The sequence below is a fragment of the Cupriavidus sp. Met-2 genome (assembly GCF_049843575.1).
GTDB lineage: Bacteria > Pseudomonadota > Gammaproteobacteria > Burkholderiales > Burkholderiaceae > Cupriavidus > Cupriavidus metallidurans.
The window spans coordinates 114,504-171,213 of record NZ_JBBHZL010000009.1; the positions used below are offsets into that span (position 1 = coordinate 114,504).

General features: G+C 63.8%; 54 protein-coding genes and 1 riboswitch (2 of these 55 only partly in view). Of the genes, 23 read left to right on the plus strand and 31 right to left on the minus strand.

All coding sequences use genetic code 11. The features are described from left to right. The 4 genes from WD006_RS19375 to WD006_RS19390 form a co-directional block, all read left to right on the plus strand. Positions 1-586 carry the 3' portion of a TetR/AcrR family transcriptional regulator gene (locus WD006_RS19375; protein WP_011518332.1) on the plus strand. The gene continues 110 nt to the left of window position 1, outside the view, so 586 of the gene's 696 nt are visible here — the last part of the coding sequence; its start codon lies off the left edge, out of view; the stop codon is at positions 584-586. 186 nt (positions 587-772) lie between these two features. Continuing rightward, positions 773-2,323: a L,D-transpeptidase family protein gene (locus WD006_RS19380; RefSeq protein ID WP_035833287.1), complete on the plus strand. Its 1,551-nt coding sequence runs from the start codon at positions 773-775 to the stop codon at positions 2,321-2,323. Beyond that, complete coding sequence (locus tag WD006_RS19385; protein ID WP_011518330.1) at positions 2,320-2,931, plus strand: YcbK family protein; 612 nt, start codon at positions 2,320-2,322, stop codon at positions 2,929-2,931. Before WD006_RS19380 ends, WD006_RS19385 begins: the two co-directional genes overlap by 4 nt. Before the next feature lie 216 nt (positions 2,932-3,147). Further along, complete coding sequence (locus WD006_RS19390) at positions 3,148-3,327, plus strand: hypothetical protein (protein ID WP_017511959.1); 180 nt, start codon at positions 3,148-3,150, stop codon at positions 3,325-3,327. A gap of 14 nt (positions 3,328-3,341) precedes the next feature. On the opposite strand, the gene WD006_RS19395 is transcribed toward WD006_RS19390, so the two are convergent. From WD006_RS19395 to WD006_RS19405, 3 genes are read right to left on the minus strand one after another with little or no spacing between them, the layout of a single operon-like run. Then, positions 3,342-4,319, minus strand: coding sequence for a tripartite tricarboxylate transporter substrate binding protein (locus WD006_RS19395; RefSeq protein WP_029308824.1), 978 nt, complete (start codon positions 4,317-4,319; stop codon positions 3,342-3,344). After that, positions 4,309-4,779, minus strand: a complete 471-nt coding sequence (locus WD006_RS19400; RefSeq protein WP_008651486.1) for a MaoC family dehydratase — start codon at positions 4,777-4,779, stop codon at positions 4,309-4,311. Before WD006_RS19400 ends, WD006_RS19395 begins: the two co-directional genes overlap by 11 nt. A gap of 31 nt (positions 4,780-4,810) precedes the next feature. Further along, complete coding sequence (locus WD006_RS19405; protein WP_011518328.1) at positions 4,811-5,794, minus strand: tripartite tricarboxylate transporter substrate binding protein; 984 nt, start codon at positions 5,792-5,794, stop codon at positions 4,811-4,813. Between the two features lie 205 nt (positions 5,795-5,999). Here WD006_RS19405 and WD006_RS19410 point away from each other — a divergent pair, with 205 nt between their 5' ends. Both WD006_RS19410 and WD006_RS19415 read left to right on the plus strand, forming a co-directional pair. Next, a complete protein-coding gene (locus WD006_RS19410) occupies positions 6,000-6,926 on the plus strand; it encodes a LysR family transcriptional regulator (RefSeq protein WP_029308823.1) in 927 nt (308 codons plus the stop codon). Between the two features lie 90 nt (positions 6,927-7,016). After that, the gene (locus WD006_RS19415) at positions 7,017-8,219 is read left to right on the plus strand and encodes a CaiB/BaiF CoA transferase family protein (protein ID WP_029308822.1); all 1,203 of its coding nucleotides are present in this window, start codon (positions 7,017-7,019) and stop codon (positions 8,217-8,219) included. Positions 8,220-8,274: 55 nt separating this feature from the next. Here the strand turns inward: WD006_RS19415 and WD006_RS19420 are convergent, their stop codons facing one another. Genes WD006_RS19420 through WD006_RS19445 form a run of 6 tightly spaced genes read right to left on the minus strand, consistent with a single transcriptional unit; the run spans position 8,275 to position 14,418 of the window. Continuing rightward, positions 8,275-9,567 (minus strand): CaiB/BaiF CoA transferase family protein, encoded by a 1,293-nt coding sequence (locus tag WD006_RS19420; protein ID WP_011518325.1) that lies wholly within the window; start codon positions 9,565-9,567, stop codon positions 8,275-8,277. A 17-nt stretch (positions 9,568-9,584) separates the two neighbouring features. After that, positions 9,585-10,478: a MaoC/PaaZ C-terminal domain-containing protein gene (locus WD006_RS19425; protein WP_011518324.1), complete on the minus strand. Its 894-nt coding sequence runs from the start codon at positions 10,476-10,478 to the stop codon at positions 9,585-9,587. 13 nt (positions 10,479-10,491) lie between these two features. Next, on the minus strand, positions 10,492-10,890 hold the full coding sequence (locus tag WD006_RS19430; RefSeq protein WP_008651474.1) for a Zn-ribbon domain-containing OB-fold protein: 399 nt from the start codon (positions 10,888-10,890) through the stop codon (positions 10,492-10,494). Positions 10,891-10,904: 14 nt separating this feature from the next. Next, positions 10,905-12,071, minus strand: a complete 1,167-nt coding sequence (locus WD006_RS19435) for a thiolase domain-containing protein (RefSeq protein WP_008651473.1) — start codon at positions 12,069-12,071, stop codon at positions 10,905-10,907. A gap of 26 nt (positions 12,072-12,097) precedes the next feature. Beyond that, a complete protein-coding gene (locus tag WD006_RS19440; protein WP_029308821.1) occupies positions 12,098-13,207 on the minus strand; it encodes an acyl-CoA dehydrogenase family protein in 1,110 nt (369 codons plus the stop codon). A 17-nt stretch (positions 13,208-13,224) separates the two neighbouring features. Next, positions 13,225-14,418 carry an acyl-CoA dehydrogenase family protein gene (locus tag WD006_RS19445; protein ID WP_011518322.1) on the minus strand — a complete coding sequence of 398 codons (1,194 nt, stop codon included), beginning with the start codon at positions 14,416-14,418 and terminating at the stop codon, positions 13,225-13,227. A gap of 212 nt (positions 14,419-14,630) precedes the next feature. Between WD006_RS19445 and WD006_RS19450 the strand changes: the two genes are divergently transcribed. Both WD006_RS19450 and WD006_RS19455 read left to right on the plus strand, forming a co-directional pair. After that, positions 14,631-16,145: a class I adenylate-forming enzyme family protein gene (locus tag WD006_RS19450; RefSeq protein ID WP_029308820.1), complete on the plus strand. Its 1,515-nt coding sequence runs from the start codon at positions 14,631-14,633 to the stop codon at positions 16,143-16,145. A 10-nt stretch (positions 16,146-16,155) separates the two neighbouring features. Then, entirely contained in the window at positions 16,156-17,148 is a 993-nt protein-coding gene (locus tag WD006_RS19455) for a tripartite tricarboxylate transporter substrate binding protein (protein WP_029308819.1), read from the plus strand. Positions 17,149-17,211: 63 nt separating this feature from the next. Here WD006_RS19455 and WD006_RS19460 read toward each other — a convergent pair whose 3' ends face one another. After that, complete coding sequence (locus tag WD006_RS19460) at positions 17,212-18,009, minus strand: enoyl-CoA hydratase/isomerase family protein (protein WP_029308818.1); 798 nt, start codon at positions 18,007-18,009, stop codon at positions 17,212-17,214. A 173-nt stretch (positions 18,010-18,182) separates the two neighbouring features. On the opposite strand from WD006_RS19460, the gene WD006_RS19465 reads away from it, so the two are divergent. Next, positions 18,183-19,085 carry a LysR substrate-binding domain-containing protein gene (locus tag WD006_RS19465; protein WP_011518318.1) on the plus strand — a complete coding sequence of 301 codons (903 nt, stop codon included), beginning with the start codon at positions 18,183-18,185 and terminating at the stop codon, positions 19,083-19,085. Between the two features lie 34 nt (positions 19,086-19,119). Here WD006_RS19465 and WD006_RS19470 read toward each other — a convergent pair whose 3' ends face one another. After that, positions 19,120-20,652, minus strand: a complete 1,533-nt coding sequence (locus WD006_RS19470; protein ID WP_029308817.1) for a class I adenylate-forming enzyme family protein — start codon at positions 20,650-20,652, stop codon at positions 19,120-19,122. Between the two features lie 204 nt (positions 20,653-20,856). Continuing rightward, entirely contained in the window at positions 20,857-21,819 is a 963-nt protein-coding gene (locus WD006_RS19475) for a Bug family tripartite tricarboxylate transporter substrate binding protein (protein WP_029308816.1), read from the minus strand. Between the two features lie 314 nt (positions 21,820-22,133). On the opposite strand from WD006_RS19475, the gene WD006_RS19480 reads away from it, so the two are divergent. From WD006_RS19480 to WD006_RS19490, 3 genes are read left to right on the plus strand one after another with little or no spacing between them, the layout of a single operon-like run. Next, on the plus strand, positions 22,134-23,267 hold the full coding sequence (locus WD006_RS19480) for an esterase/lipase family protein (RefSeq protein WP_035833285.1): 1,134 nt from the start codon (positions 22,134-22,136) through the stop codon (positions 23,265-23,267). Continuing rightward, a complete protein-coding gene (locus tag WD006_RS19485; RefSeq protein WP_104669934.1) occupies positions 23,254-24,456 on the plus strand; it encodes a lipase secretion chaperone in 1,203 nt (400 codons plus the stop codon). The genes WD006_RS19480 and WD006_RS19485 overlap by 14 nt, the downstream gene beginning before the upstream one ends. A gap of 44 nt (positions 24,457-24,500) precedes the next feature. Then, positions 24,501-25,103, plus strand: a complete 603-nt coding sequence (locus tag WD006_RS19490; RefSeq protein ID WP_011518312.1) for a TetR/AcrR family transcriptional regulator — start codon at positions 24,501-24,503, stop codon at positions 25,101-25,103. An 11-nt stretch (positions 25,104-25,114) separates the two neighbouring features. Here WD006_RS19490 and WD006_RS19495 read toward each other — a convergent pair whose 3' ends face one another. Beyond that, positions 25,115-26,029: a LysR substrate-binding domain-containing protein gene (locus WD006_RS19495; protein WP_029308813.1), complete on the minus strand. Its 915-nt coding sequence runs from the start codon at positions 26,027-26,029 to the stop codon at positions 25,115-25,117. Between the two features lie 147 nt (positions 26,030-26,176). On the opposite strand from WD006_RS19495, the gene WD006_RS19500 reads away from it, so the two are divergent. The 3 genes from WD006_RS19500 to WD006_RS19510 are packed head-to-tail and all read left to right on the plus strand — an operon-like array spanning position 26,177 to position 30,247. After that, entirely contained in the window at positions 26,177-27,157 is a 981-nt protein-coding gene (locus WD006_RS19500) for a Bug family tripartite tricarboxylate transporter substrate binding protein (RefSeq protein WP_011518310.1), read from the plus strand. A gap of 15 nt (positions 27,158-27,172) precedes the next feature. Further along, positions 27,173-28,396: a CaiB/BaiF CoA transferase family protein gene (locus tag WD006_RS19505; protein WP_029308812.1), complete on the plus strand. Its 1,224-nt coding sequence runs from the start codon at positions 27,173-27,175 to the stop codon at positions 28,394-28,396. Positions 28,397-28,456: 60 nt separating this feature from the next. Beyond that, entirely contained in the window at positions 28,457-30,247 is a 1,791-nt protein-coding gene (locus WD006_RS19510; protein WP_029308811.1) for an acyl-CoA dehydrogenase family protein, read from the plus strand. A gap of 163 nt (positions 30,248-30,410) precedes the next feature. Here the strand turns inward: WD006_RS19510 and WD006_RS19515 are convergent, their stop codons facing one another. The 14 genes from WD006_RS19515 to WD006_RS19580 form a co-directional block, all read right to left on the minus strand. After that, positions 30,411-31,391, minus strand: coding sequence for a Bug family tripartite tricarboxylate transporter substrate binding protein (locus WD006_RS19515; protein WP_029308810.1), 981 nt, complete (start codon positions 31,389-31,391; stop codon positions 30,411-30,413). A gap of 65 nt (positions 31,392-31,456) precedes the next feature. Then, positions 31,457-33,028, minus strand: a complete 1,572-nt coding sequence (locus WD006_RS19520; RefSeq protein WP_029308809.1) for an AMP-binding protein — start codon at positions 33,026-33,028, stop codon at positions 31,457-31,459. A 340-nt stretch (positions 33,029-33,368) separates the two neighbouring features. Further along, a complete protein-coding gene (locus WD006_RS19525) occupies positions 33,369-33,800 on the minus strand; it encodes a hypothetical protein (protein WP_029308808.1) in 432 nt (143 codons plus the stop codon). Positions 33,801-34,172: 372 nt separating this feature from the next. Then, a complete protein-coding gene (locus WD006_RS19530; RefSeq protein WP_425648255.1) occupies positions 34,173-35,348 on the minus strand; it encodes a porin in 1,176 nt (391 codons plus the stop codon). Between the two features lie 140 nt (positions 35,349-35,488). Next, positions 35,489-36,436, minus strand: a complete 948-nt coding sequence (locus WD006_RS19535) for an MBL fold metallo-hydrolase (RefSeq protein ID WP_375199011.1) — start codon at positions 36,434-36,436, stop codon at positions 35,489-35,491. Positions 36,437-36,705: 269 nt separating this feature from the next. Continuing rightward, complete coding sequence (locus WD006_RS19540) at positions 36,706-37,662, minus strand: Bug family tripartite tricarboxylate transporter substrate binding protein (protein WP_029308805.1); 957 nt, start codon at positions 37,660-37,662, stop codon at positions 36,706-36,708. Positions 37,663-37,817: 155 nt separating this feature from the next. Then, on the minus strand, positions 37,818-38,507 hold the full coding sequence (locus tag WD006_RS19545) for a TetR/AcrR family transcriptional regulator (protein WP_227874010.1): 690 nt from the start codon (positions 38,505-38,507) through the stop codon (positions 37,818-37,820). Positions 38,508-38,709: 202 nt separating this feature from the next. Then, positions 38,710-39,957, minus strand: coding sequence for an MFS transporter (locus WD006_RS19550; protein ID WP_011518298.1), 1,248 nt, complete (start codon positions 39,955-39,957; stop codon positions 38,710-38,712). 65 nt (positions 39,958-40,022) lie between these two features. Further along, positions 40,023-40,781 (minus strand): maleate cis-trans isomerase family protein, encoded by a 759-nt coding sequence (locus tag WD006_RS19555; RefSeq protein WP_011518297.1) that lies wholly within the window; start codon positions 40,779-40,781, stop codon positions 40,023-40,025. A 20-nt stretch (positions 40,782-40,801) separates the two neighbouring features. Further along, positions 40,802-41,251: an acyl-CoA thioesterase gene (locus tag WD006_RS19560; protein WP_011518296.1), complete on the minus strand. Its 450-nt coding sequence runs from the start codon at positions 41,249-41,251 to the stop codon at positions 40,802-40,804. After that, positions 41,248-42,408 carry an FAD-dependent monooxygenase gene (locus WD006_RS19565; RefSeq protein ID WP_011518295.1) on the minus strand — a complete coding sequence of 387 codons (1,161 nt, stop codon included), beginning with the start codon at positions 42,406-42,408 and terminating at the stop codon, positions 41,248-41,250. The genes WD006_RS19560 and WD006_RS19565 overlap by 4 nt, the downstream gene beginning before the upstream one ends. Then, positions 42,405-43,283 carry a VOC family protein gene (locus tag WD006_RS19570; protein ID WP_011518294.1) on the minus strand — a complete coding sequence of 293 codons (879 nt, stop codon included), beginning with the start codon at positions 43,281-43,283 and terminating at the stop codon, positions 42,405-42,407. Before WD006_RS19570 ends, WD006_RS19565 begins: the two co-directional genes overlap by 4 nt. Before the next feature lie 13 nt (positions 43,284-43,296). Beyond that, the gene (locus WD006_RS19575; protein WP_011518293.1) at positions 43,297-45,000 is read right to left on the minus strand and encodes an AMP-binding protein; all 1,704 of its coding nucleotides are present in this window, start codon (positions 44,998-45,000) and stop codon (positions 43,297-43,299) included. Between the two features lie 43 nt (positions 45,001-45,043). After that, positions 45,044-46,231: a hypothetical protein gene (locus WD006_RS19580; RefSeq protein ID WP_035833297.1), complete on the minus strand. Its 1,188-nt coding sequence runs from the start codon at positions 46,229-46,231 to the stop codon at positions 45,044-45,046. Between the two features lie 397 nt (positions 46,232-46,628). On the opposite strand from WD006_RS19580, the gene WD006_RS19585 reads away from it, so the two are divergent. Continuing rightward, positions 46,629-47,336, plus strand: coding sequence for an ArsR/SmtB family transcription factor (locus WD006_RS19585; RefSeq protein WP_011519978.1), 708 nt, complete (start codon positions 46,629-46,631; stop codon positions 47,334-47,336). Then, positions 47,327-47,833 carry a DUF6630 family protein gene (locus WD006_RS19590; protein ID WP_011519979.1) on the plus strand — a complete coding sequence of 169 codons (507 nt, stop codon included), beginning with the start codon at positions 47,327-47,329 and terminating at the stop codon, positions 47,831-47,833. Before WD006_RS19585 ends, WD006_RS19590 begins: the two co-directional genes overlap by 10 nt. Positions 47,834-47,836: 3 nt before the next feature. Here WD006_RS19590 and WD006_RS19595 read toward each other — a convergent pair whose 3' ends face one another. The 3 genes from WD006_RS19595 to WD006_RS19605 all read right to left on the minus strand — a co-directional run bounded on the left by WD006_RS19595 (position 47,837) and on the right by WD006_RS19605 (position 51,251). After that, a complete protein-coding gene (locus WD006_RS19595) occupies positions 47,837-48,835 on the minus strand; it encodes a LysR family transcriptional regulator (RefSeq protein ID WP_011519980.1) in 999 nt (332 codons plus the stop codon). Positions 48,836-49,187: 352 nt separating this feature from the next. Then, positions 49,188-50,135 (minus strand): Dyp-type peroxidase, encoded by a 948-nt coding sequence (locus tag WD006_RS19600; RefSeq protein WP_029308802.1) that lies wholly within the window; start codon positions 50,133-50,135, stop codon positions 49,188-49,190. 210 nt (positions 50,136-50,345) lie between these two features. Beyond that, positions 50,346-51,251 carry a LysR substrate-binding domain-containing protein gene (locus tag WD006_RS19605; protein ID WP_011519982.1) on the minus strand — a complete coding sequence of 302 codons (906 nt, stop codon included), beginning with the start codon at positions 51,249-51,251 and terminating at the stop codon, positions 50,346-50,348. A 160-nt stretch (positions 51,252-51,411) separates the two neighbouring features. Between WD006_RS19605 and WD006_RS19610 the strand changes: the two genes are divergently transcribed. Genes WD006_RS19610 through WD006_RS19620 form a run of 3 tightly spaced genes read left to right on the plus strand, consistent with a single transcriptional unit; the run spans position 51,412 to position 54,734 of the window. Then, a complete protein-coding gene (locus WD006_RS19610; protein ID WP_011519983.1) occupies positions 51,412-52,404 on the plus strand; it encodes a Bug family tripartite tricarboxylate transporter substrate binding protein in 993 nt (330 codons plus the stop codon). A gap of 57 nt (positions 52,405-52,461) precedes the next feature. Beyond that, positions 52,462-53,481, plus strand: a complete 1,020-nt coding sequence (locus WD006_RS19615; RefSeq protein WP_011519984.1) for a DUF1338 domain-containing protein — start codon at positions 52,462-52,464, stop codon at positions 53,479-53,481. 29 nt (positions 53,482-53,510) lie between these two features. Beyond that, positions 53,511-54,734 (plus strand): PLP-dependent aminotransferase family protein, encoded by a 1,224-nt coding sequence (locus WD006_RS19620; protein WP_425648257.1) that lies wholly within the window; start codon positions 53,511-53,513, stop codon positions 54,732-54,734. A gap of 9 nt (positions 54,735-54,743) precedes the next feature. Here WD006_RS19620 and WD006_RS19625 read toward each other — a convergent pair whose 3' ends face one another. Continuing rightward, positions 54,744-55,067, minus strand: coding sequence for a DUF190 domain-containing protein (locus WD006_RS19625; RefSeq protein ID WP_011519986.1), 324 nt, complete (start codon positions 55,065-55,067; stop codon positions 54,744-54,746). A 209-nt stretch (positions 55,068-55,276) separates the two neighbouring features. Between WD006_RS19625 and WD006_RS19630 the strand changes: the two genes are divergently transcribed. The 3 genes from WD006_RS19630 to WD006_RS19640 all read left to right on the plus strand — a co-directional run. Then, positions 55,277-55,543 carry a PepSY domain-containing protein gene (locus tag WD006_RS19630; protein WP_008651386.1) on the plus strand — a complete coding sequence of 89 codons (267 nt, stop codon included), beginning with the start codon at positions 55,277-55,279 and terminating at the stop codon, positions 55,541-55,543. A gap of 2 nt (positions 55,544-55,545) precedes the next feature. Further along, positions 55,546-56,100, plus strand: coding sequence for a cytochrome b/b6 domain-containing protein (locus WD006_RS19635; RefSeq protein WP_029308800.1), 555 nt, complete (start codon positions 55,546-55,548; stop codon positions 56,098-56,100). 34 nt (positions 56,101-56,134) lie between these two features. Beyond that, a riboswitch (glycine riboswitch) is annotated at positions 56,135-56,234 on the plus strand. Between the two features lie 173 nt (positions 56,235-56,407). After that, a protein-coding gene (locus tag WD006_RS19640) for a D-amino acid dehydrogenase (protein WP_425648258.1) crosses the window boundary here: on the plus strand, positions 56,408-56,710 show its 5' end (the start). 966 nt of this gene lie beyond the right edge of the window; the window shows 303 of its 1,269 coding nt (coding positions 1-303); the start codon lies at positions 56,408-56,410; its stop codon lies beyond the right edge, outside the window.

Genomic DNA, 56,710 nt, shown 5'->3' on the forward strand with positions numbered 1-56,710 from the left:
CCGCGACGCGTTCTTCCAGCTTCTGGCCGAAAAGCCTTATGACCGCATCTCGATCCGTCAGGTGATCGGATTGGCCGGGGTCGGCATTGGCAGCTTTTACGAGTATTTTTCCTGCAAGGACGCGCTGGCGGCGGTCTGCATCCATCTTCGCGTCAAGGCCATCGCGGCCACGATGCGCGCGAGCATCGACGCCCACCGCACCGAGCCCCTGCCCGCCCGGGTGGATGCCCTGATCGACGCCCAGTCGGCCGCGCCGCTGGCCGAACCCGAACACTGGGCGGCGCTGTTCGTGGTCGAGCGCAAGGTGTCCGGCATCGAGGCGTTCCGGAACATGTACGCGGAGTTCGTGCAGCTCTGGATGGAAACGCTGTCCGGCGGACCGGAATGGCCCACCGACGCGCCGCTAGGCCCCACTGCCTTTGCCGTTCATGCGATGACGTACAGCCTGGTATCGCAAACCCTGATGACCGCGACGCGTCCCGTCGATGCCGTGGCGCTGCGACGCGCGGTGGGCAATGCGGTCCATGGTTACCTGTCGATTCAAGCGCCGCTGGCTTACCGGATGCACCGCTTCGAGCCCGGCTGAACATCTGGCAGGCCGAATAGATTGCGCTAGATCGCGCCAGATCAAGCGCGCCCGCGAGCCGACCTTCGTCTTCGGATACGATGCCATCGTGAGCCTCTCTCTCAAACTTCCGGAATGCCGATGACCGCCACCGCTGTTATCTCGACCCGTCCCTCGACACCCCACCCACGCCGGAAACGGACATGGATGCGAGCCGCGTTATGCGCCTGGTTCATCGGCGCCGCGACGTCCGCCTGGGCGCAGCCACTGTGGTTTGCCAATGGACGCCCGACGCAAGCCGCGCAGCAGGCCGTGGCCGCGCTGGCGGATGCGGGCGCGGATGGGCTGGAACCCCGAGATTACGACGCGGACGGCCTCAAGCGGGCCATCGCGCAGGCCGACTCCGGCACGGCCCTGGCTCCGGAGTCGTTGGATCGGGTGGACAATGCGCTGACTGTGGCGATGCGCCAGTACCTGTCGGACCTGCACAAGGGGCGGATCGACCCGCGCCAGATCCACGTGAACTTCTCGGTAGCGGACGAAACACCGTTCGACCCCGACAGCTATCTGCACGCCGCCGTCGCCGCGAACCGGCTGCCCGCGGCGATTCACGAGGCGGCGCCATCGTTCCCGCTGTATCCGACGCTGCGCGACGCGCTGAGCCGCTATCGGGCCCTGGCCACCCAGCCGCTCTGGAACACCCCGCTGCCGACGCCACCGGGCAACAAGCTGGCCATCGGGCAGCCCTATGACGGGCTTGCGCAAATGGCGCAGCGCCTGGAGGCATTGGGCGATCTGCCCCAAGGCACGCCGGTTCCGAAAAAGTACGAAGGCGCGCTGGTGACCGCGGTCGAGTCATTCCAGAAGCGGCATGGTCTAGATGCCGACGGCGTCATCGGACAAGGCACGCTGGCGCAACTCAACACAACACCGTCCGAACGCGTGAAGCAGATCGCGCTGACGATGGAGCGCCTGCGCTGGACACCGTTGACGGCAGGCCCCCGCGTCATCGTCGTCAACATTCCCGAGTTCATGCTGCGCGCCTATGATTACGTCGACGGAAAGCTGGACATCAAGCTGGAGATGAAGGTCATCGTCGGCAAGGCGCTCAACACCCGCACGCCGATGTTCCGCGAGGACATGCGCTATATCGAGTTCAGCCCGTACTGGAACGTGCCGCCATCCATCGCGCGCAGCGAAGTGGTGCCGAAATCGCGGCGCGACCCGGGGTATTTCACGCGACAGGGCTTCGAATTCGTCTCGGGTGGCCAGGCGATTACCACGCTGTCGTCGGCGAATCTCGATGCGGTGCTGCATGGCCAGATGCGCATCCGGCAACGGCCCGGCCCGCTGAACGCGCTGGGGGACATCAAGTTCGTCTTCCCGAACAATCAGAACATCTATCTGCACCACACACCGACCCCGCAATTGTTCCAGCGCGGCCGCCGCGATTTCAGCCACGGCTGCATCCGCGTGGAGGAGCCGGTGCAGTTGGCGAAGTTCGTGCTGCAGGACATGCCCGAGTGGACCGAGGAGCGGATCCGGCAGGCGATGAGCAAGGGAAAGTCCAACACAATTGCGTTGAAGCAGCCTTTGCCTGTTGTATTGGCGTACGGCACCGCCATTGCCAGGGCCGATGGACGGGTATATTTTCTGCCTGATATCTACGGACAGGACAAGCTGCTGGAGCAGGCGCTGCGGCAGCGCAACCCGCCGGCCACCGCACGCGCCGGCAAGCTCGCGCAGACCACACCATGACGCAATCGAAGACTCCCCCGCGCCGCCGCTTTCTGCACCGCGCCAGCGGCCTGATCCTCGGCACCGGCATTGCAGCGCTCTCCACCGGCGTGGCACGGGCCAATACGCCGGACAACACACCTGAGAACACACCTGACAGCGGCCCCGGCAACCCGCCGAATGCCCGCTCGCTATCGTTCCATCACACGCACACGGGCGAGAACATCTCGCTGGTCTATGCGATGGGTAGCGAAGTGCTGCCACAGGCACAGCTGGCGTTGAACCGCTTCCTGCGGGATCACTATTCGGGCTCGGTCGGCGCAATCGACCCCCAGCTTTTCGGCCTGCTTTTCTCGTTGCGACGGGAGCTTGAGACAGACACCCCGTTCCAGGTCATTTCCGGCTATCGCAGCCCGGCCACCAACACCCGCCTGCGCAACACGCGTGGCGGCGGCGTGGCCAAGCACAGCCTGCATATGGACGGCATGGCTATCGATATCCGGCTGCCCGGCGTATCGCTGGCCGATCTGCGCGATGCAGCCACCTCGCTGAAGATTGGCGGCGTCGGGTTCTACCAGCAAGAGGATTTCGTGCACGTCGATACCGGCCGTGTGCGGCACTGGGGATAAGGCGCCCGGATGAAACGCCAGGGCCAGGGCTGGCGGCAGCCAGCCCTCAATATGCCCTAAGCGTCTCATCATACGGCCTTGATGGGCGGTATGCCCATCGGTCCCATGGCGTGAATGGTAGTGGTCTTGCTACACTTCGGGAAAACCCTATAAGGGAATCCACCAAGGATAACCAAGGGACCGACCAACCTGACCACGCCATCTGGCGCCCAGACCATGTCCACGCAAGTCGAAACCGTCTTCCTGCCCTACGGCGCAGCCCTCAACAAGACCCCTTCCAACAACCAGGACAAGTCGTCGTGGTGGGGCAGCTACTGGGCCGGCGGCTGGGATCTGTACCTCGACAACGCCCGCGTCGTAGGCGAGGCGTTCAAGCCCGCGCAGCAGGACCGCTGAACCGCCGCCGGGGGCTAGTCCGCCTTTAGCCCCAGACGCTGGACCATCGCCCGCTCAACCGAGATCTGCTCCGCCACGAAACGCTTGTAGGCGGCGCCATCCATGTACATGAGCGCCTGGTCCTGCCGCTTCAGCGCCGCGAGGTGAACCGGATCGATCGCCGCTTTGTGCAGCGCGTCTTCCAGTACCCGCACAACCGGCTCCTTCATGCCCTTCGGCCCCGCAATGCCGTAGGGGGACGCCGATACGATATCCAGCCCGAGTTCGCGCAACGTTGGCACATCGGGCCAGCGCGTGGAACGACGCTCGGTCCAGAGGTTCAGCCATCTCAGCTTGCCGCTGTCGACCAGCGTCCCGGCAGAACTGCCCGCCGCGCACATCGACACGTGACCGCCAAGCAGCGCGGGTATGCACTCGGCATCGCTCTTGTATGGAATCGCATTCAGCGAGATGCCCGTCTTCGCGCCGATCTCGAGCATCGTGACATGCGGCGTGCTGAACTGCCCCGGCGAGCCATATGAATACTTGCCGGGCTCCGCACGCGCCGATTTCAGGAAGTCAGCCCAGGATTGCCAGGGCGAGTCCGCACGCACCACGATGCCAAACGTATAGCCCGATATCCGCGCGAGGTATGTGAAGTCGCTCGCCGGATCGTAAGCCGTCTTCTGGATGAACGGCTGGCGGAATACCGTGGCCGGAATCATGGCGAGCGTGTATCCATCGGGCTTCGCCCGCAGCAATGCCTGGGCGCCCAGCGTTCCCGACACGCCGGGCCGGTTCTCCACTACCACCGATTGCCCTAGCGCCGTCTGCAACGCCACGGCGTACTGACGTGCAACGACGTCGGTCGTGCCGCCCGGTGCGTAAGGGACGATCAGCGTGACCGGGCCCGACGGGAACTTGTCTTCCGCCGACACGGCGCTCACGCACAAGGCGAGCGCGAGCAGGGCGATGGGCCGAATGAATCGGGTGGATCGGGTGCTAGCGCGCATCCGGCACCCGCTTGCGCAACAGGTACTTCTGCGTGCCTTCCATGACGCGCACGTCGTTCTGGTTACGGATCTCGGATTGCATCACCAGCACGCCGGTGGTGCGGCCCGGAATCAGCTCGCTGACCGTCAGGCTGCAATACAGCGTGTCTCCGACATAGACCGGCGCCAGAAAGCGGCTGCTCTGCTCGATAAACCCCTTCAGCGATTCCTCGACCATATGCGGAAACAAGCCGGCGCCCGCCGCGGTCTGGATCAGCACCTGGAAACCATGCGCCAGCATATGGGGCATGCCATGCGCGCGGCAGTACTCCACGTCATAGTGCACGGGATGGTTGTCGCCGCTGGCCAGCTGAAACGCGGCGAACAGCGCATCGGTCATCGTCCGTGAGGGCAGGTTCATCCGCTCCCCGACTTCGAAATCCTCGAAATAGCGCTGGGCGCAGAGTTCGTGTCTGATCATCGTTCGGTCTTCCTTTTCCTGCGGCGCGACGTCAGTCGGCCTTCATGTTGGCGGCGACTGCCACGGGCTTCCACTTGGCGATCTCCGCGCGCACGAACTGCGCGAGCGCCTGCGGTGTTGGATTCGGTTCCAGCTGCAGCCCGAGATCGACGGCCTTGGCCTGCAGCGCGGGCTCCTTGAGCGTTGCGCCCAGCGTGTCCGTCAGCTTGCGGATAACCTCCGGCGGCGTGTTGGCCGGCGCAAACACGGCATTCCAGGTGTAGGCCTCGTAGCCGGGCACAACCTCGGCCACCGCCGGCGCGTCGGGCGTCTGCGGCAAGCGCGCAGCCATCGTGGTGGCGAGAAGCTTCACGGTACCGGCACGGACCTGGGCCAGCCCGGTCGGCGCGCTATCGAACATGAAAGCCACGTGGCCGCCGATCAGGTCAGCCATGGCCGGCGCGCTGCCGCGATACGGCACGTGAACGGTCTTCGTGTCGCTCATGTAGTTGAGCAATTCCGCACCGAGATGCGGCGCGCTGCCCACCCCGGCAGAGCTGTAGTTGACCTGGCCAGGATGCGCCTTCAGATAAGCGATGAACTCCTTCAGGTTCCCCACCGGCAGCTTCTTGTTGACCACCAGCACCAGTGGCGCGCGCGCGGCCAGCCCCACCGGGGCGAAGTCCTCGATGGTGCGATACGGCAGTGCGTCATGGATGCTGGGGTTGACCGCGTGCGCCACCGTGGTCAGCAGCAGCGTATAACCGTCCGGGGTCGCCTTCGACACGTACTCGGTACCGACCAGCGTGCCCGCACCGGTCCGGTTCTCGATCACGATCTGGGCTTTCAATTGCCGGCTCCAGCCCGCTACCAGCGCCCGCGCGAACGTATCGGTGGGGCCACCCGCGGCGTAGGGCACCACCAGGCGGATTGGCTTCGCGGGATAGCCAGCGTCAGCCGCTGCCGGCGTTGCGGTGGCCAGGAGCGCCCCGGCGCAGATCAGCGCTGCGCCGAGCCGGTAAAGCGATGGAATCATGAGGTTGTCTCCGTCCGGTTCTGTGGTGACCGGTAACGTCTTTGCAATGTCGCCATGCCACGGCGCGAGCGATCACTATAGAATCGACAGCGCGGCTCGGGCCAGTCGAAAAGTACTGAGTCCCCTTAGAAGAATTCGAACCGCGATGCCTGAAGCGCCCCTGGCCCCTCGGCACCGACCGGCGCCGTGGCAACAGGAGACGACCTTGCGATTTGAGTTAACCGACCTTCGGGTCTTCGTGGCCATTGCCGAGGCGGGAAGCCTGACGATGGGTGCTTCCGACATGCATCTGACTGCGCCCTCCGCCAGCTATCGGCTGAAGAATCTGGAGCAGACCGTCGGCGTGCCGCTGTTCAATCGCACGCAGAAGGGCATGGTCCTGACGGCGGCCGGCGAAACCATGCTGCAGCACGCCAGGACGATTCTGGACAATGTGGAGCAGTTGCAGATCGGCATGCGGCGCCACACCGATGGCATCGAAGGGCACATTCGCGTTTACGCGAACAGCAGCACCATGTGCAACCTGCCCGTGGCCCTCAGCCGCTTCCTGGCGGCCTATCCCAACGTCAATGTCGACCTCGAGGAGCACCTGAGCGCGGACAGCGTTCGCGCGGTGCAGGAGCAACGCGCCGATATCGGGCTGGTGGCAGGCGCCATCGACCTGCATGGCCTCGACTCCATCCTCTATGGCGCAGACGAGCTACTGTTCGTGGTGCCGCCACGTCATCCGCTGGGCATGCGCGATAGCGTCTCGCTGGTCCAGGCGTTGCGCCACGAACTCGTATCGATCGGCAGCAAGAGCAGCAATTTCCTCTATCTGCAGGATATGGCAACGCGCGCAGGCATCGTCCCGCATGTGCGCGTGCATGCGCCGAATTTTCCGGCCGTGATCCGCTGCGTGCAGGAGGGCGCCGGCATCGCACTGGTACCGCGTTCCGTGGCGGCACCGGCCATCGCGCAAGGGCTCGTCGAGGGCGTGGTGCTGGACGAACCCTGGGCCATGCGCGAGCAGCGCGTGGTCGCGCGCAGCCTTCAGAGCTTGCCGGACTACACGCGTGCGTTCATTCGCTTTCTGACGGAATCCAGCGAGTCATTCCCTGCCGCCGCCCTGCCACCACCCTGCGTTAGATGAGCTTGAAGCCGTGTAAGGAAATATCGACTGGCTTCGTCACACACGTCACTCCATACTCGGCCATCCCGGACGCCGTGCGTCCCACGCCTAATGGAGCCAGCCGTGCCCCCTGCAGTTCTTCCCCTGGAAGGCGTCACCGTCGTCGCGCTGGAACATGCCGTCGCCGCCCCGTTCGCCAGTCGTCAGCTTGCCGATCTTGGCGCGCGCGTCATCAAGATCGAACGCCCTGGTGTCGGTGACTTCGCGCGCGGCTACGATCAGACTGTCCACGGCATGTCGTCGTTCTTCGTCTGGGCCAACCGGGGCAAGGAAAGCCTGTCGCTCGATCTGAAGCATCCCGACGCGGCAGACATCCTTCAGCAATTGCTTGGCGAGGCTGACGTGTTGATCCAGAACCTCGCGCCCGGCGCCGCCGACCGGCTCGGGCTAGGCTTCGACGCGCTGCACACCCGCTTTCCAAAGCTGATCGTGTGCGACATTTCGGGCTATGGCGACCACGGCCCATATCGCGACAAGAAGGCCTACGACCTGCTGATCCAGGCGGCGGCTGGCCTGATATCGGTCACCGGCGGCGAGGACGCGCCGTCGCGCGCCGGGATCTCGATCGCCGACATCGCGGCCGGCATGTACGCCTACTCGGGCATTCTCTCGGCGCTGCTGCTGCGTGCCCGCACCGGCGTGGGCGAGCGCGTGGAAGTCACCATGCTGGAAGCGCTTGGCGAGTGGATGTCGTATCCGCTGAACTTCGCGCACTATGGCGGCACGCCGCCCGCCCGGCATGGCCTGGCGCATCCCTCGATTGCGCCGTACGGCCACTATCGCACCGGCGACGGCGGCAGCGTGATCTTCGGACTGCAGAACGATCGGGAGTGGCAGCGCTTCTGTCTGAACGTTCTCGACGATGCGGCCCTGGCGAACGACCCGCGCTTCACGACGAATCTGGAACGCGTGAACCATCGCGAGGCGCTGGACGTGGAAATCGGCAAGCACCTGAACCGGATGACGCGCGACGAACTGATCGAACGTCTCGATCAGGGCGGCATTGCGAACGCACCGCTGAACGACATGCACGACGTCTGGAACCATCCGCAACTGGCAGCGCGGCAACGCTGGCGTGACGTTGCGACGCCAGCCGGATCGATCCAGGCCCTGTTGCCGCCCGCCACGCTGACGAACGCGCCAGCGCGCATGGGTGACGTGCCGGATCTTGGAGAACACACTGCCGCCATTCTGGGCAAGCTCGGATACACCGCGGCGCAACTGGAAGCGCTACGCCAGCAAGGGGCGATCTAGCACCACGCAAGAAAACCGGCAGTGCCTTGCACTGCCGGTTTTTTTAAGGCTTGTTTTACAAAATGCCCTTGGCGCGCAAGTCCGCGACTTCGTCGGAACCAAGCTTGAGATTGTCGCGCAGCACCTCGTCCGTATGTTGGCCGAGCCCCGGTGGCGCGTAACGCACCGTCGTGGGCGTCTCCGACAGCCTCAGCGGACTGGCCGTGCTGCAGATCCGGTTCACGCTATCCGACGGGGGACATCCTGCCTCCCCGTAACGCTCCTGCTCAACGCGCAGTCCGCGATGCTGGACATGCTCGTCGGCAAATGCCTGGGCGATATCGTTGATCGGACCGCAAGGCACTGACGCAGCCTCCAGCAGACGAATCCATTCGCTGGTCGGCCGGGTCCGCGTGACCTCGCTCATCATCGGAATCAGCGTCCGGCGATGTGTGACCCGGGCGCTGTTGGTAGCGAACCGCTCGTCGCGCGCCCAGTCGACATCGGCGGCTTCGCAGAAGCGCACGAACTGGCCGTCATTGCCGATGGCAAGCAACATGTCGCCGTCCTGCGTCGGGAAATCCTGATACGGCACGACGCTCGGGTGCGTGTTGCCCTGGCGGGTCGGCACGACACCCGCGTTCAGGTATCCCGCGCCCTGATTCGCCAGGACCGCCATGGCAACGTCGAGCAGCGCGACATCGATATGCTGGCCTCGGCCGGTGAAGTGCCGTGCCTCCAGCGCGCCAAGAATGGCCGTGGTCGCGTACATGCCCGTGAACACGTCGATCACGGCGACGCCCACGCGTACCGGGCCCGCGCCAGGCTCTCCGTCGGCCTGGCCAGTGATGCTCATCAGGCCGCTCATGGCCTGGATCAGCAGGTCATAGCCGGGACGTGCCGCGTAAGGGCCGGTCTGACCGAAACCCGTGACCGAGCAGTAGATCAGGCGCGGATTCAGCGCGCTGAGCGAGTCGTAGTCGAGCCCGTAGCGCTTGAGGCCACCGGTCTTGTAGTTCTCGATGACCACGTCGCTCTGCATCGCCAGTTCACGGATCAGCTTCTGCCCTTCCGGCTTGGCGATGTCGATCGTCACCGAGCGCTTGTTGCGATTGCACGCGGCAAAGTAGCTCGCCTGGCTCGTGGGCCCATCTTCGTCTTGCAGATACGGAGGCCCCCAGTGCCGGGTGTCATCCCCCGCGCCGGGCTTCTCGACCTTGATCACGTCCGCGCCCATGTCGGCGAGGTTCTGCGTGCACCACGGCCCAGCCAGCACACGCGATAGATCCAGCACGCGGATATGGCTCAGGGCGCCGGTCTGCCGGGACGGCAGCGGCAGGCCGGTGGTCGAATCGGAGGGTGTCGTCATGGTAATTCGTTGGATATTCAGGCGATCTCCGCCCAGCCATGGCTGAGCACGACCTTGTCGCGCTCCAGCACCTTGGCGCGCAACTGGAACTGATTAGGCTGAGCGGGATCGCGCCAGATCTCGGTGACGAGCGTTTCGCCCGGAAACACCGGTGATGCGAAGCGGATATCGAACGCGCGCAGCCGTGCCGGGTCGTGACCCGCGCATTGCCGCAGCAGCGCATGCGCAACAAGGCCGTAACTGGCCAGGCCATGCAGGATCGGCCGCTCGAATCCCGCTGCCGCCGCCACGGCAGGGTCCGCGTGCAGCGGATTGAAATCGCCCATCAGGCGATACAACAGCGCCGCTTCAGGGCGCGTCGGCTGCGTATCGACAAAGTCGGGCGCCCTGTCTTCAGGTGTCGGCCGCAGCGCGGGCAGTGGATCATCGCTCGGTTGCCCACCGTCCGCCTGACTGTAGCCGCCATCGCCACGCAGGAACGACACCTGCTGGACGGTCGCCAGCAGTTCACCCTGTGCGGTTTCCAGCTTCCGCTCGGTCACCATGATGGCTCCCTTCCCGGCGCCCTTGTCGGTCAGGTGCGTGATGCGGTTATGACCGACAACCTCAGCCTCTGCGGGCAGCGGACGGTGCAGCCGCAGCCGCTGTTCGCCGTGCAGCAGCTTGACCCAGTCGATACCGGTATCTGGCTCGCGTGCCCAGAAGCCGGGATAACCGAGCACCACCGCCTGCGACGGCAGCGCGCGCAGCCCGCTGGCAGCGCCTTCGTAGACAAAGGGCAATGCCGATGCATTCATCGGATCATTGCCCAGGCCCAGGCTCAGCGCGTACAGCATGGTGTCGCGCGCGGTGTAGTGCTGACGGACCGGCGCGAACGGCCGGTTCCGCAGATGCTGGTAGCTGATCGGCATCCTTCCCTCTGGTTCAGACCGGTGCGAAGACAGGGACCGGCGCGCCGCCGTCGGTCTCGGCGAACCGCACCTTCACGCGCTGGCCGATGTGTACGGTATCGAGATCGGTGTCGACGATATTCGTCATCATCGTCACACCGTCATCGAGCTTCACATAGGCGATGCAGAACGGATTGGGGCCGGCGCGGCGCGTGATGCTGAACGAGTAGATCTCGCCCTGCCCGCTGGCGGTCTTCCACTCGGTGTCACCCATGCAGAACGGGCACAGCGTGCGCGGATACCAGTGCGGCTTGCCGCAGGACTTGCATTGGCGCACCAGCAGTCGCCCTTCGCGGGCGGCCTGCCAGAAGGCGGTGTTATCGGGCTGCTCGTCGGGAGCCTTGTACGGAGTGGGGACGTAAGGAGTCGTCATCTGTGGCATCCCTGTTATTCGCGTTCGAGGATCAGCGTGGCGGAACCATGGCGTGAACCCATGTAGCCGCCGGTACCCTGGGCCAGCGCCAGGTCGCAGTTCTTCACCTGCACCGCGGGGTGGGCTTCGCCGCGCAACTGGCGCACGGCTTCGATCACCTTGGTGATGCCGCCACGGTTGGCCGGGTGGTTATTGCAGAGACCGCCGCCATCGGTATTGAACGGCAGCTTGCCCACGCCGGAGATCAGGTTGCCGTCCATCACGAACTTGCCGCCTTCGCCCTTCTTGCAGAAGCCCAGGTCTTCCAGCTGCATCAGCACGGTGATCGTGAAGCTGTCGTAGATCGACGCGTACTTGATGTCTGCCGGGGTGACACGGGCTTCCTCGAAGGCTGCAGCGCCGGAGAAACGCGCGGCGGACCACGACAGGTCCACCTGGCCGCCCAGCAAACCCTTCACGTGCTCGCCAGCGCCCAGGATCTTGATCTTCGGGCGATTAAGCTTGGCCGCGATTTCCGGGCGGGCCACGATGAGGGCACCGCCACCATCGGACACCACGCAGCAGTCCAGCCGGTGCAGCGGGTCGGAGATCATCGGGGAATTCACCACGTCCTCGACGGTGACAACTTCGCGCAACATGGCGTTCGGGTTGTACTGGGCGTGATGCGACGCAGCCACCTTGACCCACGCGAGCTGCTCGGGCGTGGTGCCGAACTCGTACATGTGCCGCTGGGCAACCATCGCGTACAGGTTGACCGTCACCGGGTTGAACGGTGCCTCGAACGGCTGGTCCGGCAGGTTCGCGCCCCAGTTGCGTGCCTGCGTGCCGCTCGAACCTTCCGAACGCGGACGGCCGGCCAGCGTGATCAGTGCCACGTTGCACTTGCCGGCAGCGATGGCCTGCGCGGCGTGCGAGACGTGGGCGATGTAGGAGGACCCGCCCATTTCGGTCGAATCCACATGACGCACATTCAGGCCGAGATAGTCGACCATGTTCACCATGCCGAGGCCCGGGGCGTCACCGGCGCAGAAGTAGCCGTCGACGTCGGCCAGCGACAGACCTGCATCCTCGAGCGCGCCCTTGGCGCTTTCCGCGTGAAGCTGGGCAACGGTCTTGTCCGGTGCCTTGCGGGTCGGGTGCTCGTACGCCCCGACGATATATGCCTTGCTATTGATGGTCATGAACAGTCATCCGTTATCGGGTCTTGTCAGGCCGCCATGGCTTCGCCGTAGCGTTCCAGGTGGAGGTCGGTATCGCCCAGCAGGACGTCTACCATGGTCAGCGCCTTGAAATAGTCGCCAACCTCCAGTTCATCAGTCATACCCATGCCGCCGTGCAACTGCACCGCCTGCTGGCCGGCGAAGCGCGCGGCCTTTGCCGTGACGACCTTCGCGGCGGACACCTTGCGGCGGCGCTCGGCCGCGTCGGTGGCATCGAGGCCCTGCGCGGCCACGTAGGCCATCGACAGCGCCAGTTCCTTCTGCAGCAGCATGTCGGCCACGCGGTGCTGAAGGGCCTGGAAAGATGCCAGCGGCTTGCCGAACTGCTTGCGGGTGCCAAGGTACTCGGCGGTGATCTCGATCAGCCGTTCGATAGCGCCGGCCGCCGCCGCGCATTGCGCGGCAACGCCGTGATCGAGTCCAAGCTCCTGGGCCTCGAGACCGTTCGTCGTGACCAGCGTGGCGGGCACGTCGGCGAGTTGCAGGTCCGCGCCCGACAGTCGGTCCATGGTCGGATAGCCGGTTACCGCCAGCCCCTTCGCGTCGCGGCTCACCAGGAACAGCGCCAGCGCGCCGTCGAGCATCGCCGAAACAATGTACGTATCAGCCGCCGCGCCATGCCAGACCACCGACTTCCGGCCATTGAGCACATAGCCGTCGGCACCGGCCTTGCGGGCCGTCGTCCTGGCGACTTCGGGGCGATAACGCGAGTCCGGCTCCAGATAGGCCAGCGTGAAGATCTTGTCGCCACTCGCGATGGCGGGCAGCCACTCGGCCTGCAGGGCAGCAGGCGCGTGATGCGCGAGGATCGCCGTGGCGATGACACCGCTCGGGATCACAGGCTCCTGCACGAGCGCGCGGCCCAGTTCGCGCTGCACGACAACCTGGCTGGCCGGGCCGTGGCCAAAGCCACCGTGGTCAGCCGGGACGGCCAGACCGAGCACGCCCATCTCCGCCAGCGACGACCAGATGCCCCGGTCGAAGCTGCCGTGTTCGCGGGCGTTGCGGCGGCGCTTCTCGAAGGAGTACTCGGATTCGACAAAGCGGCGCAGGCTGTCGGCGAGCATCCGCTGTTCTTCGCTATACGTGAAATCCATGCTTGTCGTCCTTTCGCCTAGAAACCGATGATCATCTTGGAGATGATGTTCTTCTGAACCTCGGTCGAACCACCGTAGATCGTGGTCTTGCGCATGTCGTAGTAGGTCGAGGCAGCCGGTGCCGCCCATTCCGCGCCACTAACGGGCTGAGGCGCGCCCAGCTCCATCCAGTCCGTCGAGTAAGGCCAGCCGTTCGGGCCCGCCACTTCCATCTGGAGCATGGCGATGTCCTGCTGCAGCTCCGAGCCACGAATCTTGACGATCGACGCTTCCGGGCCGGGGGTGCCCGCGGCCTGCGTGGCCACGCGCAGCAGCAGCATTTCCAGCGCCATCAGATCCATTTCGAGACGAGCGATCTTGTCGCGCATACGCACGTCGTCGATCAGGCGGCCGCCACGGCCATCGGTAGTCTCGGCGGCGTACTTCCGGAGCAGGCGCAGTTCGCGGTAGCAGTGCCCGATGCCGGCGATACCGGTGCGCTCGTGGCCGAGCAGGTACTTGGCGTAGGTCCAGCCCTTGTTCTCTTCGCCGAGCAGGTTCTCGACCGGTACCTCGACCTCCTCGAACCAGGTCTCGTTCACGTCGTGGCCACCGTCGAGCGTCTTGATCGGTCGCACTGTCACGCCGGGCGATTTCATGTCGATCAGCAGCATCGAGATGCCTTCCTGGGCCTTGGCTTCCGGGTCGGTACGCACCAGGCAGAAGATCCAGTCGGCGAAATGCGCCATCGTCGTCCAGGTCTTCTGGCCATTGACGATGTACTTGTCGCCACGGCGCACGGCGCTGGTCCGGAGCGAGGCGAGATCCGAACCGGAACCGGGTTCGGAGTAACCCTGGCACCAGAACTCATCCACGGTTGGGATGCGCGGCAGGAAACGTTCCTTGTGCGCGGCGCTGGCGTACTTCATCAGCACCGGGCCAATCATCGTGAGACCGAACGGCAACATGCGCGGGGCGCCAGCCCGCAGCGTCTCGATCTCGAAAATCAGGCGCTGCAGCGCGTTCCAGCCCGTGCCGCCCCATTCCTTCGGCCAGGTGGGGGCGCCCCAACCATGCGCGTGAAGGATGCGGTGCCACCGCACGTAGTCGTCCTTTTCCACACGCCTGTGGCCCAGTACCTTGTCGCGAATATCGGTCGGCAAGTTGGCCTGGACAAAGGCGCGGACTTCCTCTCGGAAGGCTTCTTCTTCCTTGGTGAAACGCAGGTCCATGAATCTGTCTCCGGTCTGATGAACAGATTCTATGGGCGCCCGGGCCGGGCTGGTTCAAGTTTGCCGAATCCTGCCTTTGACAACGCGAAATGCACACAGCCGACCGTTTCAGCGCCTCGAAGCCGCCCCTTGCCATTTACGAATGGCGTCGGCCAGGCTTTGCGGCGATGCTGGCCGGACTTTCCCCCGCAACACAAAGGACGGCAATTCCCGTGACCACCCGGATTCATCACTTGCTAGACCGCTGGCTGACCGAGTCGCCCGATCAACCGTTCATCCATCTGCCGGACGGCCGTAGCCTGACCTTCGCCGATCTGGGCGCGCTGACCACCGCGGCCGAAGCGGAATTGCTGGCGCTCGGCGTCCTGCCGGGAGACCGCGTCCTGGTCGTGGCGGAAAACTGCCCCGAACACGCCGCGCTGATTCTCGCCTGCAGCCGTGTGGGGGCGTGGTCCTGCGGCGTCAACGCGCGGATGGCGCCGGCCGAAATCGACGCCTTCGCCGCCAAGGCAGATGCCCGGGTGATCTACTTCACCGCGGCGGCGTCACGTGCCGCATCCGCCCATGCACGCCGGTTCGACGCCGTGCCTTCCGCGCTGAACGGCATGGAGCACAGCCACTTCCGCGCCAACGCCATGCCGGAAGGGCAGCCGCTGCAGGACCAGGTGGCCGCTCTGATCTTCACCTCCGGCACAACCGGCGAACCCAAGGGCGTGATGCTCACGCACGATGCCCTGATTCACTTTGCCCGCGTGACGTGCGAGGCCCGCGCGCTGAGCCCGGTGGACCGCAGCTATGCGTTTGTGCCGATGACCCACATTTTCGGGCTCGGCACCGTCCTGCTCAGTTCGCTGCTGGCCGGCGCGCAACTGGTCATGCGCCCGCACTTCGATCCGACCGACCTGCTGGATGCGCTGGCGCACTGCGGCGTATCGCAACTGCAGGGGCCGCCGACGCTGTATTCGCGTCTGCTGGCGCACCTGCAACATGAGGGCATCACGACACCCACGGCGCCCGCGCTGCGCTACCTCTACACCGGCGCCGGTCCGCTGGATCTGTCGCTCAAGCAGCGTGTGGAGGCCACATTTGGCCTGACGTTGCACCACGGCTACGGGCTGTCCGAGTACGCAGGCTCGGTGCACGTGACGCGGCTCGGCGACCGGCGTGCCGATACTAGCGCGGGTTATGCGGTGGCCGAGGCCGAAGTGCAGGTCACCGACCCCGTCACCGGCACACCGTTACCCCTGGGTGAACGCGGCGAGCTGTGGCTGCGCGGCAGGGGCCTGATGCCCGGCTATTTCCGCGATCCGGATGCCACCGCGAAAGCCATGCGCGAAGGCGGCTGGTACGCGAGCGGCGACCTCGGCGAAATGCACGCGGACGGCGCGCTGTTCGTGGTGGGCCGCCTGAAGGAAATGATCATCCGCTCCGGCTTCAACGTCTATCCGGCTGAGGTGGAGACCGCGCTCAACACGCACCCCAGCATCCAGCGCTCGGCAGTGGTCGGCTGCCGCGAAAGCGATGGCAACGAGGAGATCATTGCCTTCGTGGAACTGCGCCCCGGCGCCACGCTCGACGTTGCCGCGCTGCAGAACCACCTGCGTGAACGTCTGGCCCCGTACAAGCGCCCCGCGCGCATCGTGGCGCTGCCAGAGCTGCCAACGAATAACAACGGCAAGATCCTCAAGCGCGAGCTGCAGGAACAGGCCGCATCACTGCTGTCATAGGAGACTCCACATGCAATCCCCCCGTTCCTTCGCCATGCGCAGGCGGCTTCTGGCCGCCGGCCTGCTCGGCGCCGTCGCGCATCCGCTTTCCGCGCTCGCGGCCGATACCTGGCCGTCCAAGCCTGTGCGAATGATCGTGCCGTTTCCGCCTGGCGGTCCGGTGGACACCACGGCGCGAATCTTCGGCCAGAAGCTCGGCGAGATGTGGAAGGTCCCGATCGTCATCGACAACCGTCCCGGTGCTGGCGGCGTGATCGGGGCGACCGTCGCGGCGAAGGAACCTGCCGACGGCTACAGCCTGTTCGTGGGCGCCATCCATCACTCGGTCAATCCGTCGCTGATGGGCAAGCTGCCCTATGACATCGAGAAGGATTTCGCGCCGGTCAGCTTCGCGACGATGTATCCGATCTTTGTGGTGGTGCATCCGTCCGTGCCCGCCAATAACATCAAGGAATTCATCGCGTACGCAAAGAAGAGCGACAAGCCGCTCGCGTTCGGCTCTTCGGGCAATGGCGGCGGTACCCATCTGGCGGGCGAACTGTTCAACATGGAAGCCGGCACAAAGCTGCAGCACATCCCTTACAAGGGCAGCGCCCCGGCCATGAGCGACCTGCTCGGCGGACAGGTGCAGGTAATGTTCAGCGACGCCCCGACTGCCCTGCCGCACATCAAGACGGGCCGCATCAAGGTGCTCGGCGTGGCCAGCCGCCAGCGCTCAGCGATCTTGCCCGACGTGCCGACCGTTGCGGAATCCGGCCTGCCCGGCTACGAGGCCTACTCATGGTCTGCGCTGTTCGCACCGGCCCACACGCCGCAGCCGATCCTCAACAAGCTCAACGCCGATTTCAACGTCGCCATGAACGACCCGGCCGTGCGTCAGCGCATGGTGCAGGCCGGCGCGGATGCCGACCCGGGCACGCAGGAACAGATGCGCCAGCGACTGCACAGCGAAATCGAGAAATGGAAGAAGGTCATCCAGACAGCCGGCATTACGGCTGGGTGACGGATGACCTGGAGGGCGACGTGAAACCGGGGGCGATGCCCCCGGCAGCCATCAGCCCCGAGATCAGTCCCGAGGCGCCGCAGGCCAGCGGAACAGCGGCGGCTCCTTCTCCTTGAAGCGGCGCACAGCTTCGCGGTGGTAGCTGGTAGTGAAGGCGATGCCCTGCCCCAGCGACTCCATTTCCAGCATGGCACGCACATCGCTGCCAAGCGACTGATTCAACGCGCGTTTGGCCATGGCGAATGCAGCCGGCGAAGCGCCGGCCAGACCACGAGCCAGTTCGTCGGCGCGGGCATGGAGCTTGTCTTCCGGCACGATCTCGAACACGGCGCCAATCTGGCGCGCTTCCTCCGCGCCAATTTCGCGCGCGCTAAACACCAGTTCCCGCGCTTTCGCCATGCCTACCACTCTCGGCAGCGTGTATAGCGCGCCGCAATCGGGCACCAGGCCAACTTTCATGAACGGCATGCAGAAGCGCGCGCGCGGCGACGCCACGATGAAATCGGCAAGCAGCGCAATACTGAAGCCGGCCCCATAGGCCACCCCATCGACCGCCGCGACCACGGGACGATCCAGATCCAGCAGCATGGCGATCCAGCCATGCATGTCGTCCATGCGCGCGCGGCCCGCGTCCGCCTCCGTCACGTTCATCGCGCGGATGTCGCCACCGGAGCAGAAGTCCTCGCCTGCGCCGCGCAACACTACGGCGCGCACCGAGCGGTCGGCGCGAATCCGCTGTACTGCGTCGCATAGCCCGTCGCGCATGGAACCGTTCAGGGCGTTCTTCTGCTTCGGACGGTTGAGCGTCAGCGTTGCCACGCCATCCGAGATTGCCACCAGCAAGCCGTCTTCTTCTGTCATGCCTGTCTCCTTTTTTCGTCTACCACGGTCAGCTTGGCCGATCCTTGGCCATCCCGCCATTTGCATGTTTTGAATCCTGCGTTCGCCTGCGCGGAAGTACCCCCCGTAGTTGCGCGAATAGATCGAATGGGCCCGTTGGGGGGATAATCGCTGACTATTCTGGAGACAACGTCATGCGCTTCGACCTGGTCGATCTGAATCTCTTCACGCATATCGCTGAGGCCAGCAGCCTGACCCGCGGTGCAGAACGTTGCCACCTATCCCTGCCGGCTGCCAGCACCCGCATCAAGAACCTGGAAGAGCAGGTTGGCGTCAAACTGCTGAGCCGCAGCAGCCTCGGCGTCAAGGTGACGCCGGCAGGCGCGACGCTGCTTGCGCATGCCCGGCGCGTGCTGCGCCAGATCGAGCAGTTGAGCGGTGATCTGCAGGAGTATTCGTCCGGTATCAAGGGGCATGTGCGTGTATTCGCCAATACCACGGCGATGAGCGAGTTCCTGCCCGGGGTGCTGCGTACGTACCTCGTCAATCACCCCGACGTAACGGTCGACATCCGGGAGCGCCTCAGTCCGGACATCGTCAGGGCCGTGCAGGAAGGCATGGTCGATATCGGCATCGCCGCCAGCGGCGTGAACATGGAAGGCCTGGAAGTGATGCCCTATCGGCTCGACAGGCTCGTGCTGGCGACTGCACTCAGCCATCCGTTTGCCCAGAAGAAGCGGGTGCGCTTCGTCGAAACGCTCGACCAGGATTTCATCGGCCTGCCCGAGGAAAGCGCCATCCACAACTTCCTGAAGCGTGCTGCATCGGACCTGCAGCGCAACCTTCGCTGGCGCATCCAGGTCAGCAACTTCGAAACCGCCGCGCGCATGATCGAGGCAAACGTGGGGATCGGCGTGCTGCCGGAGAGCACCGCCCGCCGACTTTCCCAGACCATGGCGCTGAAGATCGTGCCGATCGAGGATGAGTGGGCCGAGCGCAAGTTGCAGATCTGCGTGGCGGACCTGGACGCGCTACCCGTCTTCGCGCGCAAGCTGGTGGAACTGCTGGTCGAGGACGGCATCGGCAATCCGGTCTGACGATTGCCGATGCCCCGAGCCGCTCATACCGCGGCTAGACCAGTTCCGCGATCATTCCCCGCAGGCGGTGCTTGTGCAGCTTGCCGCTGGCCGTCGTCGGCACCGCCGACACGCGCACGATGCGCGCCGGGCGCTTGTACGGCGAGAGCCTTTCGGCAAGGTAGGCGTGAAGATCCCTCTCGTCGAACGTCTCGCCTTCGCGAATCTCAACGAACGCGATGATCTCCTCGTCGCCGTCTTCCGCCGGATTCCCGACCACGGCAGACAAGCGGACCGACGGATGCGAGTTGATGACCGACTCCACTTCGATCGGATAAACGCTGAAGCCCGAACGGATGATCAGATCTCTCGTTCTGCCCACGATGAACAACGCGCCATCCTGATCGATGCGTCCGATGTCGCCCGTATTGAGCCAGCCGTCGGGACGCAATGCCTCCGCCGTCTGCTCGGGTGCGCGATAGTAGCCGCGCATGACACCCGGGCCTCTCACCCACAACTCTCCGGGGCTGCCCTCGGGCACTGGTTCGCCACCCGGCCCCACCACGCGCAACTCCGCGCCTTCCACGATTTCCCCGGCAGAGCTGTCGCTGCGCGGCCGGTCCGTGCGCGTGATGAACAGCGAACCCGCATACTCGGTCATGCCATAACCGTGATGCAGCGGCTGGCCGAACATCGCCTCGACGTTGCGCTTGAGCGCGAGATCGAGCGGACCACCGCCGGTATAGAGATAACGCAGACGCTTCGGATGCAGCGTGGTGACGCCGGTCTTGCCCAGGTAAGCCAGGATGCGACTGAACATCGCCGGCACACCCTGCAGGATCGAGATCTCGTCGCGTTGCAGCGCCGCGCAGGCATCGGCCACGTTGAAGCGCGCAACCAGATACAGGCTGCCACCGGCCTGGAATGTGGCGAGCAGCAACGTCGCCAGCCCGAAGATGTGCGACATCGGCATGATCGCGAACGCGCAGTCTTCCGGCCCCATCCGTCGGATCTCCGCCGTAACGCGGGCGTAGTGCAGCAACCCGCGATGCGTGACCATCACGCCCTTGGGTTGGCCGGTAGTGCCTGACGTGTAGATCAGCGCGGCCACGTCGCGCGCCAGTTCAGCAGGCTCGCGCTCGCTGCCGGCATCTGCGTCGGCGGCCATCAGCGGGCCGAGACCCGGTGGCGAGATTTCGCGGGCGCGATAGCGCAAGCCATGCCGCAATGCATCGGGGGATGCGGCATGAGTGAAGAGCATCAGCCGCGGTGTGCAATGAGCGCGGATCTCCTCGATCTCACGCGCAGTCAGCCTGGCATTCGTCACAACCGGCCACGCACCGAGTTCCGACAAGGCGAAGATCAGCGTGATCATGGCCAGGCTGTTCTCCGCGACGATCAGCACACGATCGCCCGTGCCGACACCCTGCGCTTCGAGATAGCGCTGGGCCAGTTCGACGCCTTCCCAGAGTTGCGCATAGCTGACGACACGGTCGCCCTCGCGCACCGCCACATTGTGCGGGGTACGGGTCGCCCAATGGCGGGGGATATCGCTGATCCGATGCGCGATCGGTCGCTCCTGCGGCATCTGGCTCAAATCCTCATGGAGAGTGGAACACGGCCCGACCGGGCCCGATCAGGGCGCGGTCGGGTCACATGTCGAAGTCTAGGGTCAGCAATGTGCCAGCGCAATTCGCCGTTCGAAAAGCAGTACTTCGCCCGCGCGAAACCGCCGGGTGATCCGGCTTGCCCGACCTCCATTCTTCGACCGCTTATACCTCGCTTATACCTTTTACTCGACCTCGATATTCGCAGTCTTGACCACGTTGCCCCAGAGCGCGAGTTCCTTCTTGATACGCCCTTGCAGCGCGGCCGGGCCGGACACGTTCAGGTCATAGCCGCCATCGACCATCCGCTCCCGGTAGGCCGCATCCTGCACCACGGCCTGCTGCGCCTTCACGAGTCGATCCGTCACATCGGCAGGTAGCCCCGGAGGACCAACCAGCGCGTACCAGCCCGTCAGGTCGTACTGCTTGAGGCCGGATTCGACCAGTGTCGGCACATTGGGCAGCGCGGGGTTGCGCGTCTTCGACGTCACGGCCAGCGCACGTACCTTGCCGCCCCGGATATGGCCGATAGCCGTTCCGGTGATATCGAACATGAAGGTCACCTTGCCGCTGATGACGTCGGCCATAGCCGGCGCATTGCCCTTGTATGGCACGTGCAGCATCTTCACTCCTGTCATCTGCGCAAGCAGTTCCGCCGACAGATGGTTCGACGCACCCACGCCCGCCGAACCGAAGCTCACTTCACCGGGATGCTTGCGCGCGTACGAGACCAGTTCGTCCACGTTCCTGGCCGGGAAATCCTTGTTGATCAGCAGCACGTTGGTGTAGTCGGTGATCAGGCCGACATAGCTGAAATCCTGTGCCGGCTTGAAGCTGACGGACCTCTGGATCAGCGGCGTCATCGTCATCGTCGGGCTGGCCACGAAATAGAGCGTGTAGCCGTCAGGCTTGGCGCTGACCGTCATGCCGGCCGCGATGGCGCCGCTGGCACCCGCCCGGTTATCGACGATTACCGGCTGCTTGAGCACACGCCCGAGGTAGTCCGCATAGATGCGCGCGGCGGTATCGACCGGCCCACCCGGCGCATACCCAACCAGCAATCTGACGGGACGGGATGGGTAGGCATCGGCAAGTGCCGAGCCGTTCGCAAGCACAAGCATTACCGCGGCAAGAAAAATTCGTAGCATTGTCTCCACCTGTTTTCTGCATCAGGACTTCCATTGCTCACCGGCTTTATCGCGAGTTTGTCGTGCGGTGAGTTGGGGGAGACTTTGCGGCAGACCCGCTGGGCCGGCAATTTGCATTTGTTGAAGGTGGGCTTTGAGGATGCGATAGCGGGCCGGCGCCCGTGGCCGCTACCGATAGTGCGGAGCCCTTCCAAGGGATAACCCCGACATGCGCGTGTGTTTGGAGGAAACCGCCTAAGGTTTTGATTGTGCTCGCAAAGTCAGGTGTCTTTACTGTTTCAAACAAAAAATGATTCCACCACCGAGGAGACTAGATGGAACACGGCAATCGTCGTGGGCCCGGCCGGGCTTGCGCGCATCAGGACACCGTCACGCTGAAGGCAGGGACACGCAGGTCCACAAGCGCCATCGCGAGGACTGCGGCGGGAACTGCGGCGGCCATCGCCGCAGCCATCGCCATGGCCTGGCCAGCCAGTGCCACGGCCGGCAGCGACTATGCAAAGACACGCTATCCGATCGTGCTGGTGCATGGTCTGACCGGCGCGGCAAAGATGGGCGGCGTGATCGACTACTGGTACGGCATTCCCGAAGTGCTGCGGGCCAATGGCGCCACGGTCTACGTGTCCACGGTGCCGTCGTTCAACAGCGATGAAGAACGCGCGCTGGCACTGCAGGCCTATGTACGCGCGGTCAAGCTGGAAACCGGCGCCGACAAGGTCAATCTGATCGGACACAGCCAGGGCGGGCCCACCTCGCGGATGCTGGCTGCAATGTCGCCGCAGGATGTGGCATCGGTGACGACTATCGGTAGCCCGCACCGCGGCAGCCAGCTCGCCGACGTCGTGCTGGACGTCATCAACGGCATCAGCAGCATTCCACTTGCGGGGCCGGCGCTGGTCAACGTGATTCAGGGCGTAACGAATCTCCTGGGCTGGTTCAATGGCCTGTTCAATGGACAGGCGCTGAACCAGGATGCGATTGCCTCTGCGCGCACCCTGACCAGCCAGGGCGCCACCGAGCAGAACGCGCGGCTCAACGCCACCCTGGCGCCTGGCTCGCAATCCGCGCTAGGCCCGGATTGCGACACCCCGGGAGCAGTCGCCGAGCAACGGCAGGGGCGCGATGCCAGCGGAAAGCTCGTCACCTACACCCAGGCCGCTTACTCCTGGACCGGCCGGGGCGGCCCGATCAACCTGCTGCGCTCGAACCTGCTTGACCCATCCACGGCGGCCATGGCCGCCGCTGCCGGTGTCATGGGCATGAAGGGCGCCGGCCCCAACGACGGGATGGTGTCGGTGTGCAGCGCCAAGTGGGGACGCGTGCTTTCCACCGACTACTACTGGAACCATCTCGACGAGATCAATCAGATGCTCGGTATGTATCAGGACGTCGACCCACGCACGGTGATCCTGAATCACGCCAACCGCTTGCGCAATGATCAGCTCTGAGCGAAGGCCAGGGGTCACCCTGGTCCTGGTAGTAGCCGGGCTCGTGGGTGCCGCCGTCTATTGGGCAACGGCACCCACGGAACCGGCGCAAGGTCCACTGCCGGCGCGGTCCCGCACGGACGCAAGGCCGGAGCTATCGGCATCACCCACTGACAGCATGCGCGCGCGAAACATCACCGAGATGCCGTCGTTGGCGGGCGTCGATATTCCACCCGGCCCGGAAGCCGACGCGCAAGGCAATCTGCGCCTGACGCGCGCGCTGCGTACCTACTTCGACTACTTCCTGAGCGCCAGCCATGATGCGGGTGACGCCGCGGCATTGGACCAGTTGGTGCGCGACGACATCCGCAAACATGTGCCGCAACCGGCCGAGGACCAGGCGTGGCGACTGTGGCAACGCTACCGGGCATACCTGTCCGAGATGCAGCCCAAAGCCACCGATGGACCGATGACCAGTGTGATTGGCGCGCCGGACACCAGTCAGGTGCAACGCCTGCGCGCATTGATAGCCGACCGCAACGCCGCGCGAGCGCGCCACTTGCCAGACGTCGCGGCCATCTGGTTCGACGACGAGCAAACCTACGACGACGCCATGCTCGCGCGCCTGGAGATAGCCACCCAGCCTGGACTCGACGACGCCGAACGACAGCGCCGCCTGTCCACACTGGACGCCACGCTGCCCGAATCCGTGCGTGCCGCGCGCGAAGCCGAAGCAAGGCCGCAGGCGATTAGCAAGACGATCGCCAGTAGGCAGACGGCAGGACGTAGCCCTCAGGATATCGGTGCATCCCTGGCTCAGGCATACGGTCCCGAGGTCGCCCAGCGCTATCAGCAGCAGGCGCAGGCCGAGCAGGCCTGGAAGCAGCGCTACGACGATTACGCAGCCCAGCGCTCGCAGATCGTGTCGTTCGCCGGTTTGTCGGAACAGGACCGCGCGCAGCAGCTTGAGACGCTGCGGCGGCAAACATTCACCAATCCAAGTGAAGCGTTGCAGGCCGAGGTGATGGACAAGGCCGTGGGGGGGGCGACGGGCGGCGCAGTGAGAGCGGTGCTATCTCCTGCAAGGTGCCTTCTCATGTCAGCCTGCTTCGGCACGGCGAATCGCGATCTCTCGGAGTCGTGCGCCCGCCCCACGCAGGCGTACCCTCCCGACATTCACGTGGAATCCACTAAGATACTGGCTTCCTGACTCACGCCCTGCTCGCCTTCTGCGCCCGGCACGCCTCACATCCCATGGCAACACGACGTACCGACGAAGCCTTCCTCGAGGAATTGACGCACCTGCTGATCACCACGGGTGTCTCGTCGCTGACCATCGGCGAGATGGCTCAGCGCATGCGATGCTCGCGCCGGCGCTTGTACGAAATCGCTGAAACCAAGGAAGAGCTGTTTGTTCACGTCTGCCGCAACGTGCTGGAAGCCAATCTGGAAAAAGGCTACGCGGCAGCCAGGCGCGCTCCCGACGCAGCGCGCGCCATCTCGGCCTACATGCATGCCACGCTGAATGCCACGGGACTGAGCAAGGCAGCCCTTACCGACCTGGACGCCATCGAGACCGGCCGCAAGGTGTTCGATGACTACCAGCTCGCGCGCGTGCGCGGACTGGAAAGCATGATCGAGGAAGGTGTGAGGCAGGGGCTGATGGCCCCGCACAATCCGCGCCTGGTTTCCGAAGCCATCCTGGGCGCGGCACACCGTCTGCGCAACCAGCAGTTCTTGCAGCAGACGGGCATGAAGATCGGCGATGCCTTCAGCGAATTCTACGAACTCATTCTGAACGGCCTTTTGGTCAGGCCGTCTGCGCCCACCCGACGGGCAAAGCCGCCCCGCGGCTGAGCAGGTATCCGTCAGGCGAGACGCGGCGAGTTTGCAAGCTCGCGTTGTTGTACTGGCGCGCCAAGTGCATGCAACATCGAAAGCACGGCTGATCCTTGCTCGTCGTCGCGCCAGATCCCGACCAGTTCCGACGGAGTCACTTGCTTTCCCAAGGGGCGGCACGCCAGATTAGGCAAGGTGACCACATCTACCGACCGCGGAACAATCGACACGCCGAAGCGCCTCGCGACCAGCGTGGCGATGGTCAGCATATGCCGGACTTGGTGGCGGATATTTGGTGTGAAACCGACACTCGCGCACAGCGCAACAATCTGGTCATGGAACTCTGGCGAGAAATGTCGCGGAAACAGGACGAAGTCGTCGTGTCGCAGCTCGCGGACATCAATGATCCTGTCGCGCGCCAGCGGATGATCCGCGGGCAGCAGGCAAATGAAGTGCTCGCCGTGCAGGGAGTGGGAGGCAATCCCGTTAGGGATCACGCGCGGATGAATAATGCCGATGTCAATATGTCTGGCCTGCAGTGCGTCAATCTGTTCGAAGCTATTCAACTCGTGCAGCACGACATCTACGTCCGGGTGAATGTCTCCGAAGGCTCGGATGCGTTCCCCCAATGGGGTCAGAACCGCGGATCCAACGAAACCCACATGGACTGCACCAATCTCGCCACGCGCTGCGCGCCCGGCCAGTTCACGTGCATTCGCCGTTAGCGCCAGGATCTTCAGCGCCTCCTTGTAGATCTCTTTGCCCGCCGCAGTCAGCGCTACCTCTCGGGTAGTGCGTTGCAGCAATTGCACCCCGAGTGATGCCTCCAGTTTCGCAATATTGAAACTCAGCGGGGGTTGGGTAATGGCCAGCCGGGCTGCCGCACGCCCGAAATGCAACTCCTCTGCCAGCGCGACGAAATAGCGTAGTTGCCTGAGATCCATGGAAGCCTCGGGGATTGATTCAAGCCGTGTATGAATGAGCCCGACAATTGTATTGGACACTGGTGATCTCGGAGCCAAGAATGGCCACAAGCGCGTCGGCGAGTCTGTCAGGCCACAGCGCCATAACGAGAACGAGGAGACCTATTGATGAACCTGCCCCGTCGGGCCGCGCTCGCCCATAGCATTGCCGCGAGCCTTCTGTTCTGCGTTGCAAATGCTGGCGCGCAAGAATTCCCCAGCCAGCCAATCAGGATCGTGGTTCCATATGCCGCGGGTGGCATGACGGACATCGTCGCTCGCGTTATTGGCCAGAAGCTCGGCGAGCATCTCGGGCAGCCCGTTGTCATCGATAACCGTCCCGGTGCCGCAACCATCGTCGGCGCGGAAGTCGTGGCCGGAGCGAAACCGGACGGCTATACGCTGCTGGCAGCCACCAATACCACGCTCACCATCAACCCGTGGCTGTATCCAAAGCTCCGCTACGACGCGGGCAAGAGCTTCACGCCAATCGCGCTGGTGGCCTCCGCGCCGAGCGTGATTGTGGTCAACCCCCTCGTGCCGGCGAAGACATTGAGCGAGCTGATGCAGCTCGCAAAGGCCCGGCATGGCGGACTGAGCTATGCCTCATACGGCAATGGTTCCACGGCGCACCTGGCTGGTGAAATGCTGGCCGCACGCGCAGGAGCCGAACTCCTGCATGTGCCATACAAGGGCAGCGCGCCCGCCAAGGCGGCAGTGATAGCCGGCGAGGTCAACATGACGTTCGAGCCAGCGTTCACCGGTCTGCCACAGATTTCTAGCGGCAAGCTGCGCGCATTGGCGGTCATGAGTAGCAAGCGCTCGGCCGTGCTTCCCGATGTGCCCACGACGGCTGAGCTAGGGTATCCCGGGATGGAGATGGCGGCCTGGGTCGGCTTGATGGCCCCCGCGGGCACGCCCACGCCGATCGTGAAAAAGCTTGCAAGTGAGGTCGAGCATGCCCTGACCGATCCGGCGGTTCTGGAAACGCTGCTGAAGAATGGCGCGGAGCCCGCCGGTTACTACGGAGGCTCCTTCGCCGCGTACCTGCGTGACGAGACCGCCCGCTACGGAAAGGTCATCGCTGACGCCCGCATACATGCCGACTGAACGCAACGTACAACCATGATCAAGCCACTTTCCCATATTCGAGTACTGGACTTGACGCGTGTGCTGGCCGGGCCCTGGTGTACGCAGAATCTCGCCGACCTGGGTGCGGAAGTCATCAAGGTGGAACGACCAGAAGTCGGCGACGAGACGCGCGGATGGGGACCACCATGGCTGCCGGCCGCGGAAGAGTCCGAACGCCGCGACTCCAGCTACTACGCCTCAGCCAACCGCGGCAAGAAGTCGATTACCGTGAACCTTGCAAGTGCTGACGGCCAAGCGATCATCCGTCGCCTTGCGGCGAGCGCCGACGTGCTGGTCGAGAACTACAAGGTCGGTACGCTCGCGCGCTACGGGCTGGGCTATGACGACCTACGAGAGGCCAATCCAGGTCTGGTGTACTGCTCCGTTACTGGCTTCGGACAGACTGGGCCATACCGGCATCTTCCAGGCTACGACTTCGTCTTCCAGGGCATGGGTGGCCTGATGAGCATTACCGGGGAGCGCGACGACCTGCCTGGCGGCGGTCCGCAGAAGGTCGGTATCGCGGTGGCCGACATTACAACCGGGATGTATGCCAGCCTGGCCATAGCCGCCGCCCTCACATGGCGTGAGCGTAGCGGCCAGGGCCAGCATATCGATATGGCACTGCTCGATTGCATGCTCGCCTTCAACAGCAATCAGGCCGTCAGCTACCTCGTCTCAGGCAAGCTTCCGAAGCGGCAGGGCAACGCACATGCCAACGCCGTCCCCTATCAGGTCTTCGATAGTCTGGATGGCAAGCTCATTGTCGCCGTGGGCAACGATAGTCAGTTTGCCGCCTATTGCCGCGCAGTCGGCAAGCCGGAGTTGGCCATCGACACACGATTTGCCAAGGTGACCGGACGCATTGTCAACCGCGAGGTGCTCCTGCCCATGCTGGTGGATGTGATGCGTACCGATTCCACCGCATCATGGCTTGCCCGACTCAAGGCTGCCGGCGTGCCATGCGGCCCTGTCAACGACTTCAGCCAGACATTCGAGGACCCGCAGGTACGGCACCGCGGCATCCGCGTGGACCTGCCTCTACCGGATGGCGGCATTTGCCCGTCGATTGCGAGCCCGATGCGCTTCTCTGCCACGCCGCTTGAACACAGTGCGGCGCCGCCAGCCCTGGGTGAGCACACTGACACCGTTCTGACGGAGTGTCTGGGCCTGCTACCTGCCGAACTTGCCCGCCTGCGCGAGGCCGGGGCCATCTGATTTCCGTATGCCCGGGACCGGGCGCGGATTGCATCCAACCTATGCCAGTGAGATTTCCATATGTCCTTTGAACCCGACTACGCCGATTACGTTAGCCCCCGTCCAGCGCGCTCCCACCAGAGTTCGCAGCATCTCGCGCCAGACTGCGCGGGACTCGACTTCCTTGCCCTTGACCGAGGTCTTCAGGACATGCTGCGGCTCTATCTCCCGGCCGACGCGCACGCTCACCTGCTGCCACACCTGGAACGCATGGGCAAACTGGCAGGCGGTCGACTGAACACGCTTGCCATCGTTGCGGACAAGCACGCACCGGTGCTGCACGTACGCACTCGCTGGGGCGAAGATGCTGACTGGATCGAGTATCACCCCGCCTATCAGGAGATGGAGCATATTGCCTTCGGTGACTTCCAGTTCCATGCGATGAGCCACCGTGGCGGTGTGCTGGGATGGAAAGAGCCAGTGCCTGCGGCGGCCAAGTATGCATTCCAGTACTTGTTCGTACAGGCAGAGTTCGGACAAATGTGCCCGATCAGCGTGTCCGATACATCGATCCACCTGATTCGCAAGTACGGCAGCGCCGCGCTACAGGAAAAGCTGCTGCCGCGTCTGCTCTCGTCCGACCCGGGCGCCATGTGGAAGGGCACGCAATTCATGACCGAGAAAGCCGGCGGATCGGATGTTGGCGCCATCGAGACCATTGCGCGCGAGGTTGATGGAGAGTGGCGCCTGTACGGAGAAAAATGGTTCTGCTCGCATACCGATGCCGATATCGCGCTTCTGCTGGCTCGTCCCGAGGGGGCCGTGGATGGCACGCGCGGTCTGGCGCTGTTCGCGCTGCCCCGTACGCTCGATGATGGCAGCCGTAACGCCTATCGCATCGTGCGGCTCAAGGACAAGCTGGGCACACGCTCGATGGCTAGCGGCGAGATACGCCTCGATGGGGCCGTGGCCTACCTGGTGGGTGATCCCACGCAAGGGCTGAAGCAGATGATGGAGCAGGTCAACCTGTCCAGGCTGTCGCACGCGGTGCGCGCGGCCGCGATGATGCGTCGCTGCCTGAATGAAGCCCTTGTCGCGGCACGACACCGCCGCGCCTTCGGCCGCGAAGTCGTCGGCCATGCGTTGCTGCGCCGGCAATTACTCAAAGTCATGGTGCCGACCGAAGCCGCTCTTTCAATGGTCATGGCTACTGCGGACATCATGGCCCGGGCTGGCAAAGGGGACAAGACCGCGGCGCTGGCGCTTCGCCTCCTTACGCCGCTGCTCAAGCTGCGGACCTGCCGCGATAACATCGAAGTTGCTACGGGTGCGATGGAGGTACGAGGCGGCAACGGCTATATCGAGGACTTCGTCAATGCGCGTCTGGTGCGTGACGCCCACATTGGGGTGTTGTGGGAGGGGACCAGCAACATCAATGCGCTCGATGCCATCCAGCGTGCGGTGCGCAAGGATGGTGCGCAACACGCGCTATTGGCGTTGATGTCGGCGCGGCTCGAGCAAGCAACGCATTTGCCGGCGGACCTGAGAGCAGTCTTGCAGCGCAGCTTGAGCCGAGCGATCGCGCTGGCCGAAACCGTTGCCAGCGATGCAGCGCTGGAGGCAGAAGTCCGCCGCGCAGCAAGCGCGCTCTACTACGCGACGGCAGCAACCATCCTTGCCTGGGAAGCCACGCAGCCCGGTGTGGACGGGCGTCGCCTGCTGCTCGCGCATGCTGTCCTCGAGCACTATCTGCTGCCCCGCGATCCGCTCGGTTCGCCGGAGTCCAAGGGGGAATCGGAGGCAGACCGGTTGCTCCTGCAGGGTGAACCGGTGAGCCTGGAGGCCGCTTGCGTCGCGTTGACCGGGCGATAGCCTGAAGATCGTCGTCGTGCGTGGCAGATCTGCATTGCCCTCGCGGTGACATGACTGCTGGAACGCCGCGACAAGGCCACGGCCAAACGCGCCTTCCTGCGGGGGCTGAACGGATACCCCCGTTCGCCCCACGCAGGGAAGGCGCCGAATCGACGCTCGCCGCCTACTGCGGCGGTATGTTGGCGGCTTGGATGACGCGCCCCCATTTCTCGTATTCCTCCCGCACGAAGCGGCTGCTCTGTTCGGGGCTCTCCACAATGGGGATCAGCGCTGCAGCATCCAGGGTCTTGCGCAAATCGGGGTTCTTCTGTGCCTGATTGATGAACTGGTTCAGGCGCGCGATGGTAGGCGCCGGCGTGCCCTTTGGCACGAATGCCGCCATCCAGCCCACGACTTCAAACCCTGGCACGCCGGACTCTGCCACCGTCGGCACATCGGGAAGCTGCGGCGCGCGCTTGGCGGTGGTAACGGCGAGCGCCCTCACCTTGCCGGACTGGATCTGAGTGACCGCTGCGCCAATATTGGCGAACAGGAAATCGACGTGCCCACCCATGAGCGCGCTCATGGCTTCGGACGGACCGCCATATGGCACATGCGTATAGTCGAGGCCCTTCACGTCCTGCTTGAGCAATTCAGCCGCCAGGTGAGCGGAACTGCCGACGCTGCCAGAAGCGTAGTTGACGCGGCCAGGGCGAGCTTTCACGTACGCCAGGAACTCGGCGAAAGTCTTCGCCGGGAACGAATTGCTCACTAGCAGCACATTGCCATTCAGGCCGAAGATCGCGACGGTCTGGAAATCCTTGAGCGGGTCATACGGCGTGGCGGCGATCAGGCGCGGGTTGATGGCATGGGTGACGTTGGTACCCAGCAGCATCGTGTAGCCGTCAGGTGCGGCATGGGCAACGAAATTGGCGCCGATGGTAGCGCCAGCGCCCGCCTTGTTCTCGGTAACGAGCGGCTGCTTGAGGGCATCGCCCATGTACTTGGCGAAAGTACGCGCGGTCAGGTCTGTCACACCACCGGGCGCGAACGGCACGATGAAGCGGATCGGCTTGGAGGGATAGCTGTCCTGCGCGTGCACGGTAGTGCCGGAAAAGGCAAGCGTCAGGGCGCACGCGCCCAGCAGTTTGCGGGTCAAACCCATGATTGTCTCCTTCTATTTTTTGGATGGCTTTGCGCGACACCTTCATGGCCGGTGTCGCTGCGACTTCAGGCTACTTGTCGGTCTTTGCCGTTCCAGTAGCTGCCTCGGATGGCCTTTCGGTCGATCTTGCCAAGCGCCGTCATCGGCAACTGCCCCGCGAAGATCACCGTCTTGGGCGCATTGACCACGCCTTTCCTGCTCTTGACGAACTCGATAAGCTCGTCCGCATCTGGTGCCTGTCCTGGCTTCGGCACCACAATGGCCGTGACGGATTCGCCCCACTTCTCGTCGGGCACACCGAACACCGCGGACATGGCGATGGCCGGGTGTTGTGCCAGGCAATGTTCAACTTCGCTCGGATAAACGTTGAACCCGCCCGTGATGATCATGTCCTTGGCGCGATCGACGATGTAGAGATAGCCCGCCGCATCGCGGCGCGCCATGTCGCCGGTATGCAGCCAGTCGCCAGCGAATACTTTCTCGTTCTCTTCGGGCCGGTTGAGATACCCGTCCATCACCAGTGGACCGCGCACGCACAACTCGCCGACATCGCCGACCGGCACTTCTCGCCTCGCGCTGTCTAACAACTTGACCTGATTGCCGACCATGACCTTGCCGCAGGAGCTCAGCAGGTGCGAGCGAGACAAGTCATGGTCGCGTCTGGACAGATAGCTGATGGTCATTGGCGCCTCGGCCTGACCATAGACCTGGCCGAATACCGGGCCAATCCTGTTCAGTGCTTCCTGCAGGCGAGACGGCGCAATCGGCGAGGCGCCATACAGCACCAGCTCCAGACTGGACAAGTCCGCCTCCGCAAGGCCAGCGTGATCCAGCAATGCGTAGATCTGCGTTGGCACCAGGAAGGTCAGATTGATGCGATGCTCGGCTACCCGCGACACAAAGTCAGAAGGGCTGAACTTGTCGCACAAGTACACGGTACCGCCGCGCAAAAGCGTCGGCAGGATCAGGCTGCCCGAAGCATGTGAAATCGGCGTGGTCACCAGATAGCGGATCTGCTGCGGCCATTCATACGTCGCCAGCATGGCCTGCAGCATCGTCACCACCGTGCGGTGCGTGTGGAGGATGCCCTTGGAGCGACCCGTGGTACCGCCGGTGTATGAGATCTTGCTGATTTCGGCGGCGTCGTCGCCCGGTTCCAGTTCCGCGTCGTCCATGGCCGCCGCCTGACTGGCGAGACCCGCACCTAGCACGCCGTCGTCCAGCGGCATCATCAGCACGTTTGCGACACGCGCCAGCAGGACCTGCGCGCGCGCTGCGAAACGCGCATCGTCGACTACCAGCGCTTTCACACCGGCGTCGGCGAGCACGAATGCGTGGTCCTCTTCCGACGCCATCGGATGCAATGAAACCGCCTTGAGTCCTGCAAGCTGCGCCGCGATGATCGCCACGACTGCCTCGACTCGATTGCCCACCAGAAAGGCCACGACATCCTGACGTTCCAGGCCGCGTGCATGGAACAACCTGGCCATGCGGTACGAGCGCCGGGCCAACGCTTCATAGGTGAGTGTCACACCGTCCTCGACCAGCGCCAGAGCCTGGGGACAAGCACGAAAAGCAGAGGTGTAGAGCTGCGCGGTCGTGGCGCAGCCGTATCGGGCGGATGCCTGGGGGGCCATTCTGTCTCCATTGCCTTGTTTTAGGTCTGAAGGCAATGTAAGTCCCATTTCGGTACCATGTCAATCATATTGGTACCGAAAATTCCGGTGGTATCGCCCCCTGCCTGGCTCGCCTGATGCGGCGCCGGCGAACAAAAAAGCCGCCCAATTGGGCGGCTCCATGGCTCGACTCCATCGCCAGACTCCGGCCAGTGCCAGAATCGCTGCAACGCAGCGGTCAATGTTGGACAGTCAGTGGAACACTTTCGTGTCGACCAGGTACCAAAACCTGCCTGCCCACCAGACCGACGTCGCCTTCCATAAATCGGTCGCCGGGCCGCCCTGTCGAACCCCCGCCACATCACCCACGCATTCGCAGCAGATCCGCGTAAGAGACCAGCTTGTGCTTCTCCTGTGCAAGCGTCTTTGGCTTTGACTCCGGGCGGGTTGGTTGGCCACGCTCGAATTCGACAATCGCGCGTGCGTCCTCCCGCGCGTAGGCTCGCGCGGTCCTGGCTTCCGCTTTCTGGCGCACTGTCTCCTGCCGCGCAGCAATACGTTCCTCTCGGGCAACGTCTTGCGCCGCCGACAGGATTTCGGCTTTTAGCAGATCACGCCTTTGCTTAGCTGCGGCACGGGCAGCTTGCAATTGCTCTTTCCGTTGCCGAATCCAGTCCTTCATGTTGACCGGGGCCGGCCTGGCCTCTGGCGGCACGCTCAGGCGCAAAGCCCTGCTGATTGAAACTCTGTCGGCCCGCAGCGCGCGCTGCGCGTCCTGTTTGGCATCACTCACACTGCCTCACTCTCTTCGACCAGCACAAAAGTGCTCGCCCATGCACCACATTTTTACGTCCAGGAACTCATCGTAGCGACCTTACCATAGCACTCCATTTCGAACCTCGATGACCGAGCTCCAGACGTGCCACACGGCCGACAGATCCCGGCAACAGCCAGCGCTGAGGAGCGCAAGCGCGAACAGCCAAATAGTGAGAAGCAGTCAAGTGCTTGCCGCCGAGTGTAGCCATACGCAATCCAGCGGCCGTCGGAAGGACGCAGCGTCGAGCACTCTGGCCGACTGACGACGCTGGGATGCCGCTGCAATTCCGTCCGATTGCGCCTGCCAACAATCGGTAGCGCGGGACCGGACGGTATGTGTTCCGGTGCGTCAGAATTTGTGACGAACGCCAACCGACACACCCAGCATCGACGAGTTGCCGTTGCCAAGCACATAGCTGTTACCGAGCGAGAGGCTATTCGCATAGGCAATCAGCGCAGAGTCAAGCATCAACCCTGCATTTTTTGCGTAGGCTGCCGACAGGTACACATCCGTGCGCTTCGAGAGGCTGTAATCGGCAATCAGGTTCACCTGCCAGGGATTGGCGACGCTCGTGTTACCGAATACATTCCGGACCTTGTCATAGTCGTACTCGAGCGTGAGACTGAGCGCCGGCCCTACCTGATATATGCCACCAACCCAGAGGAAGTCATCTCGCCCGATTGTCGCGCCCGCCGGTGCCTTGTTTTGCCCCCAACGATAGCCACCCATGATGCGCCCCCAAGGCAGGCTGTAGCTCAGCGCCGCCGTCGCCTTCTTGAAACTGCCGCTGCTCGCGCTGGTTGTCGTGCCAATGGTGGGATTGAACTGGTCGTACGCGATGGCTGCCCACAGCGAACCGCCGGCGTAGGACAGAGACGCGCCATAAGCACTGTCCCTTCGCGCCTGACCCGGCACTTCGCCATTGCCACCGATCGCCAGGCCTGACTGCACGGTCTGCGGCAAAGCCAGACCAGTGCCAAATGAATAATGCGCAACGCCGGTGAACTGGCCCGCATTCAAGGTGTACTTGATCGTGTTGTCTTCACGGAAGTTCGCACCGGCAAAGAGCGTGATCGGCTCGTACTGCGTAGCAAAGTATGCCGGTACAAAGTTGACGATGCTGTCGAACAACGAGGTGTATTGGCGCCCCAGACTGATCTGGCCATAGGTCGCGTTCTTTATCCCCACAAAGGCCTGCCGACCGAACAGTCGGCTCGACTGTTGCATCGTGCCGGTGTCGCCGCTGAATCCATTTTCGAGCACGAAGACAGCTTGCGTCCCTGCGCCGAGGTCCTCAACGCCGCGGATACCCCAACGGGAACCGGACAAGCCGCCCGAATTCATGCGAACGACGTCATGCCCCGGCCCTGGATTAAAGCCATTCGCCGCTGTAGGCACCGCGCCCACGTGGTTCACGTACTCGATGTTTGCATCGACCACCCCGTAGAGCGTAACGCTCGACTGGGCCAATGCGGAACCCGAGCACGCGGCCAGGGCAACTGCTGCAAAACGATTCAATTTCACCACTATCTCCTTTGTTGTCGTGATACATCTGGCTTGCAGGCATCTTCAGCCTCGTCGTCGGGACGAGCGCAGGCCGCACGCCGAGGGCGCGCATATGCCATAGGAAAAAATCTGGAAAGCTAGGGGGTGCTCCCCGCGCGCTATTTCGATTCCGGCGCAGTGGGAACAAGAGGAATCCACAGGAGATCGCGACCAACGATCACCTTCCCCGAAAAGCCTTGGCTGGCTGCTGCCCATCGGTGGGGATCGCCGTCGGCGGGGGCCAGATGCGACAGGACGAGGGTCTTGACGTGAGCCGCTTCGGCGACGGCTCCGACATCCGATGCGGCGGTATGCGCATGAACAAGATGGTGCGCCTTGGATTCCTGTGCCGCGCTCCGGGGCTTCGGGAACAGGGAATCCACCCAGGCGGTGTCGATCACCTCATGCACCAGCACATCGGCACCTTGCGCCAACCGAATCAGATTCCGGTCCGGGCTGGTATCGCCTGAGAAGACAACGGACCCAGTCGAGGTGTCGAACCGAAACGCGAATGCCGGATAGACCGGGGCATGGTTCACCAGTGTTGCCGTCACCCTGACGTTCTCGTCACGGTAGATCTCGAACGGAGCCATCGGCGGTGCGGGATCGCGATCGGGATCAACGTCAAGGCCTGCAGGCAGCGTGATATCCATCACGTCGACGCGGCTATGGGGATTCGGCTTGCGGCTATCCAGAATGTTGTCGTTGATGTCCGCGGCGAACGCACGGTACAGCGCTTCGGTCATGGCAACGGTGCCAGGCATCGGCTGCTCGGGCGCCACGACGTCCGCCACCCCGTCGTTGCCGCCGCTCGCGGGTGGGAGTTTTCCGCGTGAGCCGGGCCCGATCACCTTGAGTTTCTGACGCCGTTCTGCCAAGCCGTCCGACGCGCCAAACAGGACGAGCGACGGATAGTCCACGATGTGGTCTGAGTGCAAGTGCGTGATGAACGCCGCTCGTAGTGTTTCGAGGCCCTGTCCTGGTGGCGGCGCGCCCAAGCCCGCCTGGAAGTAGCGTCGCAGCCAGCCCGCGCCGAAATCGACAAGGTAGACCTGGCCATTGACCACTACCGCGGAGGCGATTCCTGCAGACTGCGAACCTCGCCAGGAAGTCCGGCCGCCGGCCGTTCCCAGCAGTACGAGGTTGGCGCCGGACTGCTCCGCCGAGGTACTGTGCGGCTGTCCGATCGAATCGGCATAAGACGTCGAAGCCAGGACGGCGAGCGCCGCCCATGCTCCCGCACAAAACAGGCGGAAGCCATTGACCGGGCCGGCCCCAGTCCGGGAAAAAAGATCATGCATGTGTTCTCCGAAGGAAGGTCAGCACTGGATCGGCATCATTCCGGCTTCACGCCGGCGTCCGAAATCACCTTCTCCCAACGGAGCTTCTCGGCCTCGATAAATCTTGCGCCTTCTGGCCGCGACATCGGCATTGGATACGTGCCCAGGTCCTTGAGCCGATCGACAAACGGCTGCTGCGTCAACGACTGGTTGACGGCAGCGTTGACGCGATCCAGCACCGGCACTGGCGTCCCCTTGGGCGCGAAGATCGTGAACCAACCCTTGGCGACAAGACCTGGCGCGATGTCCTTGGCCAGCGGAAAACCCTCCATGCCCGGCAGGTTCACATCCGAAGTCACGGCAAGCGCCTTCAGGCGACCGCCACGCACCAGGGGCACGAGCGGCGCGATGCCATCGACATAGACCGGGATGTCGCCCTTCACCACGGCCTGGATGGCTTGAGTCGTGCCGCTGAAACTCACCTGCCGAAACTTTGTCTTTTGCAACTGCCCCATCATCTCCGCCGTGAGATGGGGAACGGAGCCACGGGTCGGACTCCCGATTACTACGTCGTCAGGACGTGCCTTGGCATCCTTGATGACATCGCCAAGACTCTTGTAGGGTGTCGCGGGACCGGCCACGAACATCATCGGCGTGTACGCCAGCGTCGCAGCCACTTCAGTGTCGCGCTGGATATCGAATTTTGCCTCCTTGTACATGACGGGCGTCGTGACAGCCGCCGCTGCGTGAAACAGCACAAGCGTGTACCCGTCGGCCGGCGCCTGCTTGAGCGCGCTCATCGCGACGATGCCGTTACCGCCAGGCTTGTTCTCCACGATCACCTGCTGCTTCCAGGCGCTGGTCAGGCGTTCGGCAACCTGCCGGGCGATGATATCCGGCGCGCTGCCCGCAATCGATGGCACGAGGATCCGGACCATCTTGTCTGGATACGTGCTGGCAACGGCCGGCAGGGCCAAGGCGAGCAGCGTCAGCGCGAGGAAGGGGCGTTTCATGTTGTCTCCACGTCTGGCGTACCGGCGACATCATCGTCGCGGCACTTATTTGATATACCGTCAAATAAGGATTGTAGTTTTATTGACTGCATCTCAAATAAGTAGATACCACTAGCGAGGAAACATCGAGACAATGATGGTCCCCGCGCTACCGGTTACGCGGAACGCGCGCTTCTTTTCTTCGCAGGTTTTACGGCGCGCTGCCAGGCAGCGATGCCATCGAGCGTAATGCGAAGTCCCTCTTCAAAGGCGGTATCGGAGGACAGTTGTGAGAACGATCGGCTGACAAAGCGTGCACCGGGATACTGCTCGGCCGATACCGAATCCAGCTTGTTCTGAATAAATGCCTGGTGATAGGCGGGCAGTTGGCGCGAGGCTTCCGCCATGCTTGCCGCGACGAGGTACTGCGCCAGCAAGTGGTAACCCAAGGCGACTTGCTCAGCGGAAAAACCGCCCTGCATGATCGCCGAAGTCATCCGGTTGAAGAACTCCAGGCCATAGTCGGTTTCGCCCGGCTGCACATCCTGAAACAGCCGGTACCGGTTATGCGACGCCACATAGTTGCTGACGCCTGGATTTTCCACCGCCACCTGGAAGCTGAGCCGAGCGATGCGCTCCACGTCCGCGCGCCAGTCGCCCGTCAGTGGCGGGATCCGCAGGGTGCGCTGGCGATAGTAATCGTTCAGTACACCTGACACCAGTTGATCGCGACCACCAAGGTAATAGTGGATCAGCCCCGGCGCCACGCCAAAGTCCTTGGCAAGCTGGACCATCGAGATCTGGTCCAGCGGCAAGGTCTTTGTCAGCTTGATCGCATGCTGCAGGATCGTCGTGCGGCTGAGCATGGGCTCGGCGCCGATCGGGGACTCCGTTTTCGGTGGTCGGCCGCGTCGGCGCGGCACCGGATTGGGCGTGGGCTGTGCGGCAACCTTGGCAGCGGGCGACTTACGGGCGGCAGGCATGGGCGTTGGACGATCAGACCGACTGGAAATTGGTGGTATGCCAATTCTATCCCCGATCGCCCCACACGCCATCCTTCGCGTCCACCTAGGCAGACGCCACCGCCGTTGCGTCCTTCCCTTCCGCGCCGGCTCTGTAGCGTCCGAGAGACAGAACCAGCGCGGCGGCTGCCAGCAGCATCCAGGGCAGGACCAGCAACGGCACATCGTAGCTGCCATGCCGATCGAACCAGGCGCCCAGCCCGATCGGACCGATGACTGCACCCAAGCCGTAGCCAGAAAAGGCAATGCCAAACAGCGAGCCAAACGAGGTCAGACCGAAGTATGACCGGACCAGGTAGGAAATCAGGTCGCCCTCCGCCCCGATAGTCAGGCCAATGAGCGTGGTCGCCACCAGCAACGCGGCGTAGTCGTGAGTCCCACGCAGCAGGAATACCCCGACCGCGCCCCCGATGAAGAAGACGCTTGCCACCAGTGGCGCATGGATTTTGTCGATCAGTAGCCCGGTGAGCAGACGCCCGACGAGAAGCCCAACGCCGACCATCGAGGCACTCCGCGCTGCCATGGCCGCATCGAAACCGCGATCCGCGAACAGCGATGGGAGATGCGGCCCTAGCGACAAGGTGGCCGCAGAACTCAATACGAACACCAGCCAGATCGCCCAGAGCCGGTAGCTACGCATCGCCGCTGCCAGCGCTACACCTTGCGGCACATGCTTTGCCCCACGGCTGCCGGAGAACCGCTCCCGCAACAGCCCGCAGGCCACCAACGAAAGCACGACCGAGCCAACGCCCAGACCTACGTAGGCCATACGCCAGCCAAATGTCGTGACCAGAAACTGCGCCGTGATCGGCAGGATGACGGTGCCAGCCCCGAGGCCGCACATCGCAATGCCCAGCGCGAGGCCCAGACGACGATCGAACCACTGGGGCAGCACTGCAAGGTAGCCCAGCACCGAGGTCGCCGCGCCGGACACGCCGACAACAACCGAAAGCGCCACCCACATCAACATGCTGCCGTTTTGCAGTGACATCGCGGCAGTGGCCAGGCCAAAGACGATCGCCGAACACACGATCACCCGACGAATACCGAAACGGTCCATCATTGCGCCAACGATGGGACTGACAACGGCCAGCCCGAACATCGACGCCGCATACGACAGGGACGCCTGCGAGCGTCCCCAACCGAACTCAGCGGCCAGCGGCCTGACGAAGACGCCAGCCGTGGCGTTGAACAAAGGGGCGTATCCGGCCAGCATCCCGAGGGCCGCGCCGAGGATCACGCTGACGTAAATCCAGCCGGCGGCACGGGGCAATACTTGGGGGGCGTCATGCATATCACGGTCTCCGTGGTCGTGGCGGCGCCTTCCGTGGGCGGCCGCCTTATGGTTTGCGCAGAGGCTCAGCGCAGTCCGGTCTGGCTGCCCAGATAAGCGCCTGCGCCCGGCGCCTTGGCTTCCAGGCCGAGCCTGCGCAGCATCTGCCGCACGGTGCAGGCCGCCGTCGACGTCACCGGAATGCCAAGCGCTTGCTGGGCGGGCTCGAGCGCCGCCAACGACGGCATCTGCACGCAGGCGGACAGGACCACGGTGTCCACACCCTTGGTGTCCAACCGCTTCACGTCTTCGAGCAGTCGCAGCGGGTCCCGCTCTCCAACCTCAAGGTTGTCGAGGATCGAGAAGTTGATGACATCCTTCACTTCGATGCCTTCGTGCTCGATGTACTCGACGACGGTTTTCGTCAGGGCATCGCTGTACGGGGCCATCAATGAAATGCGTCGGGCGCCGAAGTCCTTCAGTTCCTCCACCAGCGCGCCGGCCGATGTCATGATCTGCGGGCGATACGGCGCGTCCCCGATAGCGGCACCGAGCTCCTCGATGACCTGACGGTGATAACCGTTACCCATGCACATGGTGGCCACCAGGCACGCCGTGCTCATGACATCCACACGGGCGTCGGCCAGTTCCAGCGCGCAGCGGCCCATGTCCCGGTTCATCCTCTCCAGTTCCTCGGCCACCACGCGATGCATGCGCACGCGGCTCGCGTGGAAACTGAATTGCTCGGGGAGCACCTGCATGCGGGCATTGAAGATGGCGGGGACTTCGCGCTCCATCGTGATGTTGGAGCTGGGCACGATTTGCCCGATTCGGTACGTCGACATTGATATTTCCAAGAAACGATTCAGAGCGCTGGCGACAGGAAGCGGTTCAGCACCGCGCGCAGCGAGTCGGGAATTGGCGTCCCCTCGCGCCGGTCCAGCCGCACGCAGATCGGCGAGAACATGGCGTCGAAGACCGGGGCGCCGTCAGGTCGGCGGGCCACGCAGCGAATATCGAACGATCTGGTCCGAATGGCTTCGACCGCGCACGTGATATCGATCACGTCATCCGGCCAAAGCGTGCCGATGAATTCGAAACGCATGGCCTTGCATGGGGTACCGACGCCGTGGACCTCTCCCAGCCGGCCGTCGCCGCCCGCCATGTGCGCGGTGTAGAGACCGACCGCTCCAAGCAGATAGTCGGTGAACCGGCCTGTGTAGACGACGCCTGCCGGGTCGCAATCTCCCCAACGCACGGTACGCCTGACCACGAACGGACTTTCGCTCAGCACGTACTCCGTGGCGCGCATCATGATTGCCCTTCTGCCGCCACGGCTGCCACCCCGCCGGCAGCCAGCTCGGCCATCAACGCCGGAAACTGAGCCCGCAGACGTTCCGCGTCAATACGGCCGGTACGCGTCATAAAGCGAAACACGAACTCGTGCGGCGTGGGAAGATCCATCCATTCCCGAATGCGCTCGTACCAGTTATACGACGCCTCTGAAGCGCTGATCAGCTTGGCCTTCTCCGGTTTGCGCACGGCTTCGTACTGCTCCAGCGCAGCCGGTACATCGTCCGGGTGCGTCACGATGGCGTCCGCCAACGCCATGGCATCCTCCATCGCAATCCGGGTGCCAGATCCGATCGAGAAATGCGCACTGGTCAGTGCATCGCCAATCAGGACCTGCTTGCCGACATGCCAGTTGGCATTGAGGATCACCGGGAACTGTCGCCAGATCGAATTGTTCGAAACCAATCCGTGGCCAGTCAGCTCCGGGGCAAACACCGTCTCGAAGAGCGCTTGCCGCGCTTCGGCGCTCATGTCTTCCATGCCGAAGTCGACCCAGGTCTGGTGGTCGCACTCGGCCACGAATGTGCTCATCGAATCGGAGTACGGGTAGTAATGGGCCACAAAGTAGCCGCCCTCGTACTTGCGAAACACCAGAGCCGGACTCGCAAAGGGCTTTGCCACGCCGAACCAGGCGAAGTGATTCGTCAGTGTGCGGCGCGTCGTGCCAAAGGCCGCTTCATTGGCGGTACGCAATTGCGAGCCGATGCCGTCCGCCCCGACGACGAGGTCGGCATCGAGCGCATCGAAATCGGCAATGCGCTTGTTGTACGTCACCCGTACGCCAAGCTCTTTTGCGCGCTGTTGCAGTACAGACAGCAGACTGATGCGGGGAATGGCACCACCACCTGCACCGGGCTTCCTCATGACTATGGGATGCTCGTGACTGACGATCGAATGCTGGTCGTTGAACCGCATGGCCTTGGCCAGGCGGTCCACCACGATCGGCGAAGCTGCCCGAAGATTCGACAGGCCTGTGTCGGCCAGGACAACGCCGAAGCCAAACGTCGCATCCTCCGGGTTCTGCTCGAACACATCGATGTCGACCTGCGCCATCCGCTCCTTGAGCAGGATCGACAGGAACAGCCCCGACGGTCCGCCGCCAATGATCGCCACCTTCATTGCGTATCTCCCGGAGCCACCACGAGCGCATCCATGTCAAATTGTCGAATGCTGCCTGCCAGGCCGCCGGTCAGCGCCCCGTACCAGACCGCCGGCTTGAAGCCGAGTTCCTTGCGCCGGAACTGCAATGTCGGATTGCCGTCGATGCGCACGTAGCCATTGCCAATGGCAGTGGTCTGATAGCCAGCGGTCTTACGGGCCACGTCGATTAGCGGCGCAAACTCGGGCACATCGAGTACATAGACCGAAGCCTTTTCGCCATTCGGCACGGCGCGCTCGATACGCTCCGCCTTGCGCTGCCAGACCGGCTCGATCGATGCAAAGGCGGCACCCTTCTCCCGTGCGCGTTCGAGTTCGATGGCGGAATCGATCGTAAACGCGGCATCCTGCTTGTCGGCGTCGCTGAACGGGCGCACCTGCCAGGTGATCTCGATCGGGTATCCGTTCGGATCGTTGAAATAGATCGACTCAATGACCTCGTGGCGAATCTGGTAGCGCAATGGAATGCCCACCGCCTCCACGCGCTGGCGCCACTGCAACAACTCCGCTTCGTCGCGCACTCGCCAAGCGGTGTGCGTGGCGCGGTCCTGGTAGTGCTCGCGCACGGTCAGCCAGTCGGGCCGCTCGGTACCGATGTAGTAGAAGAAGGCGATCGTGCTGCCATTGCCGCTATCGAAGAAGAAATGCAGGAAGTCCGCGTGATTGTCGGGTCCCCACCCTTTCGCCGAAATCGCATGCACGAGCGGCAAGCCCAGCAGATCGCGGTAGAAGTGCACCGTTTCCGCAAGTTTCCAGGTGGGCCGCGCAGTGTGATGTACGCCGTGCAGTGCAACGACGGGAACGTTGACGTGGGCGCCTTGCGTGGATTGGTTCATGTCTCTTCCTTCTTCACTTTGCTTGGTGGACAGTGTCGTTTTCCGCTTCGGTGCGCAGCATCTGGACGATGCGGTCACGCAGCAGGACCTTGCTGAGCTTGCCCGATGCCGTCAGCGGAAATTCCGGGATGACTTCGAGCCTCTCCGGCCACTTGAACTTGGCGAGGCCGACCTCCTGCAGGTATTGGGCAAGTTCGGGAAGTGTCAGGCCCGACGCCGCTGCCGGCTTGAGTAGCACAAAGGCGCAGACACGCTCGCCGTAGACCTTGTCTGGCATGCCAACGACCGCTGACGCCAGGATCGACGGGTGCTGGTTGATGACGTTTTCGAGCTCTTCAGCGTTGATCTTTTCGCCACCGCGATCGACGACATCCTTGATCCGCCCGAGGAAGAAGTAATAGCGCTTGCCGTCGACCACTTGAGCGGACATCAGGTCACCGGAGCGGTAGAAGCCGTCGGCAGTGAAGCGCGTAACGTCTTCCTTCTCGGACTTGTAATAGCCGCGGATGGTGTACGGCCCCCGAAACAGTGCTTCGCCGACCTCGCCATCGCCCACGGTGTCTTCGGTGCCGGGATGGACGATGCGCACTTCGTCGGCATCGGATACCGGATAACCGATCGATTGCTCGCGAATCTCCGAAGGGTCTTCCGGGCGCGTGAACATGATCACGCCTTCGGTCATGCCGAAAATATGATGTGTCGGCGATCCGGTCAGGCGCGTCAGGTTGGCAGCGTTCTTCGGGGCAATGAAGTTGCGTCGCGCCTTGTCCGACGCGGTGCCGCGCAGCAGTTCCGGCGCGATGCGACTAAGGATCGGCCCGGCAACGCCGAACCAGGTCGGTTCGTAGTTGCGAACGAGAGACTGCAGCGTTTCCTCGCCGATATCCGGGGCTACCGTCACCTTCGCGCCGCACAACAGAAACGGGCCGAAGAAGCAGCCCATGTTGAGGTTGTGCATGTACGGCGTCGGGAAGAACAGCACGTCTTCAGCGGTATATCCGTTGCATGCAGCCACTGCGCGCATGTTGTACAGATACTCGTTCTGAAAACGCGGGATGATTTTCGGCACACCGGTGGTGCCACCCGACAACTGGAACACAGCCGCCTGGAACGGCTCGTGGTCGACTTCAGCCAACAACGCCTGGGCGCGCGCCAGCGGCATATCGCGGATCAAGTCCGCCAGCAATACGGCTCGTCCGCGGCGCTCACCGCGCGCCTGAAGGATGAACTGGAGACTCGGCACTTCCGCCTGCATCTCCTCGGCAAACGCCACGTCGTCGAACTTGGGGTCATCTCCCTGAACGAAATGCAGACGTGCCTCGCACAAGTTGCCCAGGTAACTCACTTCCAGCTTGCGAAATGCCTGTAGCGAACACAGCGGGATGATGCCGGCCTTCAGGCATCCGAGAAATGCGAACAGCAGTTCATTGCTGTTGCCGCATTGAAAGACCGCACGGTCGAGCGGCCTGAGACCCAGCGCCAGCAGCGCCGCCCCAAGACGGTCAGTCCGTTCGTCCAACTCCTGATAGGTAAACTCGCCCTCCGGCCCCACCAGGGCCAGCCGATCATGGTGATCGCGGAACGATTGACGGAAGGCGCCAACCAGCGTTTCGCCGGTCAGGTAACCGTCGCCGACATAACGGCGAAGGCGGTCTTCATCGGGATAGCGCACGCCATCGAGCAACACGGATGGGCGTACGTGGGTGGGTTGCAGCATCGTTGTCTACCTCTGTAGTTATATAGTTCGGCCGCGGTGCCGCTCAGGCCATCGATTCCCGCAGCCATTCGACGATATGACGTCCTGCAATGCGCTGCCCGGGCTCCTCCTCGCGGCTCAACGCCATGCCGTGGTGGTTGCCGCGCACACGAATGTGCTGCTTATGCGCCGCCGGGATCTGATCGTAGATGGCCTGGATATCCGCCGGAAACGTGCATTGATCGCCGGTGTATTCGAGCAGCAGCGTGGGCTGATGCAACGTGCCGATCGTCTTGTCCAGCGCCGCGTTGGATGACAGCCCCGACCACGTGGAGAGCCAGGATTCCGGCGTGACGACACGTCCGAAACCCACACTTCCCCAGTTGGACACGAAGGGATCCTTGCCCCAGAGCGAACCGGTCTTGCGGTCGGACGGGTCCAGCGAGATGTCCCATGAGCGCAGGTCGGCGTCGGTACGCCAGACCTCGAAGATCGGTGCATGGGCTGCGAGCCGACGGTCGGAATCGGTGCCCGCGCCGGCCTTCACTTTCTGCCGCGCCTCCTGCTTGGCCCGAAGCATTGCCCTGGCGCTTGCGTCGATGCGTGCAACGCGTTCGGTCTGTGCAGCGCGATATCGTTCGATGAAGTCGGGCGCGTATCTGCCCTTGCCGGATTCCACATCGAATCCGTTGGCCTTTGAAAACGGATCGAGCCTCGGGTCCGTCTGCATGGGATCGTCTTCATCAGCGACCGACGGGTCAATGCCGCTCATCAGGAGTTTGCCCTGCCCCGGGTGGGGCGACACAAGGATGAACGCATCGACTTCCGGCATATGCAGTTCACCCAGGTTCGTCGGGCGGCCACCCGGCGTCCGGGCAATACGCATTTCACGGGGCGTCAACGACTGCTGGTTGTAGAACGTGTACAACCCCGCGCCGCCCGAATTGCCGAGCAGCACGATCTTTTCATAACCAAGATCGCGCAGGTGCGTCATACCGGCTGCGACATCGAACAGCGCGATCTCATGCTCCAGACGCAGGTCGTTGCCGATCGAGCGTGGGCCCTGCACCCAGCAAGCACATCCGGCATCGAGCACGAACGGCACCAGATAGTGGGTGATGGCCATTTCGCGCGGGTGCATCAGGGATACAACCGTCTTTTCCTTGCCAGTGAGGCTGAACAGAAAGCCGAGCGTGCGCTGCCCATCGGCCGTGCCCAATGCATAGGGCACCATCTGATAGGGGCGATCCATCAGCCGGGCGTCCCATGAGGCACCTCGCATTCCTGCCGTCACTTGCGGCTTGTCTTGTTCGCTCACGCTGTCTCCTTCGTAAATGCGACCGTCTCAATAATCTAGTGTTTATTTGATATGCTGTCAAATAATTCCGGAGACCTCGCGAACTGCGCCGCGCCGGAAAGGAAGGTCTGGCGCGAAGGCGACACACCCGCACGACGCGCCCTAGCCGACACGTCCAGTCGGCAACGATCAGAAGTCGTGCCGCCGACCAACGACGGCGCCCTGCGCAGGGCAACCCTTGTTCAAGGTGTACGAGGACGTCAAGTTCTTGTGCAGACTTTAATGTCACCGCCCATCAGGCCCTCCCCCGACTCCCCTATACTGCATCCGTCCCTTCACGGAAGCATGAACTATGGAATTCGCTCCTGGCATCAGCCAGCTTGCGGGGTTGCTGGCCGACCCGGGCCGCGCCGCGATGCTGTGGGCGCTGATGGACGGCAGCGCCCGGCCCGCCGGCGAACTGGCATTGATCGCCGGATTGTCCGCGTCGTCGACCAGTGGACACCTGACCCGCCTCTCCGAAGGCGGCTTGCTGGTGGTGGAAACTCGCGGGCGCAATCGCTACTATCGGCTTGCCACGCCGGAAATTGGCGTGGCTATCGAGGCGCTGGCCACCGCGTCACTGGCCAGCCAGCCGCCGCGCATGCGTGCCGTGCCTGTTTCGCGCACCACGCCGCCTGCGCTGAAGCAGGCACGAACTTGCTACGACCACCTGGCCGGGGAACTTGCTGTGGGGCTTTTCGAACGAATGTCGCAGGCGGGCTGGATCGCCGTGGACGGCACGCGGGTCGACTTGACCGGAGATGGCACGCAGGCCATGGGGCAGTTGGGCATCGACGTGGATGCGGCGCGGCGCAAGCGGCGGCAGTTCGCCTGCACATGCCCCGACTGGAGCGAGCGCAAGCCGCATCTGGGCGGGGCGCTCGGGGCCGCGCTGCTGCAGGCGATGCTGGCGCACGGCTGGATAGAACCTACAAGCACGTCGCGCGCGTTGCGCGTGACACCACGTGGGCAAAATGAAATCGGAAAGGTAGCGGCAGGAGAGAACAGATGGCGATAGAACTGGAAGACGATGCGCAGGACGCCGTAAGCCGGCTGTTCGCGCTGATCAACCTGGGTGACACGCAACAGACCACACGGCAGCTCACGCTCCTCGAGGAAGCCCTGGAAGACGCCGAGGAAGACGACGTCGACTCGGAGGCATTGCTCTCTCAGATCAAGGAGATCATCGACTGGGAATCAGGCTTCTATGTCGACTGGAAGGACGTGGAGTCCTTCATCGGCTGCCTGAACCAGTTATGCGAGCGTATCGATCTAGAGATCGATTGGGGCACCGACGATACCGAGGATGAGGATTTCCTCGAAGGCACCAGCGTGCCCGAACTCATGGAGCTGGCGGCCGATCAGCTCCGCGTGGCGGGCTACACGCTCTGGAACTGGGATACGGGCGGCGATGCCTATGCCGGCTGGATCACGCGCAGTGAGGACGACGACGAAATGCTGGAAATCGCCGACACGCTGGGCTTCGACGCCCGCAGCGGCGACCAGCCTTTCTGACGCTCAGTCGAGGGTGATGACGGTGGGCTCGCCATCGTCATCGTTCTGATCTTCCGCGCTCTCCTCAATGCGCGTTGCGGCCGTCACGCGCGCTCCGGGCCGACGCGTTTCTGGCACACCGAGCGTTTCCTCGAGCGCATCCAGAAATGCGCGCACGCTGGCCGGCATCAGCTTGCGGGCGGGCATCAGCACATAGACCTTCAGCGGGGACGATGCGTAGCCAGGCAGCACGCGCACCAGCTTGCCCTCCACAAGTGCCTCGCGTACAAATCGCGGCGACAGGCGCGTCACGCCCAGGCCATCCACCGCGGCATTGAACCGGACTTCCGCGTTATGCGTGCAGATGCGGGGTTCCACATCCATGGCGAAGGTTTCCACCCCATCGCGCAGGAATTCCCAACGCGTATCGTCAAGATTGCCGACCGTGGGCCAGCCTTGCAAATCCTGCGGCGTGCGCGGCAGTCCGCGCTCGCGAATCAGGGACGGCGCGGCATAGAACGCGCGTTCGATCAGCACCACCCGCTTGCTGGCAAACGAGCTATCGCTCAACCCCGTGTCTGTCATGACGAAGGCCAGGTCGTAGCCGTGGCGGATCAGGTCGGGCTGGTCCCAGCTCACGTCGAGTTGCACGCGCAGCGAGGGATGCAGCTTGAGCAGCCGGTTCACCGTCGGCGAAAGGTGCTGCGAACCGACTTCATAGGGTGTGGCGATGCGGATCGTGCCGCTGACTTCTTCGCTGACGGACGCCGCTTCGGCGCTGATCTCGCGCAGTTCGCCGAACAGTGGCGCCACGCGATCATACAGTTGCTGGCCGCGCTGGGTGACGCGCACCCGACGCGTGGTCCGCTCGAACAATCGCACGCCGAGTTGCCCTTCCAGCCGCGCCACCGCGGCGCTCGCCGATGACTTCGGGACTTCGGCCAGTTCGGCCCCCTGTGTGAAGCCGCCCCCTTCCACCACGCGGCAGAAGATTTCCCAGTCCTTCCAGTCGATCGATTTCATTGCGCACCTTGTTCACGCGAACACCGGGAAAACCCTTACCCGATGGGGCGCGATTGTCCCACACCGCGAACAATGATGGAGTCCATGCTATTAGTGTGGGTATTACGGGAGTATGGCAGGGTCGGTTTTCTTGGTGCGAATCGGATCCGGTGGCGTCTGAAGTGGCCTTGGCGCGCTGCGGCAGTTCCAGCACCTGCTCGCTGAACACGTCAGTCGATTCAACGATTGGCGCTCGGCCTCGACGGACATGCCGAGGCCATCATCATCGTCGCGGCCCGCGCCGGGCTCCATGCCATCAAAGAAGCAGGACAGGCCACTTCCCAGCCCGCAGCCCCGCTTCGAGGCCAGTGGTCTATGGGTTGCGTTCCGCGAGCGCTTCGAGCAGCGCTTGAGACGGCACGAAGAACAGGCTTCCGGTGACTGCCTTGCTGTAGTCGAGCAGCCTGTCGTAATTGCCCGGTGGACGCCCGACGAACATGTTCTCGAGCATCTGCTCGATCGGCGCGGGCGAGCGCGCGTAGCCGATGAAATAGGTGCCAAACTCGCCCTTGCCGGGTGAGCCGAACGGCATGTTGTCACGCAGGATCTTCACTTCCTTGCCGTCCTCTTCCAGCGTCGTCAGCGAGCTGTGCGAGCACGTCGGCTTGACCGACTCATCGAGTTCGATGTCGGACAACTTGGTCCGCCCGATGATGCGCTCCTGCGCCTCGACGGAAAGCTCGTTCCAGCCGGTCATGTCATGCAGGTACTTCTGCACGATCACGTAGCTGCCGCCTGCGAACGATAGGTCCTCGTCACCGATGATCGTGAAATCCACAGCTTCGCGATCCACCGGATTCTCAGTGCCGTCGACAAAGCCCACCATGCTGCGCATGTCGAAGTAGCGGAAGCCATGCACTTCGTCGACCACGGTCACCGCCGCGCCGAGCCGGCCGATCAACTGGGTCGCGAGTTCGAAGCACAGATCCATATGTTCCGCGCGGATATGCAGCAGCAGATCGCCCCGCGTGGCCACGGCGCGTCGATCGCCGGCGCCGAACTCGCGGAATGCATGTAGCGATGCGGGACGCGGGCCCCCGAACAGCGTATCCCAGGCGTCGGTGCCAAAGCCGCAGACACATGACAGATTGCCGCCCGGCACACGTTTGCCGACGGACCGCACGAGCGCTGCGACATCCGCGCACCAGGCACGCACGGTCGCGGCGTGCTCGGCACCGGGCGTCAGCGTCGCGACGATGAAGATCGCGCTGCGGGTAATGGGTTGATAGACGGCCTGGGGTTCGATCGGGTCGTTTGGCATGGGGGAGTGAGTATGGTTATAGCTTCAGACGCTGACTGCGCGAGACAGTCTTCAAGACTAGAACACGTGCCCTAGTTGTGAAAGCCACACCTTGGCATGGGTTTCCGGGACCACGACCATGTTCCGAGCCCCATCGTATACGGCACTCAAGCCTTGGCGCAACGCGAAGTCACAACGCAAAGTCACAAGGTCGTTCCCTCGAGGCTCCCTCTATGTCGCAACGCCCACGAACTCGCCCGCTGCTTCCAGCAACCATTCGCGCAGGTGCCCCATCGCATCGCTCATTGGCTGCGTGTCGGGCACCACGAGGTAGTACGCACTCGTCGCGCGCAGTGATCGCGCCACGGGTGTCACCAGCAGCCCGCGCGTCAGGTACTCATCCACCAGGAAACGCGGCACCAACCCGACGCCAAGCCCCGCGCGGGCCGCGCTGATGACCATGCTGTGGTGGTCATAGCGCGCGCCGCGCAGCGCATTGACATCGTCAATGCCGGCGGCCTCCATCCATTGCTTCCAGCCGAAGCTGCGCGTGACCAGGTGCAGTAGCGGCGATCGCGCGATGTCGTTGACGCTGACCCGCTTCTTGCCGCCGAAAAAGTCCGGATGGCAGACGGCGACCGACTCCTCGCCGAACATCCGGTCCACCCGCGCGCCCGGATAGACCGCCTCGCCGAAGTGGATCGCCGCGTCGTACGGCGTGCCCTCAAACAGGAACACATCCGACTGCGCGCGGATGTTGACGATGACCTGCGGGTGGCGGGCATAGAAACCCGGCAGCCGTGGAATCAGCCACTCGACGGCCAGTGTTGGCACGCACGCCAGTTCCACCGTGCCACCCACACCTTCGTGCGCCATGATGTCCAGCGTGTCGCGCTGCAGCTTGCGCAGCATCTCGCGCACCTGGCGGCTGTAGAGCACCCCCGCCGCCGTCAGCGTGATGCGCTGGTTGGCCCGGTGAAAAAGCTGCACGCCAAGCAGGCTTTCCAGCGAGGCGATCTGGCGCGATACCGCGCTCTCCGTGATGTACAGATCCGCCGCCGCGCGCCGCAGATTCAGATGCAGCGCCGCCGCGTCGAAGGCACGCAGGTTGGACAGGCTCGGAAGACGTTGGCGCATGGGGTGGGGGAGGGACTTGTTGACTAAAAGTCATCATCCTATACCGAAATTTCGCTTGAAACCGTCAGCTTGATGAGGAACGATTCGAACTCGCACCGCCGCGCCCCCTCTTAACGCGGCACCCCAGAACGAACAAAGACAAGCAGGACAGGGAGACAACATGAAGCGTTTGATCAGCGCCCTCGCAGCTGCCGGCCTCGCATTCGGCGCGGCCGTTCCCGGCATCGCCGCCGCCCAGGAATTCCCGGCCAAACCCGTACGCATCATCGTGCCGTATCCACCGGGCGGCACCACCGACATGGTGGCGCGCCTGATCGGCGACCAGCTCGCGATCCAGTGGAAGCAAACCGTCCTCGTCGACAACCGCCCCGGCGCAGGCGGCATCGTCGGCACCGGCACGGCGGCCAAGTCCCCGGCCGACGGCTACACGCTGCTGATGGGCTCGGTGGGCGAGTTCGGCATCAATCCGACGCTGTACAAGAAGCTGCCCTACGACGCCGCCGCCGACTTCGTGCCGGTGACGATGGTCGCCAAGGTGCCGAACGTGGTCGTGGTGTCGCCGGCCTTCGCCGAGCGTGCCCATGTGCAGACGCTGGGCGAACTGATCGCCTATCTGAAGGCGCATCCCAAGCACGTGAACATGGCATCGGCCGGCAATGGCACCTCCACGCACCTCGCGGGCGAACTGTTCCAGCGCATGACTGGCACGGAGATGAGCCACGTCGCCTACAAGGGCAGCAGCCCGGCTATCGCCGACCTGATGGGCGGCAGCGTCGATGTGATGTTCGACAACCTGCCGGCATCGCTGCCGTTCATCCGTTCCGGCAAGCTCAAGGCACTGGCAGTGACCACGCCGGCACGCTCGTCTGCGCTGCCCAACGTGCCGACCGTCGCCGCCGCCGGTCCGGTGCCAGGCTTCGACGCCAGCCCGTGGTTCGGCCTGCTCGCGCCGCGTGGTACCCCTGCAGCCGTTGCGCAGAAGATTAGCCAGGACCTGACACGCGTGCTCGGCGAGCCCGCCGTGCAAGCCAAGATGCGCGAACTCGGCGCCGAACCGGCACCGAGCACGCCCGACGCCTTCGCCGAGGTTCTAAAGAAGGATCGCCAGAAATGGGGCGACATCGTCCGACTGTCCGGCGCCTCGGTGGACTGAAAACCACCCACATTATTCCAACTGCTTCTCCGCGCGTCCCCCGCGCGGCACCTCATCATGATTTCCAACGTCACCTCGCTCGTTTCCCTTAGCCTTGGCACCGAAGCCGCCGCGCGGCTCTCGCAACTGGTGGCCATGCCCACGCTGCCGGCCGGCAAGCTGGGTCACCCCACGCGCGCCGAAATCGCTCATGCGCTGAACCTGGTGCTGTTCGCCGGCATCCTGGATCGCGTGCCCACTGGCAAGGCCTACACGGAGGATGTAGCGGCCACGGGCGGCAAGGTGCACTTCGATCACGGCGCGCTGCGCACCGTCCGCTGGCAAGAGAACGGCGCCTTGCCCGCAGGCGAGGCAGCCTTCACGCGTATCCTGCGCCCGCTTGGCTACCGCCTCAATGGCACGTATCCGCTCGACCGCATCGGCATGACGGGCCGCTCGTATGCCCACGCCGACGCGCCGGAGGAAATCGCGCAGTTCTTCCTCAGCGAATTCCATCCCGAGCGCTACAGCGAGGACTTCCAGCAAGCCGTGAGCCGCGTCGTCGGCAACTCCGCCGATCCGCTCACGCCGCGCGCGCAGTCGCTACTGTGGGAACTGGAACGTGACGGCGCGCTGCCGCTGGCCGATGCCGGGGAACTGATCGACCTGCTGGCCCGCTGCTTCGAGCGTCAGCACGCCACGCCGCACCTGAACGACTACGAACGCCTGCTGGCCGAGTCGTCGGAGATGGCATGGATCGCCACCGAAGGAAATGCGTTCAACCATGCCACCGACCGCGTGGAGGATGTCTTCGCGGTATCGGACGAACAGAAGCGTGTGGGCCGCCCCATGAAGGAAAAGGTCGAGGTGTCGCAAAGCGGCCGCGTGAAGCAGACCGCGTTCCGCGCCGATCCGGTGCGCCGCGCGTTCGTTGGCGCCAGCGGTGACGAGGTGGTGCGCGAGGTACCAGGTTCGTTCTACGAATTCATCACGCGTGATCGCTACGTGGACGAGGCACAGGCCATCACGCGCACGGACCTGGGCTTCGACGCCGGCAATGCGCAGGGCATCTTCAAGATGACCGCGGCGGCCTGCTGAAGCACGACGTCCGCAACCACGAGCACGCCATGACCGCCTACCCCTTCGTTCCCGCGCTACGCGAGCCGCAAGGCTCGCCGATCCGCGAGCTGTTCAAGTATCTCTCCGACCCGGAGATGATCTCGTTCGCCGGCGGCTATCCGTCCGCCGCGCTGTTCGACGTGGAAGGCATCGGCGCGGCATCCGCGCAGGCATTGCGTGAACGTCCTGCCGAGTGCCTGCAGTACGGTGCCACGGAGGGCACGCCTGCGCTGCGCAAGGCGCTGGCGGCCCTGATGGCGGAGCGTGGCGCGGCCGTCGCCATGGACGAACTGCTGATCACCAGCGGCTCGCAACAGGGCTTCGATTTTCTCGTGCGCGCGCTGGTGGAGCCGGGCAGCCTTGTGCTGGTGGAGGAACCCACCTACTCGGCGACGCTGCAGGCACTGCGGCTGGCCGGCGCTGACGTGCGTGGCGTGCCGTCCGACCATGACGGCATGAACGTCGACGCACTGGAGGCGATGCTCGCAGACGCGCCGGCACGTCCGCGCATGATCTACACGGTGCCGACCTTCGCCAATCCAACCGGCGCCACGCTCTCACCCGCGCGCCGGCTTCAATTGCTGGAACTGGTGGCACGGCACGAGATCGTGCTGGTCGAGGACGATCCTTACGGCGCGCTAAGCTTCGACGGTCCGCCGCCGCCATCGCTGCTCGCGCTGTGCGATCAGGTGTCCGGCGCGCGCCCGTGGCTCGTGCATCTCGCAAGCCTGTCGAAGACGCTGGCACCAGGACTGCGGCTGGGCTGGATGGTGGCCGCGCCGGAGATCGTGCGTCGCGCGGTGATCGCCAAGCAGGTGTCGGACCTGTGCACGCCGCCATGGCTGCAACTGACCGCCGCGCATTACCTTCAGGCCAGAAACCTGCCCGGGCAGATCGCGCGGGAAGTGGCGGTCTATCGCGACAAACGCGATCGGCTGACGACGGCGTTGCACCAGGCGTTCGGCACGCGCATCCGGTTTGCGGATCCCGCCGGGGGCATGTTCCTGTGGGTATCCGTGGACGGCATCGACGATGCGGCTGCGCTGCTGCCCCATGCCATCGCAGAGAAAGTGCTGTTCGTGCCGGGCACAGGCTTCTACGCCGAGCGTCGCGCGCGCCCCGCGTTCCGGCTGTCGTTCGTGGGCGCCGACCCGGCGCAGATCGAAGAAGGCGTGGCGCGGCTTGCCCGGGCCGCAGCGCGTGCCGGGGTATCCGTCGTCAATCCGGACTGAGCCAGGCGCTCAGACATCCAGCGTACCGACGAAGCCGAACTCGACCGGCGTCTTCGCATAGAAGAGGCGGATGTCTTCGTGACGCAAGCGCTCCAGCAGCGCCTCCACCTCTTCGACGGTGGCGACCACAGTCACCTCTTCCGGCCGATCGGCTAATTCGATGAAGTGCCAGGAATGAAAGCGATGGTCGTGCCCGATTCCCTCCGCCGCCACCGTGTGTGTGGCACCGCGAATCTGCATCTCCCGCATCACCTGCATCAACCAGTGCGATAGCTGCTTGCCGTGATGGCGCCGACCTTCCTGTGTGTAGAAGGTGAGTTGATAGCCCTGCATGACATCTCCCTGCGGGTCCGGATTGGCCAGAAGCTGGAGCCCCCCCACGTGGCCATTTCATCGTATGCCAGGGGGCAGCAATGGTCCAAGACCAGCTGCCGGGCCGAGAGCGCCCGGCACCCCCTGGGAAACCCGGTGTTGAGAATAGCTCTCATTCTGAGTTAGGATGCCGCCATCGCCCCTTGCGGGGCTTATTGCCGGAGAAGTTCATGCAGAAGATTGCCGCTTTCCTCGTTGCCGGAGTGTTCTCGACCGCCGCTTTCGCCGGCGCCAACTGCGCCAAGCACCCGAAATCCGAATGGATGCCGGAAGCCGATGCCAAGGCCAAGATCCAGGAACAGGGCTACAACATCAAGAAGTTCAAGGTGGACGGCAATTGCTACGAGATCTACGGTACGACCAAGGATGGCAAGAAGGCCGAAATCTACTTCGACACCAAGACGCTTGAAATCGTCAAATCGGAAATCGGCAGCTAAGCATGTCGGCGCCCGCGGACCGGACGAACGCCCCCGACACGATTCGCGTCTGGGACGTGGTCGTGCGTTTCACGCACTGGAGCGTAGCGGCCATCGTCTGCTTTGACCTCGTCCAGGACTCCGGAGACAAGGTGCACCGAACCCTCGGCTACATCGCCGCGGGGCTGGTGCTGTTCCGGGTCTTGTGGGGCTTCATCGGCAGCCAGCCTGCGCGTTTCCGCACGTGGCTGCCACGTCCGTCCGCCGTGCTGGCCTATGGCAAGGCACTGATCGCCGGCCGCGCGCCGCGCCATGTCAGCCATACGCCGCTGGGCGCCGTCGCCATGCTGGCCATGTGGACGCTGATCCTGGCGCTGGCCGTCACCGGCTGGATCTCGCGTCTCGATGCGTTCTGGGGCGAGGATTTGCCAGTCGACATCCACCGCTGGCTGGCGAACGCGCTGCTGGCGCTGGTGATCCTTCATGTGGCCGCAGCCATCGTCATGAGCATCAAGGGCCGCGAGAACCTCGTCGCTGCCATGATCACGGGCCGCAAGCCACGTGATCCGCGCCGCTAGCGGATTTCTATGGCATAGTTGCCATCGTTTTACCCCGCGTGTATCGGGAGAGTCTGTGCCAGCCGCCCGGCCGACACGGCGCCGAAGGAGCAACCGCCCCGGAAACTCTCAGGCAAAAGGACCGGTACCCGCCATTGAACTCTGAAGAACCCCGGCTTGCACGTCAGCCGGCGGTACCGAAGGAGCAAGCGGCACGCGTATTGTTCGTGTGCCGCGAATCTCTCAGGTCAAGGACAGAGGGGGCGTCCGCAACCGCGCATGGTGCGCGGCGGACTGCCATCCCACGACGTCATGAAAGACCTTCGACATGAAATCCATCGCAGTGATCGGCGGCGGCATCACCGGCGCCACGACGGCTTACGCCCTGGCCAAACGCGGGTTCTCCGTCACCCTGTTCGAACGGCACCGCTATGCGGCCATGGAAACCTCGTTCGCCAACGGCGGACAGCTCTCCGCCTCCAACGCGGAAGTCTGGACGCACTGGTCCACGCTGGCCAAGGGCCTGAAGTGGATGCTGCGCAACGACGCGCCGCTGCTCGTCAACCCGCGCCCGACCTGGCACAAGCTGAGCTGGTTCGCCGAGTTCATCGCATCGATCCCGCATTACCGC

Excerpts from the sequence above, each read along its gene's own strand:
- WD006_RS19380 (WP_035833287.1), top strand. The coding sequence starts at position 773 with ATGCGAGCCGCGTTATGCGCCTGGTTCATCGGCGCCGCGACGTCCGCC.
- WD006_RS19385 (WP_011518330.1), top strand. The coding sequence starts at position 2,320 with ATGACGCAATCGAAGACTCCCCCGCGCCGCCGCTTTCTGCACCGCGCC.
- WD006_RS19390 (WP_017511959.1), top strand. The coding sequence starts at position 3,148 with ATGTCCACGCAAGTCGAAACCGTCTTCCTGCCCTACGGCGCAGCCCTC.
- WD006_RS19395 (WP_029308824.1), bottom strand. The coding sequence starts at position 4,319 with ATGCGCGCTAGCACCCGATCCACCCGATTCATTCGGCCCATCGCCCTG.
- WD006_RS19400 (WP_008651486.1), bottom strand. The coding sequence starts at position 4,779 with ATGATCAGACACGAACTCTGCGCCCAGCGCTATTTCGAGGATTTCGAA.
- WD006_RS19405 (WP_011518328.1), bottom strand. The coding sequence starts at position 5,794 with ATGATTCCATCGCTTTACCGGCTCGGCGCAGCGCTGATCTGCGCCGGG.
- WD006_RS19415 (WP_029308822.1), top strand. The coding sequence starts at position 7,017 with ATGGAGCCAGCCGTGCCCCCTGCAGTTCTTCCCCTGGAAGGCGTCACC.
- WD006_RS19420 (WP_011518325.1), bottom strand. The coding sequence starts at position 9,567 with ATGACGACACCCTCCGATTCGACCACCGGCCTGCCGCTGCCGTCCCGG.
- WD006_RS19425 (WP_011518324.1), bottom strand. The coding sequence starts at position 10,478 with ATGCCGATCAGCTACCAGCATCTGCGGAACCGGCCGTTCGCGCCGGTC.
- WD006_RS19430 (WP_008651474.1), bottom strand. The coding sequence starts at position 10,890 with ATGACGACTCCTTACGTCCCCACTCCGTACAAGGCTCCCGACGAGCAG.
- WD006_RS19435 (WP_008651473.1), bottom strand. The coding sequence starts at position 12,071 with ATGACCATCAATAGCAAGGCATATATCGTCGGGGCGTACGAGCACCCG.
- WD006_RS19440 (WP_029308821.1), bottom strand. The coding sequence starts at position 13,207 with ATGGATTTCACGTATAGCGAAGAACAGCGGATGCTCGCCGACAGCCTG.
- WD006_RS19445 (WP_011518322.1), bottom strand. The coding sequence starts at position 14,418 with ATGGACCTGCGTTTCACCAAGGAAGAAGAAGCCTTCCGAGAGGAAGTC.
- WD006_RS19455 (WP_029308819.1), top strand. The coding sequence starts at position 16,156 with ATGCAATCCCCCCGTTCCTTCGCCATGCGCAGGCGGCTTCTGGCCGCC.
- WD006_RS19460 (WP_029308818.1), bottom strand. The coding sequence starts at position 18,009 with ATGACAGAAGAAGACGGCTTGCTGGTGGCAATCTCGGATGGCGTGGCA.
- WD006_RS19465 (WP_011518318.1), top strand. The coding sequence starts at position 18,183 with ATGCGCTTCGACCTGGTCGATCTGAATCTCTTCACGCATATCGCTGAG.
- WD006_RS19470 (WP_029308817.1), bottom strand. The coding sequence starts at position 20,652 with ATGCCGCAGGAGCGACCGATCGCGCATCGGATCAGCGATATCCCCCGC.
- WD006_RS19475 (WP_029308816.1), bottom strand. The coding sequence starts at position 21,819 with ATGCTACGAATTTTTCTTGCCGCGGTAATGCTTGTGCTTGCGAACGGC.
- WD006_RS19480 (WP_035833285.1), top strand. The coding sequence starts at position 22,134 with ATGGAACACGGCAATCGTCGTGGGCCCGGCCGGGCTTGCGCGCATCAG.
- WD006_RS19485 (WP_104669934.1), top strand. The coding sequence starts at position 23,254 with ATGATCAGCTCTGAGCGAAGGCCAGGGGTCACCCTGGTCCTGGTAGTA.
- WD006_RS19490 (WP_011518312.1), top strand. The coding sequence starts at position 24,501 with ATGGCAACACGACGTACCGACGAAGCCTTCCTCGAGGAATTGACGCAC.
- WD006_RS19495 (WP_029308813.1), bottom strand. The coding sequence starts at position 26,029 with ATGGATCTCAGGCAACTACGCTATTTCGTCGCGCTGGCAGAGGAGTTG.
- WD006_RS19500 (WP_011518310.1), top strand. The coding sequence starts at position 26,177 with ATGAACCTGCCCCGTCGGGCCGCGCTCGCCCATAGCATTGCCGCGAGC.
- WD006_RS19505 (WP_029308812.1), top strand. The coding sequence starts at position 27,173 with ATGATCAAGCCACTTTCCCATATTCGAGTACTGGACTTGACGCGTGTG.
- WD006_RS19510 (WP_029308811.1), top strand. The coding sequence starts at position 28,457 with ATGTCCTTTGAACCCGACTACGCCGATTACGTTAGCCCCCGTCCAGCG.
- WD006_RS19515 (WP_029308810.1), bottom strand. The coding sequence starts at position 31,391 with ATGGGTTTGACCCGCAAACTGCTGGGCGCGTGCGCCCTGACGCTTGCC.
- WD006_RS19520 (WP_029308809.1), bottom strand. The coding sequence starts at position 33,028 with ATGGCCCCCCAGGCATCCGCCCGATACGGCTGCGCCACGACCGCGCAG.
- WD006_RS19540 (WP_029308805.1), bottom strand. The coding sequence starts at position 37,662 with ATGAAACGCCCCTTCCTCGCGCTGACGCTGCTCGCCTTGGCCCTGCCG.
- WD006_RS19545 (WP_227874010.1), bottom strand. The coding sequence starts at position 38,507 with ATGCTCAGCCGCACGACGATCCTGCAGCATGCGATCAAGCTGACAAAG.
- WD006_RS19550 (WP_011518298.1), bottom strand. The coding sequence starts at position 39,957 with ATGCATGACGCCCCCCAAGTATTGCCCCGTGCCGCCGGCTGGATTTAC.
- WD006_RS19555 (WP_011518297.1), bottom strand. The coding sequence starts at position 40,781 with ATGTCGACGTACCGAATCGGGCAAATCGTGCCCAGCTCCAACATCACG.
- WD006_RS19560 (WP_011518296.1), bottom strand. The coding sequence starts at position 41,251 with ATGATGCGCGCCACGGAGTACGTGCTGAGCGAAAGTCCGTTCGTGGTC.
- WD006_RS19565 (WP_011518295.1), bottom strand. The coding sequence starts at position 42,408 with ATGAAGGTGGCGATCATTGGCGGCGGACCGTCGGGGCTGTTCCTGTCG.
- WD006_RS19570 (WP_011518294.1), bottom strand. The coding sequence starts at position 43,283 with ATGAACCAATCCACGCAAGGCGCCCACGTCAACGTTCCCGTCGTTGCA.
- WD006_RS19575 (WP_011518293.1), bottom strand. The coding sequence starts at position 45,000 with ATGCTGCAACCCACCCACGTACGCCCATCCGTGTTGCTCGATGGCGTG.
- WD006_RS19580 (WP_035833297.1), bottom strand. The coding sequence starts at position 46,231 with ATGGATCGCCCCTATCAGATGGTGCCCTATGCATTGGGCACGGCCGAT.
- WD006_RS19585 (WP_011519978.1), top strand. The coding sequence starts at position 46,629 with ATGGAATTCGCTCCTGGCATCAGCCAGCTTGCGGGGTTGCTGGCCGAC.
- WD006_RS19590 (WP_011519979.1), top strand. The coding sequence starts at position 47,327 with ATGGCGATAGAACTGGAAGACGATGCGCAGGACGCCGTAAGCCGGCTG.
- WD006_RS19595 (WP_011519980.1), bottom strand. The coding sequence starts at position 48,835 with ATGAAATCGATCGACTGGAAGGACTGGGAAATCTTCTGCCGCGTGGTG.
- WD006_RS19600 (WP_029308802.1), bottom strand. The coding sequence starts at position 50,135 with ATGCCAAACGACCCGATCGAACCCCAGGCCGTCTATCAACCCATTACC.
- WD006_RS19605 (WP_011519982.1), bottom strand. The coding sequence starts at position 51,251 with ATGCGCCAACGTCTTCCGAGCCTGTCCAACCTGCGTGCCTTCGACGCG.
- WD006_RS19610 (WP_011519983.1), top strand. The coding sequence starts at position 51,412 with ATGAAGCGTTTGATCAGCGCCCTCGCAGCTGCCGGCCTCGCATTCGGC.
- WD006_RS19615 (WP_011519984.1), top strand. The coding sequence starts at position 52,462 with ATGATTTCCAACGTCACCTCGCTCGTTTCCCTTAGCCTTGGCACCGAA.
- WD006_RS19620 (WP_425648257.1), top strand. The coding sequence starts at position 53,511 with ATGACCGCCTACCCCTTCGTTCCCGCGCTACGCGAGCCGCAAGGCTCG.
- WD006_RS19625 (WP_011519986.1), bottom strand. The coding sequence starts at position 55,067 with ATGCAGGGCTATCAACTCACCTTCTACACACAGGAAGGTCGGCGCCAT.
- WD006_RS19630 (WP_008651386.1), top strand. The coding sequence starts at position 55,277 with ATGCAGAAGATTGCCGCTTTCCTCGTTGCCGGAGTGTTCTCGACCGCC.
- WD006_RS19635 (WP_029308800.1), top strand. The coding sequence starts at position 55,546 with ATGTCGGCGCCCGCGGACCGGACGAACGCCCCCGACACGATTCGCGTC.